This is a genomic window from Streptomyces sp. NPDC056361, assembly GCF_042262805.1.
Classification (GTDB): domain Bacteria; phylum Actinomycetota; class Actinomycetes; order Streptomycetales; family Streptomycetaceae; genus Streptomyces.
Genome location: NZ_JBHJQI010000029.1, coordinates 1 through 56,747, shown reverse-complemented (window position 1 = coordinate 56,747; position 56,747 = coordinate 1). Strand labels below are relative to the sequence as shown.

The following is a 56,747-nucleotide window of genomic DNA, read 5'->3' as shown; positions in this document are numbered from 1 at the left end:
GTCGAGCCGATGTACATGCCAGGGCGCTTGCGCACGGCATCCAAGCCTTCGAGGACCTGGATGTTGCTGGCGGTGTACTGGTTGTTCTCGTTGGGGTCGCCGGAATCGGCCACGAAGCGCCCTTTCTGGCACAGCACAGGCCGTTCTCCGGGCATACGGGAGCGGCTGCGTCGTTCGACTTGTTCCGCAGGGTGGCGGGATTGTCTCCCAGTCTACCGGTAGCGCCGACAGTCATGGGGGTTTGCCGGTACCTGAGTCCGCATGTGCCGCCCTGCGCGGGCGCGAGACGACTCCCCATATCCAGATAGGGGCTTCAGACGCCCCTGACGGCCACCCAGCGCTTCGGGCCGTAGCGCGCAGTGGGCAAGTCCTCCGCCGCGTCGTGAACGACTCCGCCGCCACGTCGTGGGCGACCCCGCCGCCGCGTCGTGGGCATACGTTCCGCAGGGGCGGAACGGGTGGGCACGACGCCCACGCGCAACGGCGTCCTTCCGCCCGGACCCGCGCCCTACGCGCCCGAAAAGCCCACCGGGCACCAAGCCGCAAGCGAGCCCCGAAAACGGCCGCCCGGCACCCTGGCCGCACGCGCCCGCCCCTGGCCGCCCGGCGCCTAGCCGTACGTGTCTCCGGGCCCGACGCTGCCAGGCGCCCTCAGCGGCCCGTACCCCCGCCGCGGCGCCCCCGGCCCGAGGACCTTGATCATTCGCACGGTCCCGTGCCCCAGGTCCTCGTTCAGCCGCGCGACGAGCGTCGGCGCGAGCAGCCGCAGCTGCGTCGCCCACGCCGTCGAGTCGCACTGCACGGTCAGCACCCGCGCGTCCGGCTCGTCGTCGAACTTCAGCGGTACGCAGTGCTTCGCCAGGTCCTCGCCGACGATCTGCGGCCAGCGGCCCATGACCCCGCCCACCGCCGCGGGCGTCTCCCAGCCGCGCTCGGTGATCAGCCGGTTGATCGCGGCGCCGAGCGCCATCGGGTCGCGGCCGTCGGCGCGGGCGCCGGAGCGCAGTCCGCCGCCCCGCCGGGCCTGCTTCTTCTGCTGGGCGGCCGCGCCCCGCGCCTTCGCCTGCTCCTTGGCGGCGCGCAGCGCGACCCGCGCGAGGTCGACGCCGGAGTGCTCGGGGACGGCGGGCGCCGCCGCCTTGTCCACAGGCTGTTCGCTCATACCCGCTCCACCGTTCCGCCGGCCACCCCGTACCGCGTGCCCGCGAGGACGCCCGGCACGTCGTCGTCCACCGCGGCCGTCACGAGGACCTGCTCGCCGTCCGCGACCAGCTCCGCGAGCCGCTCGCGCCGCCGCGCGTCGAGTTCGGCGAAGACGTCGTCGAGGACGAGGACCGGTTCGTTGCCCTCGGAGCGGAGCAGGTCGTACGAGGCCAGCCGCAGCGCCAGCGCGTACGACCAGGACTCGCCGTGGCTCGCGTACCCCTTCGCGGGCAGGTCGCCGAGCTTGAGCAGCAGCTCGTCCCGGTGCGGTCCGACGAGCGTGACGCCCCGCTCGATCTCCTGCTTGCGGACCTCGGCGAGGGCGGCGATCAGCTGCTCGTACAGCTCCTCGCGGGTGTGCCCGGTGCCCGGCGCGGAGGGCCGGTACTCCAGGAGGATCGGGCCGCCGCCGGGGGCGAGCTGCTCGTACGCCTTGTCGGCGAGCGGCTGCAGTACGCCGATGAGGTCGAGGCGCTGGGCGAGCAGCTCGGCGCCCGCCCTGGCCAGGTGCTGGTCCCAGACGTCGAGGGTCGACAGGTCCATGCCGCGGCCGCCGTGCCTGCGGGCCATGGCCGCCGACTTCAGGAGCGTGTTGCGCTGCTTGAGCACGCGCTCGTAGTCGGAGCGCACGCCCGCCATGCGCGGCGTGCGGGCCGTGATCAGTTCGTCGAGGAAGCGCCGGCGCTCGCCGGGGTCGCCCTTCACCAGGGCGAGGTCCTCGGGCGCGAACAGCACGGTCCGTACGATGCCCAGCACGTCACGCGGTCTGACCTGCGAGGACCTGTTGATGCGGGCGCGGTTGGCCCGGCCCGGGTTGAGTTCGAGCTCCACCAGCTGGGAGCGCTCGCCCTGGGTGACGGCGGCGCGGATGACCGCGCGCTCCGCCCCCATCCGGACGAGCGGGGCGTCGGACGCGACGCGGTGGCTGCCGAGCGTCGCCAGATAGCCGACGGCCTCGACCAGGTTGGTCTTGCCCTGGCCGTTGGCGCCCACGAAAGCGGTGACGCCCGGGTCGAGCGGAACCTCGACCCGGGCGTACGAGCGGAAGTCGGCCAGCGAGAGATGCGTGACGTGCATGGTGGGCGCCGACCTTCTTCCCCCGGCGGCTGTGCACCGCGGGGTGCACAGCCTGTGGATTACTTCTTCGTCTCGACCGCGTGGCCACCGAACTGGTTGCGCAGCGCGGCGATCATCTTCATCTGCGGGGAGTCGTCCTGCCGCGAAGCGAACCGCGCGAACAGCGACGCGGTGATCGCCGGCAGCGGTACGGCGTTGTCGATGGCGGCCTCGACCGTCCACCGGCCCTCGCCGGAGTCCGACGCGTAGCCGCGCAGCTTGTCCAGGTGCTCGTCCTCGTCCAGCGCGTTCACCGCGAGGTCCAGCAGCCAGGAACGGATGACCGTGCCCTCCTGCCAGGAGCGGAAGACCTCGCGCACGTCGGTGACGGAGTCGACCTTCTCCAGGAGCTCCCAGCCCTCGGCGTAGGCCTGCATCATCGCGTACTCGATGCCGTTGTGGACCATCTTCGCGAAGTGGCCGGCGCCGACCTTGCCCGCGTGGACCGAGCCGAACTCGCCCTCGGGCTTGAGGGCGTCGAAGATCGGCTGGACCCGCGCGACGTCCTCGGCGGAGCCGCCGTACATCAGCGCGTAGCCGTTCTCCAGGCCCCAGACGCCGCCGGAGACGCCGCAGTCGACGAACCCGATGCCCTTGGCGGCGAGCTCCTCGGCGTGCTTCTCGTCGTCGGTCCAGCGCGAGTTGCCGCCGTCCACGACGATGTCGCCGGGGGAGAGCAGATCGGCCAGCTCGTCGATGGTGGACTGGGTCGCGGCACCGGCCGGGACCATGACCCACACGACGCGCGGACCCTTGAGCTTGCCCACAAGTTCTTCGAGGCTGTGGACATCGGCGAGGTCCGGGTTGCGGTCGTATCCGATGACGGTGTGGCCTGCGCGGCGGATGCGCTCGCGCATGTTGCCGCCCATCTTGCCGAGACCGACGAGACCGAGCTCCATCAGAGATTCCTTAAGCGTCGTGTGCGGTTTACCCGGGTCCGAGCCTACGCCCGGACCCGGGTGCACACCTGTGGGGTCAGCCGCTCAGGCGATGCCCCGAAGAACCGGTATCAACCGGACAGACGAACCGGCATGATCAGGTACTTGTACGCCTCGTCCGCCTCGGCGTCCAGGGCGGGCTTGCCGCTCAGCAGGGCCGGCTTCGTGGAGGTCGTGAAGGAGAGCTGGGCGACCGGGGAGTCGATGGCGCTCAGGCCGTCGAGCAGGAAGGTCGGGTTGAAGGCGATCGAGATGTCGTCGCCCTCCAGCTGCGCGTCCACACGCTCCACAGCCTGTGCGTCGTCGCTGGAGCCGGCCTCCAGGATCAGCACGCCCTGCTCGAAGCTCAGCCGGACCGGGGTGTTGCGCTCGGCCACCAGGGCCACGCGCTTCACGGCCTCGACGAAGGGGGCGGTCTCGATCACCGCGACCGAGTTGAACTCGGTGGGGAAGAGCGTCCGGTACTTCGGCAGGTCGCCTTCGAGCAGCCGGGTCGTGGTGCGGCGGCCCGCGCCCTCGAAGCCGATGAGGCCCTCGCCCTTGCCGGAGCCGGAGAGCGCCAGGGTGACCGTGTCGCCGCTGGTGAGCGCCTTGGCGGTGTCCAGGAGGGTCTTCGCGGGCACCAGGGCGACCGCGGAGGCGTCCGGGGACTCCGGCTTCCACAGGAACTCGCGGACCGCGAAGCGGTAGCGGTCGGTGGAGGCCAGCGTGACCGTGTCGCCCTCGATCTCGATGCGCACACCGGTGAGGACGGGCAGCGTGTCGTCACGGCCGGCGGCGATGGCCACCTGGGCGGCGGCGGAGGCGAAGACCTCACCGGGGACGGTGCCGGTCGCGGTGGGCATCTCCGGCAGAGCCGGGTACTCCTCCACAGGCAGGGTGTGGAGGGTGAAGCGGGAGGAGCCGCAGACGACGGTCGCCCGTACACCGTCTGTGGAAATCTCCACCGGACGGTTGGGGAGGGCGCGGCAGATGTCGGCGAGCAGTCGGCCGGAGACGAGGACGGTGCCGTCCTCCTCGACCTCCGCCTCGACGGAGACCCGGGCCGAGACCTCGTAGTCGAAGCTCGAGAAGCTCAGCGCGCCGTCCTCGGCCTTCAGCAGAAGGCCCGCGAGGACGGGAGCCGGCGGACGGGCGGGGAGGCTGCGGGCCACCCAGGCCACCGCCTCGGCAAGTACGTCGCGCTCCACCCGGATCTTCACCGGAACCGCCTCCTGCTTGTTGCTGGCTCTTCGTCGACTGCGGGAACCAGTCTGACGTACGCCGCCGACACTCGGTGCTGCTCGGGGTCAAGTCGCGACGAGAGCGCGTCGGAGCTCCGGCGCCGAGTTGTGCACAGGCCCCACTTCGAAGCGGATTCCTAGCTAACTCTAAGTGGGAGTAGTAGTAGGGCCTGTGGAAACGGTGGATAACGTCGTTTTCGCAGGTCAGGCCCAGTTTTTTGTCCACCGACCCTGTGGGTGGAACCCGTGGAAAACCAGGGGTATCTGTGGACACGGGAAAGTTCTGCACACCCCATACACAGGCCACGGGGAGTTCTCCCCAGCGCTGTCCCCAGCTTTCCCCAGGTTCCCCACAGCCCAAACGTCTCCCTTGGTGTGACCGCTTTCACTCGACCCGGTGAGTGGGGTCGTTTTGTTGCCGAACAGTGGACAGCGGTGTGGAGAAGCTGTGGGCAACCAGCCGTCCCCTGTGGGCAGCCAGTGGACAACCTTCCGGACCCCCTGTGGACAAAAGATTTATCCACAGGCTGTGGGGATCGTTTGCCAACAATTCCACAGGGTCCTGACCTGGGGTGATGGTCTGTCAACAGCACCGCCTGTGGACACGTTCCGGATAACTCGACAGTCCCCACCCTGTGGACGGGAGATCATCCCCCAATCTGTGGAGAACCTGCCAGCGGAACGGAGCAATCGAACGGCGGGCACGCGTCCCCCGGCCCGCCGCCGGTCCCCGGGAACGCCGAAGGGCGCTCCGGGAGGTGTCCCGGAGCGCCCTTCGGAGGCCGTAGAGGCCCCGCGTCAGCCGTTCTTGATGCGGTTCGTGAGCTCGGTGACCTGGTTGTAGATGGAGCGCCGCTCCGCCATCAGGGCGCGGATCTTGCGGTCCGCGTGCATCACCGTCGTGTGGTCCCGGCCGCCGAACTGCGCGCCGATCTTCGGCAGCGACAGGTCCGTGAGCTCACGGCACAGGTACATGGCGATCTGCCGGGCCGTCACCAGCACGCGGCTGCGCGAGGATCCGCAGAGGTCCTCCACCGTCAGACCGAAGTAGTCCGCCGTGGCCGCCATGATCGCGGGCGCGGTGATCTCCGGCGAGCTGTCCTCGCCGCCGGGGATCAGGTCCTTGAGGACGATCTCGGTGAGCCCCAGGTCCACCGGCTGCCGGTTGAGGCTCGCGAAGGCCGTCACCCGGATCAGCGCGCCCTCCAGCTCGCGGATGTTCCGGGAGATCCGCGAGGCGATGAACTCCAGTACCTCCGGCGGGGCGTTGAGCTGCTCCTGCACCGCCTTCTTGCGGAGGATCGCGATGCGCGTCTCCAGCTCCGGCGGCTGCACGTCGGTGGTGAGGCCCCACTCGAAGCGGTTGCGCAGCCGGTCCTCCAGGGTCACCAGCTGCTTGGGCGGCCGGTCGGAGGAGAGCACGATCTGCTTGTTCGCGTTGTGCAGGGTGTTGAAGGTGTGGAAGAACTCCTCCTGCGTCGACTCCTTGCTCGCCAGGAACTGGATGTCGTCGACGAGCAGGATGTCCACATCGCGGTAGCGCTTGCGGAACGCGTCGCCCTTGCCGTCGCGGATCGAGTTGATGAACTCGTTGGTGAACTCCTCGGAGCTCACGTACCGCACGCGCGTGCCCGGGTAGAGGCTCCGCGCGTAGTGTCCGATCGCGTGCAGCAGGTGGGTCTTGCCGAGCCCCGACTCCCCGTAGATGAAGAGCGGGTTGTACGCCTTGGCCGGCGCTTCGGCCACCGCCACGGCGGCCGCGTGCGCGAACCGGTTCGAGGAACCGATGACGAAGGTGTCGAAGAGGTACTTGGGGTTGAGCCGCGCGTGCTGCTCGCCCGGAGCGCCGGCCCCGCCGCCCTGGCCGGACGACGACGGGCCGTGACCACCGGGGCCGCCCACGGGACCGGGAACCGGACCGCCGCCCGGCCGGGGGCCGGGACGGGCGCCGTGGTTCTGCGGGTCGGGCAGCTCGGCCCGCTCGGGCCGCTGCTGCTCGTAACCCCGCGACGGCTCGTCGTAGCGGGGCTGCCGCGACTGGTCCGGTCCGGTGTACGGGGCACGCTCCTGGTAGCCGCCGACCCGCGGCTGCTGCCAGGAGAGGTCCTCCTGGGTGCGCGGCCAGGCGCCGGGGTCGGGCCGCTGCTGTCCGTAGTCCGGATAGGCGGGGCGGGCCGTGGGCAGGCCGTCGCCGGGCATCGGCCGGTGGCCGTACCCGTCGTACTTCTCGTACGGCTCGGGCTGCGCGCGCTCGTCGTAGCGGGGCGGCTGCGGCTGCTGTGCCGCGGGCGCGGGCGGCGTCGGCTCGCCGACGGAGTCGTCGACGGTGATCGCGATCCGGATCGGCCGGCCGCACTCACGGCTGAGCGTCTCGCTGATCAGCGGGGCGAGCCGGCCTTCGAGGACGCGCTTGCCCCATTCGTTCGGCACCGCGAGGAGCGCCGTGTCCGCGACCAGGGCGAGCGGCTGGCAGCGCTCGATCCACTGCTTGTCCTTGGACTCGATGCCCGGCTGGCCGTCGGCGAGAAGCTGCTCGAGGACCCGTGGCCACACTGCGGCAAGATCGGCAGGTACGTCAGCCACAGGGCACGCTTTCTCGCAGGTCCCCACGATGGTGTGGTTCTCGGGGGACAGTGGGTCGAAGTCCGTGAGGACGTGTCCGTTGAGGACAGGTGGGACAGAACGGCAAAAGATTGTGGAGACCGTCCACGGTAGTCGGGCCGCCTGACGTGGTTCAAGTTGTTGTCCACAGCCTGTGCACAATGGGGGGTGGCGACAAGTCGGTTTGACCGGATGGCGTAGCCGCGCGTACCGTAACCAGGTCGAGTTGTCGATGGCTGCTGCCGCCTGCCTCCGATGGGCAAAGATCACGGTCAGTGATCGTGAAGCGGTGCACTCGGGCGTATTGCGAGCTACTCGTGGGCGCACGGTGACAGCCAGGCGATGTCCCGCCACCACCCGAATCATTTCTGGAGCCCCCGAGTGAGCAAGCGCACCTTCCAGCCGAACAACCGTCGTCGCGCGAAGACCCACGGTTTCCGCCTGCGCATGCGTACCCGTGCCGGCCGCGCCATCCTGGCGAACCGCCGCAGCAAGGGTCGCGCGAGCCTGTCCGCCTGATCCACTTAAACAGGTCATGACGTGCTGCCTACCGAGAATCGGCTGAGGCGGCGCGAGGACTTCGCAACCGCGGTACGCCGAGGTCGCCGGGCCGGTCGCCCGCTCCTCGTCGTCCACCTACGTAGCGGTGCAACGGACCCGCACGCGCCTGGGGAGAGCGCTCCCCCGTCGCGTGCGGGTTTCGTCGTGAGCAAAGCCGTAGGAGTTGCGGTCGTACGCAACAAGGTGAAGCGACGTCTGCGCCACCTCGTTCGCGACCGACTCGCCGAGCTGCCCCCCGGTAGCCTGGTGGTCGTACGGGCGTTGCCCGGAGCCGGCGACGCCGACCACGCACAGCTGGCCCGAGACCTGGACGCCGCTCTCCAGCGGCTGCTGGGAGGGGGCACGCGATGAAGTACCCGCTGCTGGCTCTCATCAAGCTGTACCAGTGGACGATCAGCCCGCTTCTCGGGCCCGTCTGCCGGTACTACCCGTCGTGTTCCCACTACGGATTCACGGCCATCGACCGGCATGGCGCGATCAAGGGCACGGCCCTGACCGCCTGGCGCATCCTGCGGTGCAACCCGTGGTCGCCCGGCGGTGTGGATCACGTTCCTCCGCGCAAGCGCCCCCGCTGGCACGAGATGCTGCGGAACGCGCTGCGCGGCGACAAGGGCGGGTCCCCCGCCGAGACGAGCCCGGCCGCCGAGACCTCGCCCAATGCTCAAGGAGCCTGATTAGTGGACACGATTGCCAGTCTGTTCAGCTTCATCACCTGGCCCGTTTCCTGGGTCATCGTCCAGTTCCACAAGGTGTACGGGGCGATCTTCGGCCCTGACACGGGCTGGGCCTGGGGCCTGTCCATCGTGTCTCTCGTGGTGCTGATCCGCATCTGCCTGATCCCGCTGTTCGTCAAGCAGATCAAGTCGACGCGGAACATGCAGGCGCTCCAGCCGAAGATGAAGGCGATCCAGGAGCGCTACAAGAGCGACAAGCAGCGTCAGTCCGAAGAGATGATGAAGCTGTACAAGGAGACGGGTACCAACCCGCTCTCCTCGTGCCTTCCCATCCTGGCGCAGTCGCCGTTCTTCTTCGCGCTGTACCACGTGCTCTCTGCGATCGCCTCGGGCAAGGAGATCGGCGTCATCGACGGCCCGCTGCTCGCCAGCGCCCGTCAGGCCCACATCTTCGGTGCCCCGCTCGCCTCGAAGTTCACGGACACCGCCGCCGAGGTCGCCGCTCTCGACGCCTCGATCACGTCGGTCCGGATCGTCACCGCGGTCATGATCGTCATGATGTCGGCCTCGCAGTTCTTCACCCAGCGCCAGCTGATGATGAAGAACGTCGACCTCACGGTGAAGACGCCGTACATGCAGCAGCAGAAGATGCTCATGTACATCTTCCCGCTGATCTTCGCCGGCATGGGCATCAACTTCCCCGTCGGTGTCCTCATCTACTGGCTGACCACCAACGTGTGGACCATGGGCCAGCAGATGTACGTGATCAACCAGAACCCGACCCCGGGCAGCAAGGCGCAGGACTCCTACCTCCAGCGCCTCCTGAAGAACATCACGCAGCACGGCGAGGTCCGCGGCCGTCGGCGCAAGGCCATCGTCAAGGTGATCGTCGCCAAGGGCAGCGACCGCAACGAGAACGAGCGCCGCTTCTTCGTGGGCCTCTCCAAGGCCGGCTTCGCGGCGCAGGCCGACGGCACCGTGATCAAGAGCGACACGATCGAGGCCGAGGTCGAGGGCGGTGCTGCGGCCAAGCGGCAGCAGCCCAAGCGCCAGACCAAGGCCCAGCGCCAGGCCGCCGCCCCGCAGGGCGCGGTCAAGGACACCGAGGAAGCCTCCGAGCCGGCCGCCGAGCAGGCGACCACCTCGCTCGAGAAGAAGCCTCAGGGCCAGGCCGAGGCCAAGGACGAGGCACAGGGCGACAAGCCCGCGCGTCCGAGCCGTGCCAACTCCGGAGGCTCCCGTCAGGGCAAGTCCGGCCAGCGCAAGGGCCAGCAGCGGCCCAAGCACCCGTCGTCCAAGAAGTAAGCCTCCACGAAGCAAGAAGGAGTCCATCCGTGACGGAAGGCACCACCTCCGCCGCCGCCGAGGGTGGCGACACCCTGACCCGCCTGGAGCAGGAGGGTGAGATCGCGGCCGACTACCTCGAAGGCCTGCTCGACATCGCCGACCTGGACGGCGACATCGACATGGACGTCGAGGCGGACCGGGCAGCGGTCTCGATCATCAGCGACTCCAGCAGCCGTGAGCTGCAGAAGCTCGTGGGTCGCGACGGTGAGGTCCTGGAGGCTCTCCAGGAGCTGACGCGCCTGGCCGTGCACCGGGAGACCGGTGACCGCAGCCGACTGATGCTCGACATCGCCGGCTTCCGGGCCAAGAAGCGCTCCGAGCTCGCCGAGCTGGGCGCCAAGGCGGCGGACGAGGTGAAGTCCACCGGCCAGCCGGTCAAGCTGGACCCGATGACGCCGTTCGAGCGCAAGGTCGTGCACGACGCGATCGCCGCGGCCGGTCTGCGCAGCGAGTCCGAGGGCGAGGAGCCGCAGCGCTTCGTCGTCGTGCTCCCCGCCTGACCCCTCACGTAGTGTCGGCCCCGTCTGTTCGCAGGCGGGGCCGATCTTTGTCAGCCTGATAGTCAGCCACCACAGTGCGCTCGCATGTGAAGCGTGCGGTACGGAAGGACGGTTCCCGTGACGGAGGCAGCGGAGCTCCCCGAGGCGCCTGAGCAGGCGCGGACAGTCTTCGGCGAGTACTTCCCGGAGGCCGTGCGCTACGCGGAGCTCCTCGCGGACGCGGGTGTGAAGCGCGGTCTGATCGGCCCGCGCGAGGTTCCGCGGCTCTGGGAACGCCACCTGCTGAACTGTGCCGTCCTCGCGGAGGCCGTCCCCGAGGGCGTCACCGTCTGCGACGTGGGTTCGGGCGCCGGTCTTCCCGGTATCCCCCTGGCCCTGGTCCGGCGCGACCTGAAGATCACGCTCCTGGAGCCGCTCCTTCGCCGGACGAACTTCCTCCAGGAGGTCGTCGAGCTGCTCGGCCTCGACCACGTGACCGTGGTCCGCGGACGAGCCGAGGAGATGCTCGGCAAGATCACGCCCGTACACGTGGTGACCGCCCGCGCGGTGGCTCCTCTGGACCGGCTGGCGGGCTGGGGCGTTCCTCTGCTGCGCCCGTACGGCGAGATGCTGGCGCTCAAGGGGGACACCGCCGAGGAGGAGATCAACGGTGCCCGTGCCGCTCTCTCCCGGCTCGGTGTGGTGGAGACCTCGGTGCTCCAGGTCGGCGAGGGGATCGTCGACCCACTGACCACCGTGGTGCGGGTGGAGGTCGGTGAGAGCCCGGGCGGTGTGCGTTTCGCGGCCAAGCGGGCCAAGGCGGCCCGTACGAGCAAGACCCGCCGGCGCCGCTGAGCGTCGCATACGCACCATTTCGGAGTGTCGAGCGGTCTCGGCCGGGCAGCACGGGCATGGTGTTTCACGTGAAACGTCGCTCACTGCTGCAGGGGATCATCAGCCGCGGTCGCGCGGCTGCCACGCCCCGGGACCGCGGCCCCCGCGTGAAGCCACTCGCGAGGGTTACGGAGTTGTCCACAGAGGTGGATTCACCCACAGAACCACCGGCCTCGCTGGTTCACGACCCCGAAAGCATGGCAGGCTCTCCTCATCGCGAGCCTGAAGCCGAGGAGAGTGAATCCTTGCGGTCCGACGCCAACATCGCGGGACCGATGACCGATCCGGTCCCCGGTCCCCGAACCGAATCGGTGGGGGAGGATGTTTCACGTGAAACACCGCCCCCGATGGACGACACCCCCATTGGTCGTGCTGCCCAGCTGGCAGTAGAAGCCCTGGGTCGTGCCGGTGAGGGGCTTCCCCGACCGGCCCAGACTCGCGTGATGGTGGTCGCCAATCAGAAGGGCGGCGTGGGCAAGACGACCACGACGGTCAACCTTGCCGCGTCCCTCGCCCTGCACGGGGCACGGGTCCTGGTCATCGACCTGGACCCGCAGGGCAATGCCTCCACGGCGCTCGGCATCGACCACCACGCCGAGGTCCCCTCGATCTACGACGTCCTGGTCGACAGCAGGCCGCTCTCCGAAGTGGTGCAGCCCGTCCTGGAAGTCGAGGGCCTCTTCTGCGCCCCGGCCACCATCGACCTCGCGGGTGCGGAGATCGAGCTCGTGTCGCTGGTGGCCCGTGAGAGCCGCCTACAGCGGGCGATCCAGGCGTACGAGCAGCCGCTCGACTACATCCTGATCGACTGCCCGCCCTCGCTCGGTCTCCTCACCGTCAACGCCATGGTGGCGGGCGCCGAGGTGCTGATCCCGATCCAGTGCGAGTACTACGCGCTGGAGGGGCTCGGACAGCTCCTGCGGAACGTCGACCTGGTGCGCGGGCACCTGAACCCCGGGCTCCACGTCTCGACGATCCTGCTCACCATGTACGACGGCAGGACGAGGCTCGCCTCCCAGGTCGCCGAAGAGGTACGCACCCACTTCAGCGAGGAGGTGCTCCGGACCAGCATTCCGAGGTCCGTCCGCATCTCCGAGGCGCCGAGCTACGGCCAGACGGTCCTCACTTATGACCCGGGCTCCAGTGGAGCCCTGTCGTATCTCGAGGCGGCCCGTGAGATCGCCCTGCGGGGGGCCACCATGTACTACGACCCCCAGCACGCCCAGGGAGGGCACGCCCAGGGAGGGCACGCCCACGGAGGGCACGCCCAGGTAGGGCACCAGAACAACCAGCGCAGCATGTCGGAGGGGATCCAGTGAGCGAGCGACGTAGGGGATTGGGGCGCGGGCTCGGTTCGCTGATTCCTACGGCTCCCCAGGAACGGCAGGTGCCGGCGGTCGGTGTCGGGGCGGGCACGACTTCCTCCGGCTCGGCCCCCGTCCTGACCACGGAGCGCGGAGTGGCCGCCGCGAAGCTGGCGACGCTTCCCCAGAGCGCCCAGTCCCCGGAATCGATGGTGTCGTGGAACGAGCCCGAGGCGGTGGCCGCCCCGGCGTCCCCGGCCGGCGCGCACTTCGCGGAGCTGCCGCTCGACTCCATCACGCCGAACCCGCGCCAGCCGCGTGAGGTCTTCGACGAGGACGCCCTGGCCGAGCTGATCGCCTCCATCAAGGAGGTCGGTCTTCTCCAGCCCGTGGTCGTGCGCCAGGCGGGCGCCGAGCGCTACGAGCTCATCATGGGCGAGCGGCGGTGGCGTGCGTGCCGCGAGGCCGGCCTGGAGAAGATCCCGGCCATCGTGCGGCACACGGACGACGAGAAGCTTCTCCTGGACGCCCTCCTGGAGAACCTGCACCGGGCTCAGCTGAACCCGCTGGAAGAGGCGGCGGCCTACGACCAGCTGCTCAAGGACTTCAACTGCACCCATGACCAGCTGGCCGACCGGATCGGACGCTCGCGTCCGCAGGTCTCCAACACGCTCCGGCTGTTGCGGCTCTCCCCGCCGGTCCAGAGCCGGGTCGCCGCCGGAGTGATCTCCGCCGGTCACGCGCGCGCCCTGCTGGGCGTCGAGGACCCGGAGGCCCAGGACAAGCTGGCGTACCGGATCGTGTCCGAGGGGCTCTCGGTGCGTTCCGTCGAGGAGATCGTCACGCTCATGGGCTCGGAGACCGGGTCCCCGGTCAAGCCGAAGGGCCCCCGCGCGGGAGCCCGGGTGTCGCCGGCGCTCACGGATCTCGCCTCCCGGCTGTCGGACCGCTTCGAGACCCGGGTGAAGGTCGACCTGGGGCAGAAGAAGGGCAAGATCGTCGTCGAGTTCGCCTCGATGGACGATCTGGACCGGATCCTCTCGACGCTGGCTCCCGGAGAGGGACGCGTCATGGACAACAAGAGCGGCGAGCAGGACTGACCCCTCCCGCTCCACCACGTCCGCTCAGGGCGGGCCTCGCTCCGGGATTGACCGGAACGCGGCCCGCCCTTTGCCTGTGTGCGGTATCGCCCTGATCACCCGATGGATACGATTCCGAGAGGCGTATTCGTACTCGATGGCGAGGGAATCGGGGAGAGGTCGTGGGGCGTCGGCTCGTACCGCTCACGCTGGACAACCTTCCGGATCTTCCCAAGCGGTGTCGCTCGTGTGTCTTCTGGGAGCTCGACCCGGTCAGTGGGGAAGCGGCGGTCAAGGCGGGTCGCCCGGAGCTCGAGAAGGAAGCCTGGATCTCGGCCGTTCTGCTGGAGTGGGGATCCTGCGGGCGGGTGGTCTACGTGGACGAGGTGCCCGTCGGCTACGTGCTCTACGCTCCCCCGGCCTACGTGCCGCGCTCCACCGCCTTCCCGACGAGCCCCGTGGCGGCGGACGCCGTCCAGCTGATGACGGCCTGGATCATGCCGGGCTACCAGGGGCAGGGGCTGGGGCGGGTGATGGTGCAGACCGTGGCCAAGGACGTGATGCGGCGGGGCTTCAAGGCGGTCGAGGCATTCGGGGACGCCCGCTGGAAGGAGCCCGCCTGCGTGCTGCCCGCCGACCATCTGCTCGCGGTGGGCTTCAAGACCGTCCGCCCGCATTACGCCTTCCCGCGGCTGCGACTGGAGCTGAGAACGACGCTCTCCTGGAAGGAGGACGTCGAGATGGCCCTGGACCGGCTCCTCGGCGCCGTACAGAAGGAGCCTGCCCTCCGGCCGCTCTGAGCCTGAGGGAGGCCTTGGGTGGGCCTAAGGGGGCCTCGGACGGGTCTCGGAAAACGGAAAGGCCCGCCCCCTCTCGGGGACGGGCCTTCGCTGTTTCACGTGAAACAGCGAGCGATCATCAGGCCTTGGCCTCGACGAAGGGCTCCAGGTCGCGCAGGATCGCGGCCTTCGGCTTGGCGCCGACGATGGTCTTCACGACCTCGCCACCCTGGTAGACGTTCAGCGTCGGGATGGACATGACGCCGTACTTGGCGGCCGTGGCCGGGTTCTCGTCGATGTTGAGCTTCACGACCTCGATCTCACCGTGCTCGGCGGCGATGGCCTCCAGCGACGGGGCGATCTGACGGCACGGTCCGCACCAGGCGGCCCAGAAGTCCACCAGGACGGGCTTGTCGCTGTTGAGGACGTCCTCTTCGAAGGAAGCGTCGGTCACAGTCTTGAGGGCCACAGCGGCCTCCTTGATCTCGCGGGGTGTAGGGGTGAGGCGGAAGTCGGTAGATCAGACCGCGGGGGTCTCGGCCAGCTTCTCGCTGTCGGCGAGCGCGGACAGGAAGCGCTCGGCGTCGAGAGCGGCGGAGCAGCCGGTACCGGCGGCCGTGATGGCCTGGCGGTAGGTGTGGTCGACGACGTCGCCGGCACCGAAGACACCCGTGAGGTTGGTGCGCGTCGACGGGGCGGCCACCTTGAGGTAGCCCTCCTCGTCGAGGTCCAGCTGACCCTTGAAGAGCTCGGTGCGCGGGTCGTGGCCCACGGCGATGAAGAGGCCGGTGACCGCGAGCTCGCGGGTCTCGCCGGTCTTCGTGTCGCGCAGGGTGACACCGCTCAGCTTCTGCTCGCCGTGGATCTCGGTGACCTCGCTGTCCCAGGCGAAGGAGATCTTCGGGTCGGCGAAGGCGCGCTCCTGCATGGCCTTCGAGGCGCGCAGGGTGTCACGGCGGTGGACGATCGTGACGGACTTGGCGAAGCGCGAGAGGAAGGTGGCCTCCTCGATCGCGGTGTCGCCGCCGCCGACGACGGCGATGTCCTGGTCCTTGAAGAAGAACCCGTCACAGGTGGCGCACCAGGAGACACCACGGCCGGAGAGCGTGTCCTCGTTGGGCAGGCCGAGCTTGCGGTGCTGGGAGCCGGTCGTGACGATGACGGCCTTGGCGCGGTGCACGGTGCCGGCGGTGTCGGTGACGGTCTTGATGTCACCGGTCAGGTCCACGGCGATGACGTCGTCCGGGACGAGCTCGGCGCCGAAGCGCTCCGCCTGGGCCCGCATGTTGTCCATCAGGTCCGGGCCCATGATGCCGTCACGGAAGCCGGGGAAGTTCTCGACCTCGGTCGTGTTCATCAGCGCGCCACCGGCGGTGACGGCACCCTCGAAGACCAGAGGCTTCAGCGACGCTCGGGCCGTGTAGAGCGCAGCGGTGTACCCCGCGGGCCCGGAGCCGATGATGATCACGTTACGGACGTCGCTCACGGGTTTCTTCCTCGTCTCTGCAGACTGCCACTGCCTACGGGGGCGGTTGCCTCGGTCGCTCTCACCCCACCCAACGGATCCTAAGGGGCGTGCATTCCCGAGACCGCCGCGCGGCACCGTGGACGCCGCGGAGAGACGTCAGGAGCGAGGGTACGTCTGGCTCAGCAGAACGTCGGCGGCCGGGCTCGAACCGTCCGCGGACCCGTCGGCGCAGGAGGCGTCGAGCACATAGGCCTGGACCCGCGTGCTGTCGGAGCGATCGGCCAGGAGCAGCAGATAGGCGGGCATGCCCTGGTATTCACCCCGCTCGTGGCCGAGAACCGGGTCGGTGCGGCCGGTGCCGGCCAGGACACAGGCGGGTACGACGTCGTCCCGGTTGCGCTGGGGTGCGGTGGGGGTGGTCTCGGAGGACATCGACTCGGGGCCGATGCCCTGGGGCGTCTTGGCGGCGGTGTTCCCGGCCAGGAGCTCATGGACCCGATCCTCGACCGGGGACCCTGAGAAGGGGCTCAGGGCGGCGCCGGCGACGGTGTCGGCCTTCTTCGTGTCGGATGAGCTGTCGCCCGCGGTCAGATTCCCCGTCTGGCTGAGGTACAGGCTCGTCCCCAGGACCACGGCGCCGAACGCCGCGCCGAGCGTGGACAGCAGGGCGATCCGGCGGCGGCGGGGCTTGCCGGGGCGCCCGGGTCCGGTGGCGGCGCGGGAGCTGCCCGCAGGACGGTCCGAGGTCGGTGAGGGGGCACGGGAGGGGGGTGCGGACTCGACCGGGAGGCGCGATGTTTCACGTGAAACCGCGGCTTCGCTCTCGGGCGCGGTGGAGTTGAGCAGGGCCTCGGCGGCGAGAGCGGCGTCGATCCGGCCGGCGATCTCGGCGGGCATACGAGGGGGCCCGGGGAGGGTGCCCAGGAGCCCGCGGATCTCCTCCAGCGAGGACCGGACGTCCGCGCAGAGGGGACAGTCGTCCAGGTGCCGGCGGACGGCCGCGGAGCGGGTCGGCGAGAGGAGCCCCTCGGTCAGATCGGAAATCTCCGAGACGTCCGGGTGCTGTGTGGTGTCGGCCTTGCCGGCCGTGGAAGTCACGTGCGCCCACCTCCGCCCTTCACAGCAGCTGGATCAGTCGGTCCGGTATCCGTCGGCCCCGGCACCGTTGGGACGGATCCCCCCGGCGTCCGGTTCCTTCCCCCTTCGGTGGCCTCGTTACCCACGGTGTCGACGCGCAGATGAGTGACCATCGGCAGGAGACGCGCCCGCCCGCGTGCACAGCGGCTCTTCACGGTGCCGGTGGGGACGCCGAGGATACGGGCGGCCTCCGCGACGGAGTAGCCCTGCATGTCGACCAGGACGAGCGCGGCCCGCTGGTCGGCAGGGATCGCGGCGAGTGCGGCCAGCACCTGGCGGTGGAGGTCCTGGCGCTCCACGGGCGCCTCGGCCGACTCGTGGGGGCCGAGGAGCTGCTCGAAGCGGTCGGCGTCGTCGACGGGTGAGGTCCGACGGGAGGCGGTCTTGCGCGCACGGTCGAGGCAGGCGTTCACCGTGATGCGGTGGAGCCAGGTCGTGACGGCCGATTGACCCCGGAAGGTGTGGGCGGCCCGGAAGGCGGAGAGCAGGGCGTCCTGGACGGCGTCAGCGGCCTCCTCGCGGTCGCCCAGGGTCCGCAGCGCCACCGCCCACAGCCGGTCGCGGTGGCGCCGCACGAGCTCACCGAAGGCATCGGGGTCCCCGGCGACATGACGTGCCAGGAGTTCCTGGTCGTCTGCGGCGTCTATCGGACGGTCCAACGGTGAGCCCCCTCCCCTGTGGTCGTCAGCCCATGACCTTGACTTCGGTCAGCTGGCCGCGGAACTCGCCTCCGGTGAGGGGCAGCTCCGTCAGCCAGACCAGAACGTAGCGGGTCGTGACCGGCTTGGTGAGCTTCAGCTTCAGATCGCTGTCGTTGCCGGACGCCTGGGTGGTGAACCCTTCGGCCGTGGAAGGCGCCGAGGAGGCGCCTTCGGGAGCCGTGCGGACCTCCACCGAGGTGCGCCCGACGAACGACAGGTCGACGGCGCGGACCTGCTGGGCCGAGCCAAGGTCCAGCACTATCCCGACGCCGCGCTTCAGGTTGCCGAAGTTCGCGGTGGTGTAGTTCTTGGTGTGCCAGAAGGTGCCCGGATCACCGTCGAAGGCGTTCGCCACCGACTCCGGGTACTCCTCGCCGTTGCCCCCGGGGGGCGGGTCGAAGTCCTGGGCGGACGAGATGGTGATCGGCTTCAGCGGCTGAGGCTTCTCGTCGACCGGGGGCTGCACGATCGGCGTCTCGTCCTTGGACTCCGGTGCGAGCAGCCGGTCCGCGATCTGCCAGCTGCCGAGGCCGAGCGCGGCGATCAGCAGTGCCGAGACGGCCCACTTCAGCGCCCTGCCGGTGCGGCTCTGCAGCGGGGGCGGCGGGACGACGACCTGCTGGGGGAGGACGGGACGCGGCTGGGGCCGGCCGTACGTGCCCTGCTGGTACGTCGTGCGCTGGTACTCGGGCGGGGCGGTGTACTCCGGCTCGGGCGGCCTGACGCGGGGCATCGCCGCCACGGCCTTGGCCAGCTCGTCCGGGGTCGTGCAGGGCGGCTCCTGCCGCGAGGCGGTGGCGCCGTCGTTGGCCAGGGCGCGCATGGCGATCTCGGAGAGGCCGCGGTGGACGCCGGCGCGGACCTGGTCGGGCGGGAGCAGCCCCACGCCCTTGGGAAGCCCGGAGAGCCCGTGGGCGTCGCTGTCGTACGGCCAGCGCTGGGTGAGCGCGGCGTACAGCAGGGCGCCGATGGCCTCGGTGTCGCTGCGCTGCGGACGGTCGGCGGTGATGCCGCGCAGGGCGGCGTTCACGGCCAGGCCGCGGATCCGGTACTGGCCCGTGGAGCTGCGCAGGACGGCGCTCGGGGTGAGGCGCAGGTGGGCGAGGCCTTCGCGGTGGGCGGCGGCCATCGCCTGGGAGACCTGGCTGACGAGCTGGTAGGCGTCGTGGGGCTCCAGCGGACCGGCCGCGAGCAGCGTGGTCAACTCGGTGGAGTCGGGCAGCCACTCGTGCACGACGTACACCAGGTCGTTCTCCTCGACGGCGTCGAGGACCTGGACGAACCGGGGGTCGCCGAGGAGGGCCGAGGAGCGGGCCGCGGCCAGGACCGAACGGGCCCTGGGGTGGTCGGCGGGCAGCAGGTGGACCCCGACGGCGCGCCGAAGCTTCTCGTCGACCGCACGCCAACTGCTGAAGCCGTCCAAACGGGTGACGCACTCCTCCAGCCGGTAGCGTCTGGCCAGTTTGTGCCCGCTGTGCAGTTCGGGTGCCGTGATGGAGGGCTGTTCGCCGCTCTGTCGTTCGACCGCCTTGTTCATCGTGGCCTCGGCGGTCTTCTCCGCCGTCTTCTGCTCTTCCGCCACCCCGTCGGTCGCGGCCGTGTCCGCCTTGGCGGTCAGCGGGTCGTCACCGCTGTTGTCGGCCACGTCGACGGCAGCCGTGCTACGTTCCGCCACCGTCGTTCCTGCCTCCCCATCCGTTGCGCCACATCCAACAGCCATGCCAATTGTGCCCACAGTCCGGCGCTATGCACGACACGCGGTTCCCGCCGATGGTTGTGCGGGACCGTCGAATCAGCGTCCCAGACGCCCGCGCACCATCCCGACCAGGGTGTTCAACTCCGCGATGCGCATGCGCTTTGCCGCGACGAAGAAGACGCCGAGGAGTACCGCTCCGCCGACGATCAGGGCGACGAGCGAACCGAGTGCGCCCTCACCCAGGAGCTTCAACAGGCCGAAACCGACGGCGCCGGCGACGATCGCGGCGGGTACGGAGGCCATGCAGAGGCGCGCGTAGGTCCGCACCACCTGGGTGCCGTCCAGGTCGCCGCCCAGCCGGTTGCGGAGACGGCGCCAGGCGATGCCGACGCCGACGGCGTAGGCGAGCCCGTACGAGGCGGCCATGCCGACGACGGCCCACTGGGCGGGCAGCACGACGTAGCAGACCGCCGAGGCCGCCGCGTTGACGGCGGCGACGATGACCGTGTTGTAGAAGGGCGTCCGGGTGTCCTCGTAGGCGTAGAAGCCGCGGAGCACGACGTACTGGACGGAGTAGGGGATCAGGCCGAGGCCGAAGGCCATCAGGATGAAGCCCATGCCCTGGGCCGCCTCGACGCCGCTGGAGGCGTAGAGCAGGGTGCACATCGGAACGCCGAGCGCCAGGAACGCGAACGAGACCGGGACGATCGCGACGGCCGAGTTCCGCAGGCCCTGCGAGATGTCGTCCCGGACGGCACCGGGGTCGTCGTCGTGGGCGGCGCGGGAGATCCGCGGCAGCAGCGCCGCCATGACGGAGACCGTGATGATGGCCTGCGGCATGCCCCAGATGAGCTGGGCGTTGGAGTAGGCGAGGAAGCCGGCGCCGTTCTTGCCCGACTCCTCACCGGCGGCCGTGGCGAGCTGGGTGACGACCAGGACGCCCGCCTGGTTGGCGAGGACGAAGAGCACGGTCCACTTGGCCAGCTTGACGGTCTTGCCGAGCCCGTGGCCCTTCCAGTCGAAGCGGGGCCGGAAGCGGAAGCCCGTCTCACGGAGGTACGGGATCATCGCCAGGGCCTGGACGACGAGGCCGAGGAGGGTGCCGACGCCGAGCAGGCGGATGCCCTCGTCCGGAATGGTCTGCACGCCCATGTGGGACTCGGCGGAGGTGCCGTAGACCCAGATGAACAGGCCGAAGGTGACGATCATGACGATGTTGTTGAGGACCGGCGTCCACATCATCGCGCCGAACTTGCCCCGGGCGTTCAGGATCTGACCCATCACCACGTGCACACCCATGAAGAAGATGGTGGGCAGGCAGTAGCGGGCGAAGGTCACGGCCACGCTGTTGGCCGCGGCGTCGTCGGCGATCGTGTTCGACATCAGCCGGATCAGCAGCGGCGCCGCGAAGACGGCGAGGGCCACGATCAGGCCGAGCGCCACCATCACGAGGGTCAGCAGGCGGTTGGCGTAGGCCTCGCCGCCGTCCTCGTCGTTCTTCATCGAGCGGACGAGCTGGGGGACGAAGACCGAGTTGAGGCCGCCGCCGACGGTGAGGATGTAGATCATCGTCGGCAGGGTGTAGGCGATGGTGAAGGTGTCACCGAGCAGGGCCGCGCCGAGCGCACCGGTGATCACCAGGCTGCGGACGAAGCCGGTGAGCCGGGAGACCAGCGTGCCGGCCGCCATGACGGCGCTCGACTTCAGCAGCCCGGAGGCGCGGCCTGACTTCTTGGCCGCGGGGGCGGGCAGCGGGTCGGGCTCGGGAGCGGGCGGCGGCACCTGCCCGGGCGTCTGCTGGTCCCGGTACAGGTGGGCGAAGGCGTCCGGCTCGGGCTCCTCCTCGCCCGCCCGGGTCACCAGGTCGTCGACACCGGTGAACTGGACCGTGCGCGCGTCGTCGCCGTACGGCAGATGACGTGAAGGGCCCTCGGGCTCCGGTGCCGGCGTCTGCGCCCACACCCGGGGGTCGGGGGCGTGCTGGGGCGCGACCGGCTGCTGGTAGAGCGGCTGGGGCTCCTGGTAGGTGCCGGGCGGGGGCGGCGGGTGCGCGGCCCGGTCGTAGAGGGCCTCGCCCACCGGGTCCTGCGCGGCCAGGTCCTGCGCCCGGTACGGGTCGTGCGAGAAGGCGTCCTGGACGTACGGGTCCTGGGCGTGCGGGTTCTGCGCGTAGGAGTCGTGCCCCTGTGCGTTCTGCGCGTAGGGGTCGTGCCCCTGCGGGTTCTGCGGGTAGGGCTCGTGCCCCTGCGGGCCGGGGGCACCCTGCGGCGCGGGGCCGCCCGCGCCCTGGCCGCGGTCACCGTCATACGGCGCGTTCATGCTTACCCCACCTCATCGTCCCCGGCCGACCGGCCACGACATCGCTCAACGGTCCACCTTCTCACCCGGGCCCGACGGGTCTCCGCTTTCGGACCCGGTGTCCGGTGTCGGGTCACTCGGCTGCTCGGGTTCGTCCCCGGAGGGTTCGTCCCCGTCGGTCTCCGCCTCGGCGGGACCGTCCGTCTCCGCGGCTTCGGCCTCGGCGTTCCGTGCCGCGATCCGCTTCCGCTGGGTGTACATCCGCACGCCGGCGAGGACGAGGAGCAGGACGCCTCCCGCGATCACGAGCATCACCGTGGGGGTCATCTCGGAGACCTTCACGGTGAAGGTCATCGGCTGCCCGTAGGGAGTGCCGTCCTCGGTGTAGAGCTGTGCGGTCATCGGCACCTGGCCGTTGACGTTGGCGGAGGCCGTGAACTTCACCGACTGGCTGTGCCCGCCGTTGATCTTCACGGGGAGTTCGGCGAAGCCCTCGCCGTTCACCTCCAGCCGGTTCTTGTTGCCGGAGGTGAGGCGCAGCACCAGGTGGTCCACACCCTGGAGCAGCTTGTTCTGGACGGTCACGGGGATCGTCGCGCTGCGGCCGGAGAGCGTGAGGTCCGACTTGTCGACCAGCTGGACGCTCTTGGTGAGCCCCTGGAGGTAATCCAGGACGTTGCTGCGGTAGACCAGCGCCGCTCGGACCTGGCCGCGCCAGGAGACCGACATCTCGCGGTTGATCGCGTTGCCGAACGGCGTCACGACGCGCTCGGGCTGCTCCAGGACGACCTTGAAGTCGTCCAGCTCGTCGCGGGTGGTCTTCATGTCGCGGAAGGCCTGGACCGGCAGCTCTCGTTCGCGCAGCTTCTTCGGGTACCGGGAGGAGCTGGGCACCGCGGTCGAGGCGTCCGGGTCGGGCTTGGCCGCGGCGGCGGCGACGAGGTCGAGCGGCTGGCTCCAGCGCTTGGCGGAGAGGCCTTGCAGGGCCTCGGCCATGGTCTGCGCCTGGGCGGAGGTCGGCATCCGCTGCGGGGCGACCACGACGCTGCGCTGGTCCTCCGGCTGCTCCAGGGTGATCGCGAGGGACTGGGCGAGGAACTCCTGGACGGCGAGCGTGGAGCTCTCCGCGCGGACCATGTCGCCGTCGAAGGTGGTGGACAGCACGGCGTCGCTCACCACGGCGGTGGTGCTGCCGTTGCCCAGCGGGCGGGCCGCCGTGGGCGTGTAGGAGAGGTCGTCGCGGACGCTGTCGCTGCGCGCGATCACCTTGTCCGCGCCGGCCGAGGTCGCGACCGCCACGATCGAGGGGTCGACGGCGCCGTCGACGGGCCAGGCGAAGTCGGTGGACGGCCGCAGGTGGAGGACGGTCTCGATCGTCGTCCCGGCGAGGTCGGTCGCCGACTGGAGGTGCCCCAGGGAGCCGGGGACGTCCTTGCCGTGATGGGCGAGCGAGGCGAGGTCGGGGTCGGCGAAGGGCAGGGCGACGACCTCGCGCCCCTGGACCGCCTTCTCCAGGGCGTTCAGCCACCGCTCGGCGACGTCCTTGTTCTTGCCGGGGACGTGCAGGGTGCCGTCCTTGACCCGGTAGCCGTTCGCCATCGCGTCGACGGTGGCCAGCAGGTCGGGGTCGAGCACCCAGGTGACGGGAAGGTCCTTGCCGAGCGAGACCATCTGGTCCAGGCGCCCGCCCGGACGCAGCTCGTCGGCCAGGGCGTCGTCCTCGAAGACCGGGGTCTGCTGGTCGTCCGTGGCCGTCTCCGCCGAGACGTGGGCGGAGGAGATCAGCGGCCAGAGGTAGGTCAGCTGGGTCTTCTTCTTGGCGGCCTCGGGCTGGTACGGCAGGAAGGTCCGCTCGATGCCGAGCACCCGGTCCGAGCCCTGGTCGGAGGTGTGTCCGGTGAGGGAGACGCCCAGCTGGTAGACGCCCGCCTCGTCGAGGCCGAGCTCGGAGACCGGGACGGAGAGCGAGAAGTCCGCGCTGAGACCGGCGCCGAGCCGGGGAATCCTGACGGTGGGAGCGTCCTCCAGGGGAGCGGGGTCGCTGTCGTACCGGAAGCCGGTGCGTCCCGTCACCTGCTCGATCTCGCTGCGGCTCGTCATCCGCGGCCCGACGCGCAGGTCGACGGTCGCGTCGGTGACGGTTTTCTTCCCCCGGTTGGTGACCGTCCCGGTGACCGTGACGGTGTCCCCTTCGACGGGGCTGCTCGGGGCCATGGTGTCGAGCGACACATCGACGGTCCTGGATCCGGTGCCGTCCTCGGCCGCGAGCGCGGGGGACGTGACGGCCGGCGCCTGGAGCAGCCCGGCGAGGAGCGGCGCCCCGAAGGCGACGGTGATCGTGCGCCGCAGCCATCGGCGGGCAGGTGAGGGACCGGTTCCCTGGATGTCTGCCGCCTCGGCCACGCGTTCGCCCGTCCTCGTCGTTGTCAGTGGTGTCGATGATTCCCGGTTGCTGTGTCCAGGCATGGTAACGAGGCACGCTGGGGGCAAGTGCCGGGGACTGCTCCAGGCGATCTTCCTCCTCGGAAAACGGGGACGTTGCGGCGAGCCGGGGCACGTACCCTTTTCTGTTGTGCCGAACGCCAACGAAGACACCCCGACTGCACTGAGCCAGGTGCAACGCCGCGCGGTCAGTGAACTGCTGCGTGTGTCCCCTGTCGCCGACGACCTCGCCCGCCGTTTCCAGGATGCCGGGTTCAGCCTCGCGCTGGTCGGTGGCTCGGTCCGGGACGCGCTGCTCGGCCGGCTCGGCAACGACCTGGACTTCACCACCGACGCCCGCCCCGAGGACGTACTGAAGATCGTCCGTCCGTGGGCCGACGCCGTGTGGGAGGTCGGAATCGCCTTCGGGACGGTCGGCTCGCAGAAGGACGGCTACCAGATCGAGGTCACCACGTACCGCTCGGAGGCGTACGACCGGACCTCGCGCAAGCCCGAGGTGTCCTACGGCGACTCGATCGACGAGGACCTCGTCCGGCGTGACTTCACCGTGAACGCCATGGCCGTGGCCCTGCCCGAGAAGACGTTCATCGACCCGTACGGCGGTCTGGAGGATCTTGCCGCCCGGGTGCTGCGCACGCCGAGTACGCCGGAGGAGTCCTTCTCCGACGACCCCCTGCGGATGATGCGGGCCGCGCGCTTCGCCGCGCAGCTGGACTTCGAGGTCGCCCCCGAGGTGGTCACGGCCATGACGGAGATGTCCGGCCGGATCGAGATCGTCTCCGCCGAGCGGATCCGCGAAGAGCTCAACAAGCTGCTGCTCTCGGCCCACCCGAGGAAGGGCCTCGGCCTCCTCGTGGACACGGGCCTCGCCGAGCACGTGCTGCCCGAGCTGCCCTCGCTGCGGCTGGAGAGTGACGAGCACCACCGGCACAAGGACGTCTACGAGCACTCGCTGACCGTGCTCGACCAGGCGATCGACCTGGAGGAGGACGGCCCCGACCTGGTGCTCAGGCTCGCCGCTCTGCTCCATGACATCGGGAAGCCGCGCACGCGCCGCTTCGAGAAGGACGGCCGCGTCTCCTTCCACCACCACGAAGTGGTGGGAGCGAAGATGACCAAGAAGCGCATGACCGCGCTCAAGTACTCCAACGAGATGATCAAGGACGTCTCCCGGCTGGTGGAGCTGCACCTGCGCTTCCACGGCTACGGGACCGGCGAGTGGACCGACTCCGCCGTGCGCCGCTACGTCCGTGACGCCGGTCCGATGCTCTCGCGGCTGCACAAGCTGACCCGCTCGGACTGCACGACCCGCAACAAGCGCAAGGCCACCGCCCTCTCCCGCGCCTACGACGGCCTGGAGGACCGCATCGCCCAGCTCCAGGAGCAGGAGGAGCTCGACGCGATCCGTCCCGACCTCGACGGCAACCAGATCCAGGAGATCCTCGGCATCGGTCCCGGCCCGGCCATCGGCCAGGCGTACAAGTTCCTGCTGGAGCTCCGTCTGGAGAACGGGCCGATGGAGCACGACGAGGCCGTCGCCGCACTCAAGGAGTGGTGGGCGGCGCAGAGCTGAGCCGTGCCGCGGGGGCGGTCCGTTGTTTCACGTGAAACAACGAGGCGTTCCGTGCGAGAAGGGGTGGTGTTTCACGTGAAACATCACCCCTTTGTGCGTTCCCCCCGCAGGGTCAGCGCGATGGCCGCGTAGATCACGGCCACCAGCACCACCAGGAGCGAGGACCGCCCGTCGGGCGGCAGCATCAGCGCGGCGACGCCTGCCGCGCCCACGAAGGCGACGTTGAACAGCACGTCGTAGAGGGAGAAGACCCGTCCCCGGTAGGCGTCGTCGACGGTGGTCTGCACCACCGTGTCCGTCGCGATCTTGGCGCCTTGGGTGATCAGCCCGAGGACGAAGGCGGCGATGAGGAAGGGGATCGGGGCGAAGGTCAGGCCGAGTGCCGGCTCCACGACGGCGGCCACCGCCGCGCACACGGCCATCCAACCGAAGGGGCCGAGCCGCCCCACGCCCCAGGGGGAGAGCAGGGCGGCCGCGAAGAATCCCGCGCCCGAGGCGGCGACGGCGATCCCGAGGAGGCCGAGGCCCTCCGCGTCCGTGGAGCTCCAGGCGTAGCGGCTGAGCATGAGCACGGTGACGAGCAGGGCGCCGTAACAGAAGCGCATGAGGCCCACGGCGATGAGGGCCCGGGCGGCGGGTCGGCGCTCGGCGAGGTGACGCAGTCCCCCGACCAGCCCGCGGGCCGTCGAGGCCAGTGCCGATCCGAGCCGTTGGGGGACGAGGCAGGGGTCCGGCCCCAGGAGTTCTCGGGGCATCCGCAGGGAGGCGAGGGCGGAGCAGAGGTAGAGCAGGGCGCCGAAGGCCACGACGACCGCGTCGGAGTTGTCGGCGAGCAGTCGGACGCCGAACGCGAGGCCGCCTCCCAGTGTCGCGGCGAGGGTTCCCGCGGTCGGGGAGAGCGAGTTCGCCACGACCAGCCGCTCGTCGTCGACGACCCTGGGGAGCGAGGCCGAAAGCCCCGCGAGGACGAAGCGGTTGACCGCCGTGACGGAGAGGGCGGAGGCGTAGAAGAGCCAGTCGGGCACGGAGGCGAGGACGAGCACCGCGGTACCGCAGGCGAGCAGGGCGCGCAGGAGGTTCCCGTACAGGAAGACCTGACGGCGCTGCCAGCGGTCGAGGAGGACGCCGGCGAACGGGCCGACGAGCGAGTACGGGAGCAGGAGTACCGCCATGGCCGAGGCGATGGCGGCGGGGGAGGTCTGTTTCTCGGGGGAGAAGACGACGTACGTGGCCAGGGCCACCTGGTAGACGCCGTCGGCGCACTGGGAGAGCAGCCGTACGGCGAGCAGGCGGCGGAAGTTCGTCAGGCGCAGGAGTACGCGCAGATCACGTACGACGGACATGGCAGCAAGACTCACATACGAAGAGGGCCCCCGGGCAGTGCCTCGGGGACCCTCGATCGACAAGCGTGCGGCGCTTTAGCGCTCGACCTCACCCTTGATGAACTTCTCGACGTTGGCCAGGGCCTCGTCGTCGAAGTACTGCACCGGCGGGGACTTCATGAAGTACGAGGACGCGGAGAGGATCGGGCCGCCGATGCCGCGGTCCTTGGCGATCTTCGCGGCGCGCAGGGCGTCGATGATGACACCCGCGGAGTTCGGGGAGTCCCACACCTCGAGCTTGTACTCCAGGTTCAGCGGAACGTCACCGAAGGCGCGGCCCTCGAGGCGCACGTACGCCCACTTGCGGTCGTCCAGCCAGGCCACGTAGTCCGACGGACCGATGTGGACGTTCTTCTCGCCCAGCTCGCGGTCGGGGATCTGCGAGGTGACGGCCTGCGTCTTGGAGATCTTCTTGGACTCCAGGCGCTCGCGCTCGAGCATGTTCTTGAAGTCCATGTTGCCGCCGACGTTCAGCTGCATGGTGCGCTCGAGGCGGACACCGCGGTCCTCGAAGAGCTTCGCCATGACGCGGTGCGTGATGGTGGCGCCGACCTGGGACTTGATGTCGTCGCCGACGATCGGGACACCGGCCTCGGTGAACTTGTCAGCCCACTCCTTGGTGCCGGCGATGAAGACCGGGAGGGCGTTGACGAAGGCGACCTTGGCGTCGATGGCGCACTGCGCGTAGAACTTCGCAGCGGCCTCGGAGCCGACGGGCAGGTAGCAGACGAGGACGTCGACCTGGCGGTCCTTGAGGATCTGGACGACGTCGACCGGGGCCTCGGCGGACTCCTCGATGGTCTGGCGGTAGTACTTGCCCAGGCCGTCGAGGGTGTGGCCGCGCTGAACCGTGACGCCCGCGTTCGGGACGTCGCAGATCTTGATGGTGTTGTTCTCGCTGGCGCCGATGGCGTCGGAGAGGTCGAGGCCGACCTTCTTCGCGTCGACGTCGAAGGCGGCGACGAACTCGACGTCACCGACGTGGTAGTCGCCGAACTGGACGTGCATCAGGCCGGGCACCTTGGTCGCCGGGTCGGCGTCCTTGTAGTACTCGACGCCCTGCACCAGCGAGGCGGCGCAGTTGCCCACGCCGACGATGGCTACGCGAACCGAACCCATTCCGGTTGCTCCCTGTGTGATCGTGGAAGCCCTGCTGTGCGCAGGGTTTCACTTGGCGGTGTCGTCGGACGGATCCGGCCGGGTACTGCCCCCGTGCCGGGGCAGGCCGCCCGTTTCTCCAGAATCGTTGTCGTGCAGAGCGGGGGCGTCGGGGCCGGATCGCTGATCCCGCCCTGCCCGCTCGCTCTCGATGAGCTCGTTCAGCCAGCGCACTTCGCGCTCCACGGACTCCATGCCGTGGCGCTGCAGCTCAAGCGTGTAGTCGTCGAGGCGCTCGCGGGTCCGGGCCAGGGAGGCGCGCATCTTCTCGAGGCGCTCCTCCAGCCGGCTGCGGCGGCCTTCGAGGACCCGCATCCGCACCTCGCGTTCGGTCTGACCGAAGAAGGCGAAGCGGGCCGCGAAGTGCTCGTCCTCCCAGGCGTCCGGGCCCGTGTGGGAGAGGAGTTCCTCGAAGTGCTCCTTACCGGCGGGCGTCAACCGGTAGACGATCTTGGCCCGGCGTCCTGCGAGTGAAGCGGCCAGGGCCTCCTCCGGAGCGCTGCCCGGTTCCTCGATCAACCAGCCGTTGGCGACCAGCGTCTTGAGGCAGGGGTACAGCGTTCCGTAGCTGAAGGCCCGGAAGACGCCCAGCGAGGTGTTGAGGCGCTTCCGCAGCTCGTACCCGTGCATGGGGGCCTCGCGGAGCAGGCCGAGAACGGCGAACTCGAGGATGCCCGAGCGCCTGCTCATCCGTCGCCTCCTCCGCTTCCCCGGCCTTTATGCCGTGCTGATGTATCGACTCGATACATCAGCACGATAGAACGGCCTCCCTGTCTCGACAAGTGGGACCGCCGTGACCGGCGTCACATCGTCAATTCACAGGGATCGACTTGCCTGATTTGGGTGGAAGTCCGGCTCTCCGTGGGTTTTGGCCGTGCGTAGTCTGTGCGGCATGCAGACCACCGGGAACCAAGCGACGCCGTGGGGCGTCAGTGCTGCGGGTGACCGGCTGCGGTACGGATGGGCCTCCGATGGGGTGCCGTGCGTGCACATTTCGGGGGGACCGGAACTCAACTGCCGCTTCCAGGCGTACGCGCCTGCCCGAGGAGTAGTCGTTCGATGAGCGAGCATCGTCGCAAAATGCCGCCGCAGCAGCCGCCGACGGGTGGGCGCGCGGCGGCACGGCGCGCTGCCCAGCAGCCGGTGGGCCGCGGGTCGGCACCGGCCCATGACGTCGGTACGAGGGCCCCGTCGGCCTCGTACGGGCCGCCTTCCTCTCACGGAGAGGAGCAGCGCACCTATGGCGGCCGCGCGGAGGCCCGCAGAGCCGCCCAGCGCGGCAGCCGCCGCAAGGGCGCGGAGAACGGCCCCGGGAGCCCGGGCGGCCCCGGTGGAGGCCGCCGCGGAGGCGGCGGTGGCGGGGGGCGCGGCGGCGGTCCGGGGCGGGGCCCCGGCGGTCGCCCGCCGGGCAAGAAGCGGATCATCGACTATCCGCGGTACGGCAAGTACGGCTGGCGTCGCTGGATGCCGTCGTGGAAGCTCGTGACGGGCACGTTCCTGTTCTTCACGGCCAGCCTGATGGGTGCCGCCGCGCTCGCGTACTCGCAGGTCGAGATTCCTGACCAGGCGAAGACCGCGACGTCGCAGAACAACATCTACTACTGGGCCGACAAGACCCGCATGGTCGCGACCGGCAGTGGCACCAACCGCCAGATCGTTCCGATCGAGCAGATCCCGACCGCCATGCAGAACGCGGTGATCTCGGCGGAGAACAAGACCTTCAGGGACGACTCGGGAATCGACCCGATGGGCATCGCCCGCGCCGTGTGGAACATGGCCAAGGGCGGCGAGACCCAGGGTGGTTCGACGATCACCCAGCAGTACGTCAAGAACAACCGCCTCGACGACCAGTCGCAGACCGTCACCCGGAAGGTGAAGGAACTCTTCATCTCCATGAAGGTCGGCAACGAGGTGGAGAAGCCGGACATCATGGCCGGCTATCTGAACACCTCGTACTACGGACGCGGTGCCTACGGCATCCAGGCCGCCGCCCGCGCGTACTTCAACAAGGACGCCAAGAACCTCAACCCCAGCGAGTGCGCGCTGCTCGCCGCGGTGCTGAAGGGCGCGACCTACTACGACCCGGCCGGCTACCCCGAGATCGACTCCGAGGCCACGGCCGAGAAGAACACCGTTCGAGCCACCAAGCGGTGGACGTGGATCCTCGACGAGATGGAGAAGGACGGGCATCTCCCGGCCGCCGAGCGGGCGAAGTACACCACCTTCCCCAAGGTGAAGAAGCCCGGCCAGAGCGCCAACCTGAGCGGCCAGATCGGATACCTGGTCAGGACCGCCAACGCCAACATCAAGAGCCAGTTCGGCATCAGCGTCCAGGACCTGGATCGCGGCGGCTACGAGATCTTCACGACCTTCGAGAAGCAGAAGGTCGACAAGCTCGAGAAGTCGGTCAAGAAGATCCTCGACAACCACATCGACCCGAAGAAGCGCCCGGAGGACGACACCCACGTCCAGTTCGGCGGTGCCTCCGTCGACACGGCCACCGGGAAGATCGTCGCCCTCTACGGCGGCGCCGACGCCACCAAGCACTTCAGCAACAACGCAGACGCCACCGGCGCCATGGTCGGCTCGACGTTCAAGCCCTTCGTGCTCGCCGCCGCGATGAAGTACGGCGTCCGCGACCCCGAGCTGGGCCCGGTCCAGGACGAGTCCAGCCGCAAGATCCTGGACCCGGACAAGAGCCGCTACTCCGGCAAGAACGGGCTGACGGTCCGGAAGTACAACGGCGACATCTGGGTCAACGAGAAGGGCAAGGAGTGGAAGCAGGTCAACGACGAAGACGCCAGCTACGGCGCGATCTCGCTTCGTGAGGCCATGGTCCACTCCGCCAACTCGCCTTACGTGCAGCTCGGCATGGACATCGGCATCGACAAGGTCCGCCAGTCCGCGCAGGACGCCGGACTCCTGGAGAGCTCGCTCGTCCAGGGCGAGGTGCCGTCGTTCTCCCTCGGCATCTCCAGCCCGAGCGCCATCCGCATGGCCGGTGCCTACTCGACCTTCGCCAACGGGGGCAAGCAGAACGACCCCTACTCGGTCGAGACCATCAAGAAGGAGGGCGTCGTGATCAAGCAGCACGAGGCGGCGCCCAAGCAGCCCTTCAGCCCGGCCATCGCCAGCCAGGTCACCGACGTGCTCCGCGACGTCGTGCAGAAGGGCACCGGCACGAAGGCCCGCATCCCGGGCCGTGACGTGGCGGGCAAGACCGGTACCACCGACGCCAACATGTCGGCCTGGTTCGTCGGGTACACCGCGCAGCTGGCGACGGCGATCGACATGTACCGCTACGACGACGACGACACCAAGAAGGACCGCGCCTTCGAGGACATGTACGGCACGGGTGCCCAGCCGAAGATCCACGGTTCGTCGTTCCCGTCGCGGATCTGGCACGACTACATGTCGGACGTGGTCAAGGACATGCCGCTGGTGAAGTTCCCCGAGCCGATGGACATCGAGAACGCCGAGCCCGTGTTCGGCGGCGGTGCCACCAGCCCGACGCCGACGCCGACGGCCACGGAGACGCCCACCGAGTCCGCGACGCCGACGACGACGCCGCCGGCCACCGCCACCACGACTCCCCCGGCGACCAAGACGCCGAAGCCGGGCAAGACGACGTGTGACGTCTGGGACATCGAGTGCAACTATCCGGGGAACCCGGGTGGCAACACCGGAGGACCCACGACGACGGCGCCCGGCTCGGAATCACCGACGCCCACCGATACGGCGACGGACCAGAACGGCGGGGGGAACGGCAGACCGGGCGGCGGGTCCTGGAATCCCTGACCCGGTCGCGCGGGCACTTCCCTGAGGGCCGCCGCGTCCGCTCCGTACCCTCCGTACGGACCGGCCGCGGCGGCCCTCGCCGTTTTCACCGGGACGTACGGCAGGATGTCCCCCATGCCGAGCCTCCAGAAGACGAGCGCGCCGCAGGACCGGCCCCAGGGCCGCTCGCGGACGGTCATCCCCACCCACCGGGACAAGGTGGCCGCCGCGGGCAGCGAACTGATCGGCGGCCCCTACGGGCGCAGGGCGCTGCCCGGTGCCGGGCAGCTCACTCCCGTGCGGGTGATCGCCCTCGTGGCCATCGGCATGTTCGCCCTCGGCATGGTGCAGAAGCTGCCCTGCTACAACTGGGCCTGGTTCCGGGGGACGACCTCCCAGTACACCCACGCCTGCTACTCCGACATCCCCCACCTCTTCGCTGGGCGGGGCTTCGCGGACGGCCTGGTGCCCTACTTCGACCGGCTGACCGGCGACATACCGTTCCTGGAGTACCCGGTCCTCACGGGCCTGTTCATGGAGGTCGCCGCCTGGCTGACGCCGGGCGGCGGCAGCGGGGCCGAGAACGAGCGGGCGTACTGGCTGGCCAACGCGGGTCTGCTGATGGCCTGTGCGGCCGTCCTCGCGGTCTGCGTGACGCGGACGCACCGCCTGCGGCCCTGGGACGGGCTGCTGGTGGCCCTGGCCCCGTCGATCGCGCTCACCGCCACGATCAACTGGGACATACTGGCCGTCGCGCTGACCGCCGCCGCCGTCATGATGTGGTCGCGCGGGCGGCCGCTGGCCTTCGGCATCATGCTGGGCCTGGCCACCGCCGCCAAGTTCTACCCGATACTGCTCCTCCTGCCCCTGCTGCTGCTCTGCGCCCGGGCCGGGAAGTGGCGGGAGTACGGGACGGCGGTGCTGGGTGCGTGCGGCGCGTGGCTGGTCGTGAACCTGCCCGTGATGCTGCTCGCTCCCGAGGGCTGGAAGCAGTTCTACCTGTTCAGCCGGGACCGGAACGTCGACTTCGGATCGGTCTGGCTGCTGGTCAGCCAGCGGACGGGGACGTCGATCACGCCGGAGCGGGCCAACCTGTACGCGCTGCTGCTGATGGTGCTGGCCGCGGCCGGGCTCGCCTACCTGGCGTTCACGGCGCCCCGCCGGCCCCGCTTCGCCCAGCTGGCCTTCCTGATCGTCGCCGCGTTCGTCCTGGTCAACAAGGTCTACTCGCCGCAGTACGTCCTGTGGCTGGTGCCGCTGGCGGTGCTCGCCCGGCCCCGCTGGCGCGACTTCCTGGTCTGGCAGACGTGCGAGGTCATGTACTTCCTCGGCATCTGGATGTACCTGGCGTTCACCAGCAGCGGCAACAAGCAGGGCCTGCCGGTGGACGGCTACCAGTTCGCGATCGTCCTGCACCTGCTCGGCACCCTGTACCTGTGCGTGATGGTCGTACGCGACATCCTGGCGCCCGAGAAGGACCCGGTGCGGCAGGACGGCTCGGACGACCCCTCGGGGGGCGTCCTGGACGGGGCCGAGGACGTCTTCGTGACGGGCAGGGCGGCGCATCCGGCCCGGCACGCCGCTCCCGGCGCGGAGGAGGGCCGGCGGGTGCGGTGGGGCACCTCCGAAGAGCCGCACGATCCATGGGGCGCCCCCGAGTAGCCACATGACTCACCCCCCGGGAGCAGGGCTCCCGGGGGGTGAGGTGGTTCCGGCCGGCTCAGCGCTCGACGAGCCGGTCGAACTGCGTCGTCGTGTGGCGCAGATGGGCCACGAGCTCGTCGCCGACCCGGGGCTCCTCGGCGTCGGAGGGCACGAACAGGATCGACACCTGCATGTGCGGCGGCTCGGCGAACCAGCGCTGCTTCCCGGCCCAGACGAAGGGCGACAGGTTGCGGTTGACGGTGGCGAGGCCGGCCCGGGCGACGCCCTTGGCACGCGGCATGACGCCGTGCATGGCCTTGGGGGCCTCAAGGCCCACGCCGTGGGAGGTGCCGCCGGCGACGACGACCAGCCAGCCGTCCGAGGCGGCCTTCTGCTGGCGGTAGCCGAACCGGTCGCCCTTGGCCACCCGGGTCACGTCGAGGACCGCGCCCCGGTACTCCGTGGCCTCGTGGTCGCCCAGCCAGAGCCGGGTGCCGATCCGGGCGCGGAAGCGGGTCTGCGGGAACTGCTGCTGGAGCCGGGCCTGCTCCTCGGCGCGCAGGTGGCTCACGAACATGGTGTGCAGGGGCAGCCGGGCGGCCCGCAGGCGGTCCATCCAGGCGATGACCTCCTCGACCGCGTCCGTGCCGTCCGGACGGTCCAGCGGGAGGTGGAGGGCGAACCCTTCGAGGCGTACGTCCTCGATGGCCGCGTGGAGCTGCTGGAGCTCCTCCTCGTGGACGCCGTGCCGCTTCATCGAGCTCATGCACTCGATCACGACCCGGGCGCCCACCAGGGCACGGACACCGTCCACGGACGACACGGAGCGGATCACGCGGTCGGGCAGCGGAACCGGTTCTTCACCCCGGCGGAACGGGGTGAGGACCAGCAGGTCGCCGCCGAACCAGTCCTTGATCTTCGCGGCCTCGTAGGTGGTGCCCACGGCCAGCATGTCGGAGCCGAACCGAGCCGCCTCGTCCGCGAGGCGCTCGTGTCCGAAGCCGTAGCCGTTGCCCTTGCAGACCGGGATGAGACCGGGGAACTGGTCGATGACGCTCTTCTGATGCGCGCGCCAGCGAGCGGTGTCGACGTAGAGGGAGAGCGCCATGGCCGGCCCGGAACCTTTCTGGTGGCAGCGGTGTGTCAAAGATGTGTACGAGACTACGAAAGCCTACGGAACGGTCAGCGGCGCGACATGTAGATGTCGAGCGCCTTGTGGAGCAGCTTGTTCAGCGGGAAGTCCCACTCGCCGACGTACTCGACGGCCTCGCCGCCCGTGCCGACCTTGAACTGGATGAGGCCGAAGAGGTGGTCGGTCTCGTCGAGCGAGTCCGAGATGCCCCGCAGGTCGTAGACGGTCGCGCCCATCGCGTAGGCGTCGCGCAGCATCCGCCACTGCATCGCGTTCGAGGGCCGGACCTCACGGCCGATGTTGTCGGAGGCGCCGTAGGAGTACCAGACGTGGCCACCGACGACGAGCATCGTCGCGGCGGAGAGGTTCACGCCGTTGTGGCGCGCGAAGTAGAGCCGCATGCGGTTGGGGTCCTCGCTGTTGAGGACGGTCCACATGCGCTGGAAGTACGAGAGCGGGCGCGGCCGGAAGTGGTCGCGGATCGCCGTGATCTCGTACAGGCGCTGCCACTCGGCCAGGTCCTCGTAGCCGCCCTGGACGACCTCGACGCCGGCCTTCTCGGCCTTCTTGATGTTGCGGCGCCACAGCTGGTTGAAGCCCTTGAGGACGTCGTCGAGCGAGCGGTTCGCGAGCGGGACCTGGAAGACGTAGCGGGGCTGCACGTCGCCGAAGCCGGCGCCGCCGTCCTCGGCCTGCTGCCAGCCCATCTTCCGCAGCCGGTCCGCGACTTCGAAGGCGCGCGGCTCGATGTGGGTGGCCTCGACGTCCTTGAGGCGCTTCACGTCCGGGTCCTGGATGCCGGCCTTGATCGCGGCCGAGTCCCAGCGCCGGATGACGACCGGGGGGCCCATCTTCACGGAGAAGGCGCCCTGGTGCTTGAGGTGCGCCAGCATCGGCTGCAGCCAGTCGTCGAGGTTGGGGGCGTGCCAGTTGATGACCGGGCCCTCGGGCAGGTAGGCGAGGTACCGCTTGATCTTCGGGAGCTGGCGGTACAGCACCAGGCCCGCGCCGACGAGCTCGCCGGACTTGTCGAACCAGCCGAGGTTCTCCGAGCGCCACTCGGTCTTCACATCAGCCCACGCCGGGACCTGGCAGTGGCTCGCCGCGGGCTGGCTCTGGATGAATGCCAGATGCTGCTCACGGCTGATGGTCCTCAGGGTCAGGCTCATGCGGGGCGCTCCTCGGCAGGTGTGTCCCCATCGGTCAGGGGCTCCGGCTCTCGCGCCGAAGCCTACTGTGACCGGGGAGCGCCCCGGATGGGCGTGTACGCCCTGACGTGGCCCTGGGCTCAGCTGATGACGCCGCCGAAGAGGCCGCCGTGCGCCATGCCCAGATAGAAGCCGAACGCCGAGGCGCCGAGTCCGAGGACCAGCAGGAAGCGTTCGCGGGTCGTCGCGGAGATGAACTGCCCGTAGGCACCGGTCAGGATGCCGATCAGGCCCGACCAGGAGCTCAGCAGGTGCAGGTTGTCGAACATCGCGCTGACGAAGGCGAGGACGCCCATGACGAGCGTCACGCCGACCAGGGTGTCCTGGAGGGGGTGGGGCTTGCCGTCGGTCGCGAAGAGGGAGTGGCCGGGGTCGGGTCGCATTGCCTGTGCCATGGGGCACCTCCTGGCGTTGCTGCGCGAGGGCGGCGCATTATGGCGCCGCCGACATCCGTTGTGTACAGATTGCGTCCCCTCACCGGGGAATTTCAACCGCAGGCCGATGTGCGGGTACTCTGTACAGCTGCGCCGGTGTCTGCCCAGGTCCCTCCGGGATCCCCGACGGCCCCCTCGTTCGCCGAGGGGATTGTCAGTGGTGGCGGATACCGTTGCTTACGCATCACGACCCTCCTGCCACGGAACGACCGTGGCCGCTGAGTCCAAAGGAGGTGGGTTCCACATGCGTCACTACGAGGTGATGGTCATCCTCGACCCCGATCTGGAGGAGCGCGCTGTCGCCCCCCTGATCGAGAACTTCCTCTCCGTCGTCCGTGAGGCGAACGGAAAGGTCGAGAAGGTCGACACCTGGGGCCGTCGTCGTCTCTCGTACGAGATCAAGAAGAAGCCCGAGGGCATCTACTCGGTCATCGACCTGCAGGCCGAGCCTGCGGTCGTCAAGGAGCTCGACCGCCAGATGAACCTGAACGAGTCGGTCCTCCGGACCAAGGTCCTCCGTCCCGAGACCCACTGAGCTTCTAGCTCAGAGGTCATCGGGTTCGAGTAGCAACAAAGCAGCCAGAAGCAAACCCGCCGAGAGGTTCCCCCATGGCAGGCGAGACCGTCATCACGGTCGTCGGCAATCTTGTCGACGACCCCGAGCTGCGCTTCACCCCGTCCGGTGCGGCGGTCGCGAAGTTCCGTATCGCGTCCACCCCCCGCACCTTCGACCGTCAGACCAATGAGTGGAAGGACGGCGAGAGCCTGTTCCTGACCTGCTCGGTCTGGCGTCAGGCGGCGGAGAACGTCGCCGAATCGCTCCAGCGAGGCATGCGCGTCGTCGTGCAGGGCCGGCTGAAGCAGCGGTCCTACGAGGACCGTGAGGGCGTCAAGCGCACGGTCTACGAGCTGGACGTCGAGGAAGTCGGCCCCAGCCTCAAGAACGCCACGGCCAAGGTCACCAAGACCACCGGTCGCGGCGGCCAGGGTGGATACGGCGGCGGCGGCCAGCAGGCCGGCGGCGGTGGCGGCTGGGGTGGAAACTCCGGCGGTTCCCAGCAGGGTGGTGGCGGTGCTCCCGCCGACGACCCGTGGGCGACCGGCGGTGGTGCTCCCTCCGGCGGCGGCGGCCAGCAGGGCGGCGGAGGCGGCTGGGGTGGAAACTCCGGCGGCGGCTACTCGGACGAGCCCCCCTTCTAGGCCTCGCCTGGAAGCAGCTCGTACTCCCACTTCTTGATCACACAGGAGAAACACCATGGCGAAGCCGCCTGTGCGCAAGCCTAAGAAGAAGGTCTGCGCGTTCTGCAAGGACAAGACCGCGTACGTGGACTACAAGGACACGAACATGCTGCGGAAGTTCATTTCCGACCGCGGCAAGATCCGTGCCCGCCGCGTTACCGGCAACTGCACGCAGCACCAGCGTGACGTCGCCACGGCCGTGAAGAACAGCCGTGAGATGGCGCTGCTGCCCTACACGTCCACCGCGCGATAAGGGAAGGGTGACCGAAAAATGAAGATCATCCTCACCCACGAGGTCTCCGGCCTCGGTGCCGCTGGCGACGTTGTCGACGTCAAGGACGGCTACGCTCGCAACTACCTGGTCCCGCGTGGTTTCGCGATCCGCTGGACCAAGGGTGGCGAGAAGGACGTGGCGCAGATCCGCCGCGCCCGCAAGATCCACGAGATCGCGACCATCGAGCAGGCCAACGAGATCAAGGCCCAGCTCGAGGGCACGAAGGTGCGCCTGGCCGTTCGCTCCGGCGACGCCGGCCGTCTCTTCGGCTCCGTGACCCCGGCCGACATCGCCTCGGCGATCAAGACCGCGGGTGGCCCCGACGTCGACAAGCGTCGCGTCGAGCTCGGTTCGCCGATCAAGACCCTGGGCTCGCACCAGGTGTCCGTGCGTCTGCACCCCGAGGTTGCCGCGAAGCTCGGCGTCGAGGTCGTCGCCGCGTAACGCTGCCCTTGGCAGTCTGCGCTCAGTAGTGAGGAAGGGCCGCACCCCTGGGGGTGCGGCCCTTCCGCTGTTTCACGTGAAACAGGGCGTTTCACGTGAAACGTTCAGCGCGTGGCGCCCGTGACGATCCAGCGGCCGGAGCGGGTGCGCAGCCACAGCGTCAGCATCCGCACCGTCATCATCAGCATCATCGCCCACCAGAGGGCGGTCAGGCCTCCGCCGAGCGCCGGGATCAGCAGGGCCACGGGGGCGAAGACGGCGAGGGTCAGCAGCATGGCCCAGGCGAGGTAGGGGCCGTCTCCCGCCCCCATCAGCACGCCGTCGAGAACGAAGACGACCCCTGAGATCGGCTGCGAGACCGCGACGACCAGCAAGGCCGGCAGCAGGGTGTCCTGGACCGTCGTGTCGCTGGTGAACAGCGGGATGAAGAGGGGTCGGGCCACGATGAGGAGCGCGCCCAGCACGACGCCCGAGACCAGGCCCCACTGGACCATGCGGCGGCAGACCTGCCGGGCGCCCTGGGCGTCGTCCGCCCCGAGGTAGCGGCCGATGATGGCCTGGCCGGCGATGGCGATCGCGTCGAGGGCGAAGGCCATGAGGCTCCACAGGGACAGGATGATCTGGTGGGCCGCGACCTCGGCGTCCCCCAGTCGGGCCGCGACGGCCGTGGCGATCATCAGGACCGCGCGCAGCGACAGCGTACGGACGAGCAGAGGGGCACCGGCCTGCGCGGAGGCGCGGATGCCGGCCGCGTCGGGGCGGAGGGAGGCCCCATGGCGCCGTGCGCCCCGAACGACCACGGAGAGGTAGACGGCGGCCATGCCGTACTGGGCGATGACCGTGCCCCAGGCGGAGCCGGCGATGCCCAGATCGGCCCCGTAGACCAGCCCGACGTTGAGCACGGCGTTGGTCGCGAAGCCTCCGATGGCCACATAGAGCGGTGTACGGGTGTCCTGGAGGCCGCGCAGGACGCCGGTGGCCGCCAGGACCACCAGCATCGCGGGGATCCCGAGACTGGAGATCCGGAGATAGGTGACCGCGTACGGCGCGGCGGTGTCGGAGGCCCCGAAGACATCGACGAGCCCGGGTGCGGTGGGGAGGGTCAGGGCGACGACGGCGGCGCCGAGCAGGAGCGCGAGCCAGATGCCGTCCATGCCCTGCCGGATGGCGGCCTGGAGGTCGCCCGCGCCGACGCGCCGCGAGACGGCGGCCGTGGTGGCGTAGGCGAGGAAGACGAAGACGCTGACGGCGGTGGAGAGCAGGGCGGCGGCGATGGCCAGGCCCGCGAGCTGGGGGGTGCCGAGATGGCCGACGATGGCGCTGTCGACGATGAGGAACAGCGGTTCGGCGACGAGGGCACCGAAGGCCGGCAGGGCCAAGGAGACGATCTCGCGGTCGTGCTGTCGACGGACGGCCTTGGAGGTCACGGGGGCCTGGGTCATGGGGTCAATCTAATCTTCCACAGGTAAGAGATGCAATGCATCAGTGCTCCTTACTTTTGGAGGGTGTGGGGCTTCGGGTGTGGGCCGTTTGTTCTGATCTTGATCCAGGGGGAGAACTTTTTCTCCCCCACAGCCCGTGGATGGAGAAACTGCAGGTCAGGCGGGTGAATTCAAAGGGGCTATGAGTTTGTCCACATGCCTGTCCCCCGATCCGTGCACAGGTTCCGGGGAGTTCTCCACAGCATCTGGGCCTTCACCCACAGGGCCTGTGGATAACCAGATTGGCTGACGCCTCCCGCGGGCCTACCGTGGTTCGGCGCCCGACGCGCGAGAAGCGGTCGCAAAGCCACTCGTTGATCAAGCCCGTGGCGTAAGAAAGAGTGGCAGGGCGAGGTCCGCGGAGCGGACGGGAGGAGGTGCTTGGTGAGCGTCACCGAGCCCATGGACGACCCTTGGGCCGACAGCGGACCGAGTGACCGGCTGCCCACCCGTACCCGCGGTGAGGGGCGCGGCCGCGGCCGCGGCCGTGACGACCAGCACGAGCGGGGCAACGACGGCCCGTGGGACGGCGGACTCTCCGGCTTCGAGCGGGTGCCCCCGCAGGACCTCGACGCCGAACAGTCCGTCCTCGGCGGCATGCTGCTCTCCAAGGACGCCATCGCGGACGTCGTGGAGATCATCAAGGGCAACGACTTCTACAAGCCCGCCCACGAGACCGTCTACTCGGCGATCCTCGACCTCTACGCCAAGGGCGAGCCGGCCGACCCGATCACGGTCGGCGCCGAGCTCACCAAGCGCGGTGAGATCACCCGGGTCGGCGGCGCCTCCTACCTCCACACCCTGGTCCAGTCGGTACCGACCGCGGCCAACGCCTCGTACTACGCGGAGATCGTCCACGAGCGCGCCGTCCTGCGCCGCCTCGTGGAGGCCGGCACCAAGATCACGCAGATGGGCTACGCGGCCGACGGCGACGTCGACGAGATCGTGAACTCGGCGCAGGCCGAGATCTACGCGGTCACCGAGCAGCGCACCACCGAGGACTACCTGCCGCTCGGCGACATCATGGAGGGGGCCCTCGACGAGATCGAGGCCATCGGCTCCCGCAGCGGCGAGATGACCGGTGTGCCCACCGGCTTCACCGACCTCGACTCCCTCACCAACGGTCTGCACCCCGGCCAGATGATCATCATCGCGGCCCGTCCCGCCATGGGTAAGTCGACCCTCGCCCTGGACTTCGCCCGGGCGGCGTCCATCAAGCACAACCTGCCCAGCGTCATCTTCTCCCTCGAAATGGGCCGCAACGAGATCGCGATGCGTCTCCTCTCGGCCGAGGCCCGGGTCGCGCTCCACCACATGCGCTCCGGCACGATGACCGATGAGGACTGGACGCGTCTCGCCCGCCGCATGCCGGACGTCTCCCAGGCCCCGCTGTACATCGACGACTCCCCGAACCTGTCGATGATGGAGATCCGGGCCAAGTGCCGCCGGCTCAAGCAGCGCAACGGCCTCAAGCTCGTCATCATCGACTACCTGCAGCTCATGCAGTCGGGTGGCTCGAAGCGGCAGGAGAGCCGTCAGCAGGAAGTCTCCGACATGTCGCGAAACCTCAAGCTCCTCGCCAAGGAGCTGGAGCTCCCGGTCATCGCGCTCTCCCAGCTGAACCGTGGCCCCGAGCAGCGCACCGACAAGAAGCCGATGGTCTCCGACCTGCGTGAGTCCGGCTCGATCGAGCAGGACGCCGACATGGTGATCCTGCTGCACCGCGAGGACGCCTACGAGAAGGAGTCCCCGCGCGCCGGCGAGGCGGACATCATCGTGGGCAAGCACCGTAACGGTCCGACGGCCACGATCACCGTGGCCTTCCAGGGCCACTACTCGCGCTTCGTCGACATGGCACAGACCTGATCGGAGCACCCTCCCCGGGAAGCTTCGTATGTGACAGGGCGTTGGATCGTTCCGTGACGACATCTTTCGAAGCTTTGTTGCCCGGTACCGAGCGTGCTCTGCTGCACCGCGTCGCGGTGGCCCAGGCCGAGGGGCGGGCTCCGTCCCTCGTGGGGGCGGTGGTCCGCGAGGGGGCGCTGGTCTGGAGCGGTGCGCGCAGTTGCGTGGACGGACACGCGCCGGACGCCGACACGCAGTTCAGGATCGGCTCGATCACCAAGGTGTTCACCGCCGTCCTGGTGCTGCGGCTTCGGGACGAAGGGCTCCTCGGCCTCGACGATCCGCTGGAGCGGCACCTGAAGGGAACCGGTGTCGGCGAGGTGACGATCGCTCAACTCCTCGGCCACAGCAGCGGCCTCGCGGCCGAGACGCCCGGCGCGTGGTGGGAGCGGTCGTCCGCCGAGCTGCGCCCGGAGCTCTCCGACGTGCTGGGGGAGGAGCCCTTCGTCCGGGCCCCGGGGCGCCGCCACCACTACTCCAACCCCGGCTACACCTTGCTCGGTTCGCTGGTCGAGGCCGTGCGGGGCGTGCCCTGGGAGGAGGCGTTGCGGCGCGAGATCCTGGAGCCGCTGGGGATGGACCGGACGACGGTCGACCCCGTCGCCCCGCACGCGGGCGGCTGGGCAGTGCACCCCTGGGCCGACGTGATGCTGCCCGAGCCGTCCGAGCACCTGGGGATCATGGCACCGGCCGGTCAGCTCTGGTCGACCGCCGCCGACCTCGCCCGGTTCGCCGCGTTCCTCGCGGCGGGCGACGAGCGGGTGCTGGGTGCGGCCTCCGTCGCGGAGATGCGGGCTCCCGCGGCCGCGGCCGGGGAGGGCGACTGGGAGGGGAGCTATGGCCTCGGACTGCAGCTGATCAGCAGGGACGGCCGGACCCTGATCGGCCACACCGGGTCGCTCCCGGGCTTCGTCGCCTGTCTCTGGGTGAGCGTGGAGGACGGGCTGGCGGGGGTCGCCCTCTCCAACGCGACCTCGGGGGTGGCGATCGGCGCCGTGGCCGCCGATCTCGTCCGGATCGTGGCGGACGCCGAGCCGAGGCTCCCGCAGCCGTGGCGCCCCCTGCCGGAGGCCGAGGTCGACGAGGAGCTCCTGTCGCTCACGGGGCCCTGGTACTGGGGGACGTACTCCTACGGGCTCCGGCTCGGTCCCGAGCGGAGCGTGGTGCTCGAACCGCTGCGAGGCCCCGGTCGGCGAGCCCGCTTCCGGGCGCTGCCCGAGGGCGGCTGGGTCGGACTGAACGGCTACTACGAGGGGGAGACGCTCCGGGCGGTGCGGCGCGACGACGGCACGGTGAGCCACCTCGACCTCGGGTCGTTCGTTTTCACGCGGGAGCCGTACGCGCCGGAGGACGCGGTGCCGGGTGGCGTCGACGAGGCGGGTTGGCGCGGCCTCTGAGCCCCTACCTGGGGTGTTTCACGTGAAACAGCGTGCCGGCCGCCTCTCCCGGCACGCTGTTTCAGGCGTGTCAGAGGCTCTTCTTGAAGCCCACGTGGGAGGCCTCGAAGCCGAGCCGCTCGTAGAAGCGGTGGGCGTCGGTGCGGGTGACATCGGAGGTCAGCTGTACCAGGCGGCATTCCTGGCGGCCGGACTCCTCGACGGCCCACTCGATGAGCTGCGTGCCGAGGCCGCTGCCGCGCTCGTCGGCATGGATGCGGACGCCCTCGATGATCGAGCGGGTGGTGCCCCGGCGGGAGAGCCCCGGGATCACCGTGAGCTGGAGCGTTCCGACGACCTTCTCGCCACGGACGGCCACGACGACGTGCTGGTGAGGGTCGTTCGCTAGGCGCTCGAAGGCCGTGAGGTACGGGGTGAGGTCGTCGGGGGACTCCCGCTGCGCGCCCAGGGGATCGTCGGCGAGCATGGCGACGATGGCCGGGAGGTCGTCCGCGGTGGCGGGTCGTATCTCAAGATCGCTCATGCCCGGCAGCGTACGCCCGGCCGTCGGGCTCCCCCGGATCAGGCGGGAACGGTCACGCCCTCCACGACCTGGACCAGCGGGGCGAGCTCGGGGTTCTTCGCCGCCTCGTCGAGGGCCTCGCGCAAGGCGCTGTCGTTGGTGGGGCGGGCCTCTTCGAGGAGCTTCTGGCCGGCTTCGGTGACATCGGTGTAGATGCCGCGGCGGTCGGTGGCGCAGAGGTACCGGGTGAGCAGGCCGCGGTCCTCGAGCCGGGTGACGAGCCGGGTGGTGGCGCTCTGGCTGAGCACGACGGCGTCGGCCACCTGCTTCATCTGGAGATGGCCGCCCGGGCCGCTGTGCTGACGGCTGAGGACGTCGAGGAGCGAGTACTCGCGCACGCTCAGACCGTGCCCGGACTCCAATGCGCGCTCGATGTGGCTCTCGATCCGACCGTGCAGCAGGGAGAGGGCACACCAGCGCTGGGAGAGCGCGGTGAGTGCGGGGTCCGTGGCGGTCATGGTCTCTCCTCGGTCTCACCTGGGCGGCGGAGCGGCTCTCGACCAGGGTAGACGATGCGACGCAATAATGCGCGTGTGCAAGTAAATCTGTCCGGGTCCGACCGTCGGCGCCCGGGCCCGGCGGGCTATCCGGCCGCGACCGTCAGGGGTGCGAAGCGGCGTCGCCAGTCGCCGGGGAGGTCGGGCAGGGACCTGATCATCACCGCGTTGGAGGCGACGGAGTCGATGCCGTTCTCCTTCATCCAGCGCAGCAGGGTCGTATGGCGCACGTCGATGTCCGTCCGCAGGGGCCGGTCCGTGGCCGCGGCCAGCGAGGCGACGAGGGCCTGCGCCGTGCTCGTGTCCCGGGCGACCAGGGGGCCGACGACATGGGTGTCCATGTTGGGCCAGGCCGCCGCGAAGCCCGTGATCTCGCCGTCCTCCTCGGCGACCCGGAGGTGGTCCGCGAACGCGGGGAGCCTGGTGAGGACGTGCGTGCGGTCCAGCCCGAAGACCTCGCGGTCCAGACGCAGGATCGCCTGAAGGTCCTCCGCCGTCGCCGGACGGACCGGAACGGCGGGGGCGGGAGTGGTGAACGTGAAGCGCCCGCGCACCATCTCCGCCCGGCTCGTCTCCGTGAAGCCGAGCTCCTCGTACAGCGGCTGCCCGTTCGGTGTGGCGTGCAGGGTGAGCGCGGTGTCACCGGCCTCCGCGACGACGTGCCGCATGAGCCGGCGTCCCACGCCCTGGCGTGCGTACTGCTCGGCGACGAGCACCATCCCGATCGCCGCCAGCCCGGGTCCGTATGACGTGACCACGCAGCAGGCGAGCAGCCCCGTGCCGGAGGGGTCGTCGATGCCGTACCCGGTGCCCGCGGTGAGCAGGAATCCCCACTTGTGTTCCTCGCGCGGCCATCCCCGGTTCTCGGAGAGGTCGGAGCAGGCGAGGAGATCGTCCGAAGTGAGACGTCGGACAGGGAGCTGGGCGAGGAGGGTGGGGGAGGTCGGCATGCTTTCAGGCTGTCCGAAGCGGCGATCTTCCGTCCACTGCTTTAACGGATCCGGCCGATCATCCGAGGGGCGTTGCTTCCGCCCCGTGGCACGTCGGACGATGTTTCACGTGAAACCCTCCACACGGCGACTGCACCTCTTCGACCTCGACGGCACTCTGATCCGCGGATCGGCCGCCGCGGTCGAGATCTCCCGGCAGTTGGGTCTCGTCGAGGAGATCGACGCACTGGAGCAGGGTTTCCTGGAGGGCCTCACACCGGACGAGTTCGCCGTGCGGGCACGGGACCTGTGGGCCGAGCTCACCCCGGAGCAGGTCGCGGCGGCGTTCGAGGGGGCTCCGTGGCTGGCGGGGATCCGCGAGGTCTGGGCGGACATCCGGGCCCGGGGCGACCGCTGTGCCGTCATCTCGCTCTCGCCCGACTTCTTCGTCCGGCGCCTGCTGGAGTGGGGGGTCGACACGGTGCACGGTTCGGCCTGGCCGTCCGTCCCGTTCCACGCGCCCATCCACCGGCCGGGCATCCTCAACGCCGCGGCGAAGGTGCGGATCGCACGGGAGCTCTGCGCGGGGTACGGCATGGACCCGGCGGACTGCGTCGCGTACGGAGACTCGATGTCCGACGCCGAGCTGTTCGCGCTCGTGCCGGACACCGTGGCCGTGAACGCGGACCACCACCTCACCGGGCTGTCCCGCCACAGCTACACCGGTGGGGACCTGCGCGAGGCCTACGCCCTGGTCCGAAACAGCGCAGCTTAGCCAGAAACCCGGCTCTATGGCCCGAGAACTCCGCTTTCCGTCCGAGGCGGCGAAGCGGGGGGTCATGCTGCGAGCACGAAGCCGGTCAGCGCGAGGGCGAGGCACATGATGGATGCTCCGACCACCACGACGGCCGCAGAGCAGGCGGACCGAATCGAGCCCGGGGTGGCGTACGAGACCGCGGCGGAACCCGATACGGAGGGCAACGAACCCCGGATACCGGGGGGAGCCTCCGCCGACGCCCTGCTCGTCCGCCGCACGCTGGCGGAGATCGCACCCATCGCCGACAAGGTGACCTCGTACTTCTACGCCCTGCTGTTCGTCCGGAACCCTGAGCTGCGCGAGATGTTCCCCGCGGCCATGGACACCCAGCGGGACCGGCTCCTGAAAGCGCTCCTGACCGCGGCCGAGCACATGGACGACGCGCCGGTGCTCACCGCGTACCTCCAGAACCTGGGTCGGGGACACCGCAAGTACGGGACCCGGGCGGACCACTACCCGGCCGTCGGCGAGGCGCTCATCGGCGCGCTCGTCCGGTACGCGGCGGAGAGCTGGGACGAGGAGACCGAGGCGGCCTGGGTCCGTACGTACACGACGATCTCCCAGATCATGATCGACGCGGCGGCCGACAACGAGCAGACCGCGCCGGCCTGGTGGTACGCCGAGGTGGTCTCCCACGATCTGCGCACCCCGGACGTCGCCGTCGTGACGCTCCGGCCCGACCAGCCGTACCCGTTCCTCGCGGGGCAGTACACGACGCTCGAGACGCCCTGGTGGCCCCGGATCTGGCGTCACTACTCCTTTGCCTCGGCACCGCGGCCCGACGGACTGCTGTCCCTCCACGTGAAGGCGGTCCCGGCCGGCTGGGTGTCCAACGCGCTGGTCCACCGGGCCCGCCCCGGGGACGTGCTGCGCCTCGGCCCGCCGGCCGGCTCGATGACGGTCGACCACACCACGGACACGGGTCTGCTCTGCCTCGGCGGTGGCACCGGGATAGCGCCGATCAAGGCCTTGGTCGAGGACGTGGCCGAGCACGGGGACCGGCGTCCGGTCGACGTCTTCTACGGGGCGCGCCACGACCACGACCTCTACGACATCGACACGATGCTGCGGCTGCAGAAGACCTTCCCCTGGCTCTCCGTCCACCCGGTCACCGAGGAACAGGGGCGGCTTCCGGAGGCCGTTTGCCGCTACGGCCCCTGGAACGAACGCGACGCCTATCTCTCGGGTCCGCTGGGCATGGTCCGGCAGGGCGTGGACGCGCTGCGCGGGGCGGGGGTCCCGTCGGAGCGCATCCGCCATGACTTCCTGGCCGAGCTGGCCCCGGCGTCCTCGGGCTGAGGCGCGGCGGGGCGCCTCAGCCCAGGTCGGGGGCGTGCATGGCGCGGACGCCCTCGATGTTGCCGTCGAGGTAGTGGCGCAGGGAGAGGGGGACGAGGTGGACGGCGGCGATGCCGACGCGGCTGAAGGGCACCCGGACGATCTCGTACTCGCCGACCGGTTCGTCCATCTCGGGGCCGTGCCGCAGCGAGGTGTCCATGGAACCGAGCCGGCACACGAAGAAGTGCTGGACCTTCACCCCGGAGACCCCGCCGTCGACGATGTGCTCGACGGTGTCGACGAAGCAGGGCACCACATCGGTGATCTTGGCGCCGAGCTCCTCGTGCACCTCGCGGTGCAGGGCCTCGACGACGGTGGCGTCGGTGGGCTCCACCCCGCCGCCGGGCGTGAGCCAGTAGGGATCCATCCCCGGCTTGGTGCGCTTGATGAGGATGAGGTCGTCCCCGTCGAGCAGGATGGCGCGTGCGGTGCGCTTGATCACGGGCCGTTCGGTCATGGGCCGTTCGTTCATGGGAAGAAAATGGCCCGTCCCGGGTGTCCTGAAACTCACCAGCCCGCCGCGGCGCGCAGCAGTTCCTCGTGAGCACGCGCGAGGGGAGACAGCGCGAGTGTGCCCGCGCGCGCGACCAGGAAGTAGGTCCGCAGCGGAGGGACCGGGGGATCGAGCAGTGCCACGAGCCGCCCGTCCGCCAGATACTCCTCGCACAGATAGCGCGGCAGGACGGCCAGGCCGGCACCGGAGGCGGCGGAATCCCGAACGGCCCGCAGGTCGGGGGCGATCACGGTCGCGGTGGCGGCCGGTTTGGTGTCGAAGACCGTGGCCCAGTAGCGGGAGACGAACGGCAGCGACTCGTGCACCTCGACCACCGGAAGCTGCTCCAGGACCACCGAGCCCTTGCCGAGCAGCACCTCGGGGGAGAGCCGGGCCGCCCAGCGCTCCGCCGCGACCAGGACGTGTTCCTCGTCGCAGAGCGGGGTGGAGACGAACAGGCCGCCACGAGGGCGGGCGGTGGTGACGGCCAGATCGTGGTGGCCCGCGGCGAGCCCGTCGAGGATCTCCTCGGTGTTGCCGAGGAACGAGGCCCGCACGGCGAGCCCCTGCCCGACCAGCGGCGTGAGGGCGGGCAGCACGCGCAGCGCGGTGAACTCCGGAGGCCCGGCGACATGGAGGGTGCGGGCACCGCCTTGCTCGTCGAGGCCGGACTCGGTTATCTCGACCAGGGCGTCCAGGTGGGGTGCGGCGCGATGGGCCAGCTCGTCGCCGACGGTGGTCGGGGTGACGCCGCGCGCCTGCCGCAGGAAGAGGGGTCGGCCCAGCTGCCGTTCCAGGGTCCGGATCTGGCTGGTGACGGCCGGTTGCGAGAGGCCGAGGAGCGCCGCGGCGCGGGTGAACGATCCGGCCCGGTGCACGGCGACGAACGTGCGCAGCAGGGACAGATCCATGCCCGCCCCCTCCCGGCCGTGCGGCCGTGCGACTCAGGCGGTCGGCTGACTGCGCCTCAGGACTGTCCAACTATAAATAAGTCGATAGGTCGCTGTCGCTACCGTGATTGGACACTGACGCACAGTCAACTAGCCTTGTTCAGGCGGTCTCCGCGCGTGGAACCGAGGCGTTCCGAGCCACGAGGGGGGAGGCTCGGAGCGTCTCGTTCCATCGGCCGGCGACCTGCTCTCAGCCGGCGGCGCCGGCCTCGTCGAGGGCCCGCAGGACATCGGCGATGAGGTCTTCGGGATCCTCGGCACCCACCGAGAACCGGATGAAGCCCTCAGCGACCGCGTCTCCGCCCCAGCGTCCGCGCCGCTCCGCCGTGGAGCGCACCCCGCCGAAGCTGGTGGCGTCGTCCACGAGCCGCAGCTCCTCCAGGAACCGCTCGGCCCGCTTCCGGTCGGCCAGTTCGAACGAGATCACCGGGCCGAAGCGCCGCATCTGCCGGGCGGCCACCGCGTGCGACGGATCGTCGGGCAGCCCCGGGTAGCGCAGCCCGGTGACGTCCGCACGCCCGGCGAGCTCCTGCGCGAGCGCCAGCGCGGTGGAGCACTGCCGGTCGATCCGCAGCTGGAGCGTGGCGAGCGAACGGTGGGCGAGCCAGGCCTCCATGGGGCCGGGAATGGCACCGACGATCTTGCGCCAGCGCCGTACCTCCGCGGCCCGCTGGGGATCGCGGCAGCTCACGTGGCCGAGCAGGATGTCGCCGTGGCCGGTCATGCCCTTGGTGTCGCTGGCGACGGAGAAGTCCGCACCCAGTGCGAGGGGTCGCTGGCCGAGCGGCGTGGCGAGGGTGTTGTCGACCGCCACCAGTGCCCCGACGGCGTGCGCCTCGCGCACCAGGCGCCGGATGTCGCAGACGTCGAGCCCGGGGTTGGACGGGGTCTCGATCCACAGCAGCCGGGCCCCTTCGAGCACGGCCAGCTGGCCGTCGCCCCCGGTCGGGGCGGTCCGGACCTCGACGCCGTACGCCCTCAGCTGCTCGTGCAGCAGCGGCAGGGCCTGGTAGCCGTCGGTCGGCACGACCACGGTGTCGCCGGCCTTCAGCTGGGAGAAGAGCACGGCCGAGATCGCCGCCATGCCGGAGGCGAAGACGAGCGTCTCGACGCCCTCCTCCCCCGGTGCCTCCAGCTCGCCGATCGCCCGCTCCAGATGGGTCCAGGTGGGGTTCTCGTCGCGGCCGTACGCGTAACCGCCGGTCGGCTCGCCCGGCAGGTGGAAGTGGGCGGCGAAGACCGGGCCCGGCAGGGTCGGTTCGTACTTCACGGGCTCGGGGAGCCCGGCCCGCACCGCGCGCGTGCCGTCGCCGTATGTCGTGTCGGTCATGCTGTCCGGTCCTCCAGTTCCGCGCGGACGGCGACGAGCAGGCCTTCGCTCGCCGCCTCCACCATCTCCAGGCACTCCTCGAAGCCCTCGCGGCCCCCGTAGTAGGGGTCGGGGACGTCGAGTCCGTCCCCGGCGGCCGGGTCGTAGGAGCGCAGCAGCCGTATCCGGGCCGCTTCTTCGGGGGTGCGGGCCAGCGAGCGGAGCTCCCGCAGGTGGCCCGCGTCGAGCGCGATCACCAGGTCGAGGGCGGGGAACCAGGAGGCCCGGAACTGCCGGGCGGTGTGCGCGGAGGTGTAGCCGCTCTCCTCGAGCACGGCGACCGTGCGCGGGTCGGCGCCGTCGCCCTCGTGCCAGCCTCCGGTTCCCGCGCTGTCGACCACGACCGTCCCGCCGAGGCCGGCTTCCTCCACCTGGCGGCGGAAGACGTGCTCGGCCATCGGCGACCGGCAGATGTTGCCGGTGCAGACGAAGCAGACGCGGTAGGTCACGGTCCCCACTCAGTCACCGTCGGGGAGCACGATGTTCAGCGCCCACGAGACGACGGAGATGATCAGGCCGCCCAGGACGGCGGTCCAGAAGCCCTCCACGTGGAAGCTGAGGTCGAACTGCTCGGCCAGCCACGACGTGAGGAGCAGCATCAGGGCGTTGACCACGAGGGTGATCAGGCCGAGGGTCAGGATGAAAAGGGGAAGCGTCAGCAGCTTGACGATCGGCTTGACCAGGAAGTTCACGAGCCCGAAGACCAGGGCGACGAGAATGAGGGTCAGGGCCTTCTTGCCAGTGCTGTCGCCGGTCAGAGTGATGTCCTGGAGCAGCCAGATGGCGACTCCCAGGGCGCCCGCGTTCGCGAGCGTCTTGACTACGAAATTCTTCATGTGTCTGATCGTGGCAGAGATGATCGGGCCGAGGCAGGGGCGGACAGGCGATGAAGGCATTCCGGCTGGATGAACTGGAGGCGGAGCGTGCCGCGAACGACGGCGCGTACCTCCAGTTCCTGCGCGAGCGGAACATGTCGGTGGGTCTGTACGCGCTGGATGCCGGGGCGCTCGACCCGCAGCAGCCGCACCGCCAGGACGAGGTCTACTTCGTGGTGAGCGGCCGTGCGTCGATCACCGTCGGGTCGGAGACGACCCAGGTGGCGCGCGGCAGCGTGGTCTACGTGCCGGCGGGGGTGGAGCACAAGTTCCACCACATCAGCGAGGACCTGCGGGTGATGGTGGTCTTCGCCCCGGCGGAGAGCTGACGCCGAAGACCCGACGCCGGAGAGCTGACGCCGGAGGCCTGACACCGGAGACCCGACGCCGAAGAGCCGGTGCGGGTGACCCGGTGCCGCCGCGCCGGTGCGCGCGGGGCCGGGGAGGGCGGCTGAGGGTCGTGGGGCCGAAGCCCCTAGGGGGCGGATCAGGGGAGAGCGGGGGCCGCGGGGCCCCCGTGGGACTTTCCCGGCGCCTAGCCTTGAGGATGTTCGGCGCGGAGCGCGCGGAACGGATCTTCGAGAGCGAGGTAGGGACGATGGCCGTACAGGAGATTCTCGCGGGGATGCCCTGGTGGGTGAAGTGGGTCGCGATACCCGCGCTGGCCCTGCTCGTCTTCGGCGGGCTGATCACGAGCGTCCTGGCCTTCGTGGTCGGACTGCTCTTCAAGGTGCTGCTCTTCGTCGCCCTGGTCGCCGGACTGATCTACGTCGTACGGAAGTTCAGCTCCTCCGGCACGTCACGTGAGGACTGGTAGCACAAGCTACTGATCAGTATGAGGCCGACGGCGGGGATTAGCCCGGGCGGGGGAACGCGCTGGTCGAATCAGGGCATGGGCCCAGAGGCTGCCACTAGAGTGGAATCTCTCCGCCGTGTTTGGGGACTACGGGCGTAGATCCCCGTGCTGACCAGCGGTTTCCCTGGCCCGGCGGGCGCGCGGGGGCGGCCCCCGCGGGCGGGTGCACTGCACCCGTCGTCACGCCTGGGGGTGACCTTTGGCCACGGCTACGCAAACGGCTGCGCCTACCCTGATCGGCTCGGTACAGCGAGCGCTGAGACTCCTGGAAGCCGTCGCCTCCCACGCGGACGGCGCTCCGGCCAAACAGCTCGCCCGTGAGACGGGCCTCCCGCTGCCCACCACGTACCACCTGCTCCGCACCCTGACGCACGAAGGCTATCTACGCCGCGAGAAGGGTGTGTTCGTCCTTGGCGACGCCGCCGTCCGACTGGCCGGTGGCGGAGACGTGCAGAATCGTCGCATCAAGATCGAAGACTCTCTTGCCCGCTGGCGGGACGAGATCGGTGTGCCCGTCTACTTCGCCCTCTACCGCGAGGGCGAGATCGAGCTCGTCGCCGTCGCCGACACTCCTTCCGCCCCCGCCGTGGAGGAATGGGCCGACTTCCGCGAGACCGCGCACGCCCATGCGATCGGGCAGTGTCTGCTGAGTCAACTCGATCTGAAATCTCGTCAAGACCACCTTGATCGCCACCCGGTGGAAGCCATCACTCCGTACACGGTGCGTAACCGGAGTCTGCTTTTGGAACGTTTGGGTGGTTTGGGGCGAATGGAGCCCCTGGTGGAGCGTCAGGAATATGCACTCGGCACGGTCTGTGCCGCCATCCCCATTACGGCGGGCTCCGCGGCGGGTGCGATGGCCATTTCGCTCCCCCTCCACCAGGCAGAACGGTTGCTCCCAGCAGTCGAGCGGCTACGTACGGAGATCGGAAGGCTCTTCAGCTCCCTCGCTTTCTCTATCAGTATCTGAAAAATCACTCCTTGTGATCTGCTATCGCTTACAGCACGATTGCGTCAAGAGGGCCATGGGGGATCATTCCTGGCCGTTTCGGTCACAGCTTTCAGCAGCTGTGTTTACACAACTGCTTCATCTACTGCGGGGTACATGATGCGAGAGTCGGTTCAGGCCGAGGTCCTGATGAGCTTCCTCGTCTCCGAGGAGCTCTCCTTCAAGATCCCGGTCGAGCTGCGATACGAGGCCAGGGATCCCTACGCGGTGCGAATGACCTTCCACCTCCCCGGAGACGCGCCCGTGACGTGGGCGTTCGGCAGGGAACTGCTGCTCGACGGGATCAACCGGCCGAGCGGCGACGGCGACGTGCACATCGCGCCCACCGAGCCCGAGGGGCTGTCGGACGTCTCCATCCGGCTCCAGGTCGGCGGCGACCGCGCCCTGTTCCGGGCCAGCGCACCGCCGCTGGTGGCGTTCCTCGACCGCACGGACAAGCTCGTGCCGCTCGGCCAGGAATGCACCCTGGGCGACTTCGAGGACAACCTGGAGGCCGCGCTCGGCCGCATCCTGGCCGAGGAGAACGCCGGACCCGCCTAGAGGAGCCTGCCGATCAGGGTCGGACGGGCCCCGGCGGGTCCTGCCCTCACTTGGCGCGACGGCGTCGTCCGCCCCGTACCGCCGTGGTCTTTCGGCCACCGGTGACCGGAAGGCCGTCGGCGTCCGTGCGGTCGGCCGAGACCACGAGAGCCGCCAGGACCGTGGTGACCGGAACGGCGGCGACCAGACCGATCGACCCGACCAGCGTCCGGACGATCTCCTCGGCGACCAGCTCGCTGTTGGCCACCGTCCCCATGCTGCTCTGCGCGATGGAGAAGAGCAGCAGCAGCGGGAGGGCGGCACCCGCGTAGGCCAGCACCAGGGTGTTCACGACCGAGGCGATGTGGTCGCGGCCGATCCGGATGCCGGCCCGGTACAGCGCGCGCGGCCCCATGCCCGGATCGGCCTGGTGCAGTTCCCAGACCGCCGAGGTCTGGGTCACCGTCACGTCGTCGAGCACACCGAGCGAACCGATGATGACCCCGGCCAGCAGCAGGCCGGACATGTCGATCTCCGGGTACAGGCCGTGGATCAGGCCCGTGCTGTCGTCGGTGTTGCCGCTCAGTGAAGCCCAGCCGATGAAGAGCGATCCGAGCAGGCCGATCAGCAGCAGTGAGATCAGCGTGCCGAGCACCGCGACCGAGGTGCGGGCCGACAGGCCGTGGCACATGTAGAGCGCGATCAGCATGATCGCGCTCGACCCGACCACCGCCACGATCAGCGGATTCGACCCCTGCAGGATCGCCGGCAGGATGAAGAACGTCAGGACCAGGAAGCTCATGGCGAGCGCCACGAGCGCCATCACGCCCTTCATCCGGCCGACGACCACGACCGCGATCGCGAAGATCCCGGCGAGCACCGCCAGCGGCACCTTCCGGTTCACGTCCGTCACCGAGTACTGCAGGTCGTGCGGGGCGTCGGGGGCGTACGCCACCACCACGCCCTGTCCCTCGTGCAGTTGGCGCGGGGCGTCGGGCTGCACGATCTCGGTGAACGTACGCCCCTTCTCCGGGCCGCTGGTGACCTCGATCGTCGCCTTCTCGCACTCCCCCTGCTGCGCGGCGACGGCCTCGCGTCCCTCGGGCGTGGAGGTGTCCCCGGTCGGCGGGACCTGGGCGGCGTTCACGCTCTTGCAGTCGACCTGCTCGACGGAGACGACCTCGCCCTGCTCGGTCTGCCGGTCGAAACCGACGCCGGTGCGCTCGTGCGCCGGAGTGCCGCCGGGCCACAGCACCACGAGCCCGACGACGACTGCGGTGGCGAAGGGGATCAGGACGGCGGCGATGACCTTGCGCAGATGCCGCGAGACGGGGGCGGCGGGGCCGTGGCCGTGGCTGTGGCCGTGGGCGTGCCCGGGGCCGTGACCTGCGTCGTGGCCGTGCGAGGAGCCCCGTCCGTGGGAGCGTCCGTGTCCGTGGGCCGGACCGTGGCCGTGCTCGTGGGGAGGTCCGGGATCGTGCCCCGGACCGTGGGAGTGGTCGTGCGACTCGGGGGTCTGCTGGGGGGAAGTCACCGGCCGATCATCGCAAGAACGACGGGGGCCTACTGTTCAGCACGCCAGGGTGACGCTAGCGTGGTGGCACCTTTGCACACGCGGGAGCTCGGAGCACCGGGCTGAGAGGGCGCTGATCACCGTACTCACGTACGGGAGGAGGCTGCGCCGACCGCCGAACCTGTTACCGGGTAATGCCGGCGTAGGGAGATCAGGTCTCATGACCATTCAGGATGCACGCACGCCTGCCTCCGAGCAGAACCTGCCCGAAGGGCAGGAGCGCACGCCGGGCTGGCACAAGGGGTACCTCCAGGGTTCGCGCCCCGACCTCAGGGTGCCGGTCCGTCAGGTGCACCTCACCAACGGCAAGGACGTGACGCTGTACGACACGTCCGGCCCGTACACCGACCCCACCATCGACACCGACGTCCGTCGCGGCCTCGCGCCGCTGCGCGAGAACTGGATCATCTCGCGCGGCGACACCGAGGAGTACGCGGGCCGTCCGGCCCGTCCCGAGGACGACGGCATCAAGCACACGTCGCCGCGCGGCGGCGGGCTGAAGAACCTCGACGCCGTCTTCCCCGGCCGGCCGCGCCTGCCGCGCCGGGGCCGCGACGGCCAGGCGGTGACGCAGCTGGCGTACGCCCGCCGGGGGGAGATCACCCCGGAGATGGAGTACGTCGCGATCCGCGAGAACGTCTCCCCCGAGGTCGTGCGGGAGGAGATCGCCGCGGGCCGGGCCGTGCTCCCGGCGAACGTGAACCACCCGGAGATCGAGCCGATGATCATCGGCAAGCGGTTCCTGGTGAAGGTCAACGCCAACATCGGCAACTCCGCCGTCACCTCCTCGATCGAGGAGGAGGTGGAGAAGATGACCTGGGCGACCAAGTGGGGCGCCGACACGGTCATGGACCTGTCGACCGGCCGCAACATCCACACCACCCGCGAGTGGGTGCTGCGCAACTCCCCCGTCCCGATCGGCACCGTGCCGCTCTACCAGGCCCTGGAGAAGGTCGACGGCAGGGCCGAGGACCTGACCTGGGAGATCTACAAGGACACGGTCATCGAGCAGGCCGAGCAGGGCGTCGACTACATGACGGTGCACGCCGGTGTGCTCCTGCCGTACGTGCCCCTCACCGCGCGCCGCAAGACCGGCATCGTCTCGCGCGGCGGCTCGATCATGGCCGCCTGGTGTCTCGCGCACCACAAGGAGAACTTCCTCTACACGAACTTCGAGGAGCTCTGCGAGATCCTGGCGGCGTACGACGTCACCTACTCGCTCGGCGACGGCCTGCGCCCCGGTTCGATCGCGGACGCCAACGACGAGGCGCAGTTCGCCGAGCTGCGCACGCTCGGCGAGCTGAACACCATCGCCAAGCGGCACAACGTGCAGACGATGATCGAGGGCCCCGGGCACGTTCCGATGCACAAGATCAAGGAGAACATCGACCTCCAGCAGGAGATCTGCGAGGAGGCGCCGTTCTACACGCTCGGCCCGCTCACCACGGACGTCGCGCCCGCGTACGACCACATCACCTCGGGCATCGGCGCGGCCATGATCGCCTGGTGGGGCACGGCGATGCTCTGCTACGTCACGCCCAAGGAGCACCTGGGCCTGCCCAACAAGGACGACGTGAAGACGGGCGTCATCACGTACAAGATCTCGGCCCACGCGGCGGACCTCGCCAAGGGGCACCCGGGCGCGCAGGAGTGGGACGACGCGCTCTCGGACGCGCGGTTCGAGTTCCGCTGGGAGGACCAGTTCAACCTGGCTCTCGACCCGGACACCGCGCGGGAGTTCCACGACGAGACGCTGCCGGCGGAGCCCGCGAAGACCGCGCACTTCTGCTCGATGTGCGGTCCGAAGTTCTGCTCGATGAAGATCTCCCAGGACATCCGTCGCGAGCACGGCGGCACGCAGCAGGAGATCGAGGCGGGCATGGCGGAGAAGTCCGCGGAGTTCGCGGCGAGCGGCAACCGCGTCTACCTGCCGCTGGCCGACTGACGCACGGCACGGAGACCGGCCCGCGAC

54 protein-coding genes and 1 riboswitch (1 of these 55 running past the window's edge) are annotated in these 56,747 nt (G+C 69.8%); of the genes, 25 read left to right on the top strand and 29 right to left on the bottom strand.

From position 1 onward, the window contains the following. The 6 genes from gyrB to dnaA all read right to left on the bottom strand — a co-directional run. A protein-coding gene (gyrB, locus tag ACFCY7_RS12430) for a DNA topoisomerase (ATP-hydrolyzing) subunit B (protein WP_376483802.1) crosses the window boundary here: on the bottom strand, positions 1–137 show its beginning. Its footprint begins 1,894 nt before the window's first position; 137 of the gene's 2,031 nt are visible here — the first part of the coding sequence; its start codon is at positions 135–137; the stop codon falls past the left edge of the window. A gap of 473 nt (positions 138–610) precedes the next feature. Further along, positions 611–1,162 (bottom strand): DUF721 domain-containing protein, encoded by a 552-nt coding sequence (locus tag ACFCY7_RS12425; RefSeq protein WP_376483800.1) that lies wholly within the window; start codon positions 1,160–1,162, stop codon positions 611–613. After that, positions 1,159–2,280 carry a DNA replication/repair protein RecF gene (gene recF / locus ACFCY7_RS12420; RefSeq protein ID WP_376483799.1) on the bottom strand — a complete coding sequence of 374 codons (1,122 nt, stop codon included), beginning with the start codon at positions 2,278–2,280 and terminating at the stop codon, positions 1,159–1,161. The genes ACFCY7_RS12425 and recF overlap by 4 nt, the downstream gene beginning before the upstream one ends. Before the next feature lie 59 nt (positions 2,281–2,339). Further along, positions 2,340–3,218: a phosphogluconate dehydrogenase (NAD(+)-dependent, decarboxylating) gene (gnd, locus tag ACFCY7_RS12415; protein WP_026058396.1), complete on the bottom strand. Its 879-nt coding sequence runs from the start codon at positions 3,216–3,218 to the stop codon at positions 2,340–2,342. Positions 3,219–3,328: 110 nt separating this feature from the next. Beyond that, the gene (dnaN, locus tag ACFCY7_RS12410; protein WP_015034855.1) at positions 3,329–4,459 is read right to left on the bottom strand and encodes a DNA polymerase III subunit beta; all 1,131 of its coding nucleotides are present in this window, start codon (positions 4,457–4,459) and stop codon (positions 3,329–3,331) included. A gap of 819 nt (positions 4,460–5,278) precedes the next feature. Continuing rightward, on the bottom strand, positions 5,279–7,063 hold the full coding sequence (gene dnaA / locus ACFCY7_RS12405) for a chromosomal replication initiator protein DnaA (protein ID WP_376483796.1): 1,785 nt from the start codon (positions 7,061–7,063) through the stop codon (positions 5,279–5,281). Between the two features lie 399 nt (positions 7,064–7,462). On the opposite strand from dnaA, the gene rpmH reads away from it, so the two are divergent. From rpmH to ACFCY7_RS12360, 9 genes are all read left to right on the top strand, one after another. Further along, positions 7,463–7,600, top strand: coding sequence for a 50S ribosomal protein L34 (gene rpmH / locus ACFCY7_RS12400; protein WP_005482975.1), 138 nt, complete (start codon positions 7,463–7,465; stop codon positions 7,598–7,600). Between the two features lie 21 nt (positions 7,601–7,621). Beyond that, positions 7,622–7,993 carry a ribonuclease P protein component gene (rnpA, locus tag ACFCY7_RS12395; RefSeq protein WP_366303017.1) on the top strand — a complete coding sequence of 124 codons (372 nt, stop codon included), beginning with the start codon at positions 7,622–7,624 and terminating at the stop codon, positions 7,991–7,993. Further along, a complete protein-coding gene (gene yidD / locus ACFCY7_RS12390) occupies positions 7,990–8,316 on the top strand; it encodes a membrane protein insertion efficiency factor YidD (protein ID WP_352018112.1) in 327 nt (108 codons plus the stop codon). Before rnpA ends, yidD begins: the two co-directional genes overlap by 4 nt. Positions 8,317–8,319: 3 nt before the next feature. Next, on the top strand, positions 8,320–9,621 hold the full coding sequence (gene yidC / locus ACFCY7_RS12385; RefSeq protein ID WP_376483793.1) for a membrane protein insertase YidC: 1,302 nt from the start codon (positions 8,320–8,322) through the stop codon (positions 9,619–9,621). A 29-nt stretch (positions 9,622–9,650) separates the two neighbouring features. Then, entirely contained in the window at positions 9,651–10,163 is a 513-nt protein-coding gene (locus tag ACFCY7_RS12380; protein ID WP_376483791.1) for a protein jag, read from the top strand. 117 nt (positions 10,164–10,280) lie between these two features. Beyond that, a complete protein-coding gene (gene rsmG / locus ACFCY7_RS12375) occupies positions 10,281–10,997 on the top strand; it encodes a 16S rRNA (guanine(527)-N(7))-methyltransferase RsmG (RefSeq protein ID WP_376483790.1) in 717 nt (238 codons plus the stop codon). A 236-nt stretch (positions 10,998–11,233) separates the two neighbouring features. Next, a complete protein-coding gene (locus tag ACFCY7_RS12370; RefSeq protein WP_376483788.1) occupies positions 11,234–12,355 on the top strand; it encodes a ParA family protein in 1,122 nt (373 codons plus the stop codon). After that, entirely contained in the window at positions 12,352–13,440 is a 1,089-nt protein-coding gene (locus ACFCY7_RS12365; protein ID WP_376483786.1) for a ParB/RepB/Spo0J family partition protein, read from the top strand. Before ACFCY7_RS12370 ends, ACFCY7_RS12365 begins: the two co-directional genes overlap by 4 nt. 161 nt (positions 13,441–13,601) lie before the next feature. After that, a complete protein-coding gene (locus tag ACFCY7_RS12360; RefSeq protein ID WP_376483785.1) occupies positions 13,602–14,219 on the top strand; it encodes a GNAT family N-acetyltransferase in 618 nt (205 codons plus the stop codon). A gap of 118 nt (positions 14,220–14,337) precedes the next feature. Here ACFCY7_RS12360 and trxA read toward each other — a convergent pair whose 3' ends face one another. From trxA to ACFCY7_RS12325, 7 genes are all read right to left on the bottom strand, one after another. Continuing rightward, entirely contained in the window at positions 14,338–14,667 is a 330-nt protein-coding gene (trxA, locus tag ACFCY7_RS12355; RefSeq protein ID WP_367822222.1) for a thioredoxin, read from the bottom strand. A 51-nt stretch (positions 14,668–14,718) separates the two neighbouring features. Further along, the gene (trxB, locus tag ACFCY7_RS12350) at positions 14,719–15,684 is read right to left on the bottom strand and encodes a thioredoxin-disulfide reductase (RefSeq protein ID WP_376483783.1); all 966 of its coding nucleotides are present in this window, start codon (positions 15,682–15,684) and stop codon (positions 14,719–14,721) included. Positions 15,685–15,822: 138 nt separating this feature from the next. Continuing rightward, the gene (locus ACFCY7_RS12345) at positions 15,823–16,764 is read right to left on the bottom strand and encodes a hypothetical protein (RefSeq protein ID WP_376483781.1); all 942 of its coding nucleotides are present in this window, start codon (positions 16,762–16,764) and stop codon (positions 15,823–15,825) included. Next, positions 16,761–17,462: an RNA polymerase sigma factor SigM gene (gene sigM, locus ACFCY7_RS12340; protein WP_376483779.1), complete on the bottom strand. Its 702-nt coding sequence runs from the start codon at positions 17,460–17,462 to the stop codon at positions 16,761–16,763. Before sigM ends, ACFCY7_RS12345 begins: the two co-directional genes overlap by 4 nt. 25 nt (positions 17,463–17,487) lie before the next feature. Next, a complete protein-coding gene (locus tag ACFCY7_RS12335; protein ID WP_376483778.1) occupies positions 17,488–19,179 on the bottom strand; it encodes a protein kinase family protein in 1,692 nt (563 codons plus the stop codon). Between the two features lie 117 nt (positions 19,180–19,296). Continuing rightward, a complete protein-coding gene (murJ, locus tag ACFCY7_RS12330; protein ID WP_376483776.1) occupies positions 19,297–21,519 on the bottom strand; it encodes a murein biosynthesis integral membrane protein MurJ in 2,223 nt (740 codons plus the stop codon). Positions 21,520–21,564: 45 nt separating this feature from the next. Continuing rightward, positions 21,565–23,901 (bottom strand): DUF6049 family protein, encoded by a 2,337-nt coding sequence (locus tag ACFCY7_RS12325; protein ID WP_376483774.1) that lies wholly within the window; start codon positions 23,899–23,901, stop codon positions 21,565–21,567. 169 nt (positions 23,902–24,070) lie between these two features. On the opposite strand from ACFCY7_RS12325, the gene ACFCY7_RS12320 reads away from it, so the two are divergent. Then, complete coding sequence (locus tag ACFCY7_RS12320; protein WP_376483772.1) at positions 24,071–25,513, top strand: CCA tRNA nucleotidyltransferase; 1,443 nt, start codon at positions 24,071–24,073, stop codon at positions 25,511–25,513. 83 nt (positions 25,514–25,596) lie between these two features. On the opposite strand, the gene ACFCY7_RS12315 is transcribed toward ACFCY7_RS12320, so the two are convergent. The 3 genes from ACFCY7_RS12315 to ACFCY7_RS12305 form a co-directional block, all read right to left on the bottom strand. Beyond that, positions 25,597–26,856, bottom strand: coding sequence for an MFS transporter (locus tag ACFCY7_RS12315; protein ID WP_376483770.1), 1,260 nt, complete (start codon positions 26,854–26,856; stop codon positions 25,597–25,599). Between the two features lie 75 nt (positions 26,857–26,931). Beyond that, the gene (locus ACFCY7_RS12310) at positions 26,932–28,014 is read right to left on the bottom strand and encodes an inositol-3-phosphate synthase (RefSeq protein ID WP_376483768.1); all 1,083 of its coding nucleotides are present in this window, start codon (positions 28,012–28,014) and stop codon (positions 26,932–26,934) included. A gap of 48 nt (positions 28,015–28,062) precedes the next feature. Then, on the bottom strand, positions 28,063–28,743 hold the full coding sequence (locus ACFCY7_RS12305) for a PadR family transcriptional regulator (RefSeq protein ID WP_189804943.1): 681 nt from the start codon (positions 28,741–28,743) through the stop codon (positions 28,063–28,065). Between the two features lie 369 nt (positions 28,744–29,112). Here ACFCY7_RS12305 and ACFCY7_RS12300 point away from each other — a divergent pair, with 369 nt between their 5' ends. After that, complete coding sequence (locus tag ACFCY7_RS12300) at positions 29,113–31,851, top strand: transglycosylase domain-containing protein (RefSeq protein ID WP_376483766.1); 2,739 nt, start codon at positions 29,113–29,115, stop codon at positions 31,849–31,851. Between the two features lie 114 nt (positions 31,852–31,965). Continuing rightward, positions 31,966–33,492: a glycosyltransferase family 87 protein gene (locus tag ACFCY7_RS12295; RefSeq protein WP_376483764.1), complete on the top strand. Its 1,527-nt coding sequence runs from the start codon at positions 31,966–31,968 to the stop codon at positions 33,490–33,492. Between the two features lie 58 nt (positions 33,493–33,550). Here ACFCY7_RS12295 and ACFCY7_RS12290 read toward each other — a convergent pair whose 3' ends face one another. The 3 genes from ACFCY7_RS12290 to ACFCY7_RS12280 all read right to left on the bottom strand — a co-directional run bounded on the left by ACFCY7_RS12290 (position 33,551) and on the right by ACFCY7_RS12280 (position 36,209). Beyond that, on the bottom strand, positions 33,551–34,582 hold the full coding sequence (locus ACFCY7_RS12290) for an alanine racemase (protein WP_376483762.1): 1,032 nt from the start codon (positions 34,580–34,582) through the stop codon (positions 33,551–33,553). Positions 34,583–34,656: 74 nt separating this feature from the next. Continuing rightward, the gene (locus ACFCY7_RS12285; RefSeq protein ID WP_376483761.1) at positions 34,657–35,775 is read right to left on the bottom strand and encodes a lipid II:glycine glycyltransferase FemX; all 1,119 of its coding nucleotides are present in this window, start codon (positions 35,773–35,775) and stop codon (positions 34,657–34,659) included. 119 nt (positions 35,776–35,894) lie between these two features. Further along, entirely contained in the window at positions 35,895–36,209 is a 315-nt protein-coding gene (locus ACFCY7_RS12280) for a hypothetical protein (RefSeq protein ID WP_366303051.1), read from the bottom strand. 283 nt (positions 36,210–36,492) lie between these two features. Here ACFCY7_RS12280 and rpsF point away from each other — a divergent pair, with 283 nt between their 5' ends. From rpsF to rplI, 4 genes are all read left to right on the top strand, one after another. Beyond that, positions 36,493–36,783, top strand: a complete 291-nt coding sequence (rpsF, locus tag ACFCY7_RS12275) for a 30S ribosomal protein S6 (RefSeq protein WP_017240415.1) — start codon at positions 36,493–36,495, stop codon at positions 36,781–36,783. 74 nt (positions 36,784–36,857) lie between these two features. Then, entirely contained in the window at positions 36,858–37,448 is a 591-nt protein-coding gene (locus ACFCY7_RS12270; RefSeq protein WP_376483759.1) for a single-stranded DNA-binding protein, read from the top strand. 55 nt (positions 37,449–37,503) lie between these two features. After that, positions 37,504–37,740 (top strand): 30S ribosomal protein S18, encoded by a 237-nt coding sequence (gene rpsR, locus ACFCY7_RS12265; RefSeq protein WP_005315025.1) that lies wholly within the window; start codon positions 37,504–37,506, stop codon positions 37,738–37,740. An 18-nt stretch (positions 37,741–37,758) separates the two neighbouring features. Further along, complete coding sequence (gene rplI, locus ACFCY7_RS12260; protein WP_053640001.1) at positions 37,759–38,205, top strand: 50S ribosomal protein L9; 447 nt, start codon at positions 37,759–37,761, stop codon at positions 38,203–38,205. 104 nt (positions 38,206–38,309) lie between these two features. On the opposite strand, the gene ACFCY7_RS12255 is transcribed toward rplI, so the two are convergent. Next, positions 38,310–39,647: an MATE family efflux transporter gene (locus tag ACFCY7_RS12255; RefSeq protein WP_376483757.1), complete on the bottom strand. Its 1,338-nt coding sequence runs from the start codon at positions 39,645–39,647 to the stop codon at positions 38,310–38,312. 423 nt (positions 39,648–40,070) lie between these two features. On the opposite strand from ACFCY7_RS12255, the gene dnaB reads away from it, so the two are divergent. Further along, complete coding sequence (dnaB, locus tag ACFCY7_RS12250; protein WP_376483755.1) at positions 40,071–41,552, top strand: replicative DNA helicase; 1,482 nt, start codon at positions 40,071–40,073, stop codon at positions 41,550–41,552. Positions 41,553–41,605: 53 nt separating this feature from the next. Then, positions 41,606–42,988: a serine hydrolase domain-containing protein gene (locus ACFCY7_RS12245; protein ID WP_376483753.1), complete on the top strand. Its 1,383-nt coding sequence runs from the start codon at positions 41,606–41,608 to the stop codon at positions 42,986–42,988. A gap of 70 nt (positions 42,989–43,058) precedes the next feature. On the opposite strand, the gene ACFCY7_RS12240 is transcribed toward ACFCY7_RS12245, so the two are convergent. The 3 genes from ACFCY7_RS12240 to ACFCY7_RS12230 form a co-directional block, all read right to left on the bottom strand. Next, entirely contained in the window at positions 43,059–43,511 is a 453-nt protein-coding gene (locus ACFCY7_RS12240) for a GNAT family N-acetyltransferase (protein WP_376483752.1), read from the bottom strand. A gap of 38 nt (positions 43,512–43,549) precedes the next feature. After that, positions 43,550–44,008 carry a MarR family winged helix-turn-helix transcriptional regulator gene (locus ACFCY7_RS12235; protein ID WP_376483750.1) on the bottom strand — a complete coding sequence of 153 codons (459 nt, stop codon included), beginning with the start codon at positions 44,006–44,008 and terminating at the stop codon, positions 43,550–43,552. 125 nt (positions 44,009–44,133) lie between these two features. Continuing rightward, positions 44,134–44,997, bottom strand: coding sequence for a GNAT family N-acetyltransferase (locus ACFCY7_RS12230; protein ID WP_376483749.1), 864 nt, complete (start codon positions 44,995–44,997; stop codon positions 44,134–44,136). 100 nt (positions 44,998–45,097) lie between these two features. Here ACFCY7_RS12230 and ACFCY7_RS12225 point away from each other — a divergent pair, with 100 nt between their 5' ends. Together ACFCY7_RS12225 and ACFCY7_RS12220 are read left to right on the top strand one after the other, a co-directional pair. Continuing rightward, entirely contained in the window at positions 45,098–45,751 is a 654-nt protein-coding gene (locus ACFCY7_RS12225; protein WP_376483747.1) for an HAD family hydrolase, read from the top strand. Between the two features lie 105 nt (positions 45,752–45,856). After that, entirely contained in the window at positions 45,857–47,092 is a 1,236-nt protein-coding gene (locus ACFCY7_RS12220; protein WP_376483746.1) for a globin domain-containing protein, read from the top strand. Positions 47,093–47,108: 16 nt separating this feature from the next. On the opposite strand, the gene ACFCY7_RS12215 is transcribed toward ACFCY7_RS12220, so the two are convergent. The 5 genes from ACFCY7_RS12215 to ACFCY7_RS12195 form a co-directional block, all read right to left on the bottom strand. Further along, entirely contained in the window at positions 47,109–47,588 is a 480-nt protein-coding gene (locus ACFCY7_RS12215; RefSeq protein ID WP_376483832.1) for an NUDIX domain-containing protein, read from the bottom strand. Between the two features lie 50 nt (positions 47,589–47,638). Next, the gene (locus ACFCY7_RS12210; protein WP_376483744.1) at positions 47,639–48,535 is read right to left on the bottom strand and encodes a LysR family transcriptional regulator; all 897 of its coding nucleotides are present in this window, start codon (positions 48,533–48,535) and stop codon (positions 47,639–47,641) included. Between the two features lie 229 nt (positions 48,536–48,764). Next, positions 48,765–49,904, bottom strand: a complete 1,140-nt coding sequence (locus ACFCY7_RS12205) for a cystathionine gamma-lyase (RefSeq protein WP_376483742.1) — start codon at positions 49,902–49,904, stop codon at positions 48,765–48,767. Then, entirely contained in the window at positions 49,901–50,392 is a 492-nt protein-coding gene (locus tag ACFCY7_RS12200; RefSeq protein ID WP_376483831.1) for a low molecular weight protein-tyrosine-phosphatase, read from the bottom strand. Before ACFCY7_RS12200 ends, ACFCY7_RS12205 begins: the two co-directional genes overlap by 4 nt. 9 nt (positions 50,393–50,401) lie before the next feature. Further along, positions 50,402–50,779, bottom strand: a complete 378-nt coding sequence (locus tag ACFCY7_RS12195) for a phage holin family protein (RefSeq protein ID WP_376483741.1) — start codon at positions 50,777–50,779, stop codon at positions 50,402–50,404. Positions 50,780–50,829: 50 nt separating this feature from the next. Here ACFCY7_RS12195 and ACFCY7_RS12190 point away from each other — a divergent pair, with 50 nt between their 5' ends. The 4 genes from ACFCY7_RS12190 (at position 50,830) to ACFCY7_RS12175 (ending at position 53,223) form a co-directional block, all read left to right on the top strand. Then, a complete protein-coding gene (locus ACFCY7_RS12190) occupies positions 50,830–51,147 on the top strand; it encodes a cupin domain-containing protein (RefSeq protein WP_376483739.1) in 318 nt (105 codons plus the stop codon). A 269-nt stretch (positions 51,148–51,416) separates the two neighbouring features. After that, the gene (locus ACFCY7_RS12185; protein ID WP_376483737.1) at positions 51,417–51,635 is read left to right on the top strand and encodes a DUF5326 family protein; all 219 of its coding nucleotides are present in this window, start codon (positions 51,417–51,419) and stop codon (positions 51,633–51,635) included. 238 nt (positions 51,636–51,873) lie between these two features. Next, a complete protein-coding gene (locus tag ACFCY7_RS12180) occupies positions 51,874–52,644 on the top strand; it encodes an IclR family transcriptional regulator (protein ID WP_376483735.1) in 771 nt (256 codons plus the stop codon). A 138-nt stretch (positions 52,645–52,782) separates the two neighbouring features. Next, positions 52,783–53,223, top strand: coding sequence for an SsgA family sporulation/cell division regulator (locus ACFCY7_RS12175; RefSeq protein ID WP_376483829.1), 441 nt, complete (start codon positions 52,783–52,785; stop codon positions 53,221–53,223). Positions 53,224–53,269: 46 nt separating this feature from the next. Here ACFCY7_RS12175 and ACFCY7_RS12170 read toward each other — a convergent pair whose 3' ends face one another. Beyond that, positions 53,270–54,736, bottom strand: coding sequence for a YibE/F family protein (locus ACFCY7_RS12170; RefSeq protein ID WP_376483733.1), 1,467 nt, complete (start codon positions 54,734–54,736; stop codon positions 53,270–53,272). A 70-nt stretch (positions 54,737–54,806) separates the two neighbouring features. Next, positions 54,807–54,942: riboswitch (TPP riboswitch) on the top strand. Between ACFCY7_RS12170 and thiC the strand changes: the two genes are divergently transcribed. Continuing rightward, a complete protein-coding gene (thiC, locus tag ACFCY7_RS12165) occupies positions 54,936–56,720 on the top strand; it encodes a phosphomethylpyrimidine synthase ThiC (protein ID WP_376483732.1) in 1,785 nt (594 codons plus the stop codon). It overlaps the preceding riboswitch by 7 nt. The last annotated feature ends 27 nt before the right edge of the window (positions 56,721–56,747 follow it).

Coding starts and splice junctions, on each gene's coding strand:
- ACFCY7_RS12315 (WP_376483770.1), bottom strand. CDS start 26,856: ATGTCCGTCGTACGTGATCTGCGCGTACTCCTGCGCCTGACGAACTTC.
- ACFCY7_RS12370 (WP_376483788.1), top strand. CDS start 11,234: ATGGCAGGCTCTCCTCATCGCGAGCCTGAAGCCGAGGAGAGTGAATCC.
- rpsF (WP_017240415.1), top strand. CDS start 36,493: ATGCGTCACTACGAGGTGATGGTCATCCTCGACCCCGATCTGGAGGAG.
- ACFCY7_RS12175 (WP_376483829.1), top strand. CDS start 52,783: ATGCGAGAGTCGGTTCAGGCCGAGGTCCTGATGAGCTTCCTCGTCTCC.
- ACFCY7_RS12240 (WP_376483752.1), bottom strand. CDS start 43,511: ATGAGCGATCTTGAGATACGACCCGCCACCGCGGACGACCTCCCGGCC.
- ACFCY7_RS12215 (WP_376483832.1), bottom strand. CDS start 47,588: ATGACCGAACGGCCCGTGATCAAGCGCACCGCACGCGCCATCCTGCTC.
- gnd (WP_026058396.1), bottom strand. CDS start 3,218: ATGGAGCTCGGTCTCGTCGGTCTCGGCAAGATGGGCGGCAACATGCGC.
- rplI (WP_053640001.1), top strand. CDS start 37,759: ATGAAGATCATCCTCACCCACGAGGTCTCCGGCCTCGGTGCCGCTGGC.
- ACFCY7_RS12295 (WP_376483764.1), top strand. CDS start 31,966: ATGCCGAGCCTCCAGAAGACGAGCGCGCCGCAGGACCGGCCCCAGGGC.
- ACFCY7_RS12190 (WP_376483739.1), top strand. CDS start 50,830: ATGAAGGCATTCCGGCTGGATGAACTGGAGGCGGAGCGTGCCGCGAAC.
- recF (WP_376483799.1), bottom strand. CDS start 2,280: ATGCACGTCACGCATCTCTCGCTGGCCGACTTCCGCTCGTACGCCCGG.
- yidD (WP_352018112.1), top strand. CDS start 7,990: ATGAAGTACCCGCTGCTGGCTCTCATCAAGCTGTACCAGTGGACGATC.
- ACFCY7_RS12195 (WP_376483741.1), bottom strand. CDS start 50,779: ATGAAGAATTTCGTAGTCAAGACGCTCGCGAACGCGGGCGCCCTGGGA.
- ACFCY7_RS12255 (WP_376483757.1), bottom strand. CDS start 39,647: ATGACCCAGGCCCCCGTGACCTCCAAGGCCGTCCGTCGACAGCACGAC.
- rpsR (WP_005315025.1), top strand. CDS start 37,504: ATGGCGAAGCCGCCTGTGCGCAAGCCTAAGAAGAAGGTCTGCGCGTTC.
- ACFCY7_RS12300 (WP_376483766.1), top strand. CDS start 29,113: ATGAGCGAGCATCGTCGCAAAATGCCGCCGCAGCAGCCGCCGACGGGT.
- ACFCY7_RS12220 (WP_376483746.1), top strand. CDS start 45,857: ATGATGGATGCTCCGACCACCACGACGGCCGCAGAGCAGGCGGACCGA.
- ACFCY7_RS12280 (WP_366303051.1), bottom strand. CDS start 36,209: ATGGCACAGGCAATGCGACCCGACCCCGGCCACTCCCTCTTCGCGACC.
- ACFCY7_RS12230 (WP_376483749.1), bottom strand. CDS start 44,997: ATGCCGACCTCCCCCACCCTCCTCGCCCAGCTCCCTGTCCGACGTCTC.
- ACFCY7_RS12425 (WP_376483800.1), bottom strand. CDS start 1,162: ATGAGCGAACAGCCTGTGGACAAGGCGGCGGCGCCCGCCGTCCCCGAG.
- ACFCY7_RS12235 (WP_376483750.1), bottom strand. CDS start 44,008: ATGACCGCCACGGACCCCGCACTCACCGCGCTCTCCCAGCGCTGGTGT.
- ACFCY7_RS12205 (WP_376483742.1), bottom strand. CDS start 49,904: ATGACCGACACGACATACGGCGACGGCACGCGCGCGGTGCGGGCCGGG.
- ACFCY7_RS12290 (WP_376483762.1), bottom strand. CDS start 34,582: ATGGCGCTCTCCCTCTACGTCGACACCGCTCGCTGGCGCGCGCATCAG.
- murJ (WP_376483776.1), bottom strand. CDS start 21,519: ATGAACGCGCCGTATGACGGTGACCGCGGCCAGGGCGCGGGCGGCCCC.
- ACFCY7_RS12270 (WP_376483759.1), top strand. CDS start 36,858: ATGGCAGGCGAGACCGTCATCACGGTCGTCGGCAATCTTGTCGACGAC.
- ACFCY7_RS12185 (WP_376483737.1), top strand. CDS start 51,417: ATGGCCGTACAGGAGATTCTCGCGGGGATGCCCTGGTGGGTGAAGTGG.
- thiC (WP_376483732.1), top strand. CDS start 54,936: ATGACCATTCAGGATGCACGCACGCCTGCCTCCGAGCAGAACCTGCCC.
- ACFCY7_RS12210 (WP_376483744.1), bottom strand. CDS start 48,535: ATGGATCTGTCCCTGCTGCGCACGTTCGTCGCCGTGCACCGGGCCGGA.
- ACFCY7_RS12310 (WP_376483768.1), bottom strand. CDS start 28,014: ATGGGTTCGGTTCGCGTAGCCATCGTCGGCGTGGGCAACTGCGCCGCC.
- ACFCY7_RS12305 (WP_189804943.1), bottom strand. CDS start 28,743: ATGAGCAGGCGCTCGGGCATCCTCGAGTTCGCCGTTCTCGGCCTGCTC.
- ACFCY7_RS12225 (WP_376483747.1), top strand. CDS start 45,098: ATGTTTCACGTGAAACCCTCCACACGGCGACTGCACCTCTTCGACCTC.
- ACFCY7_RS12285 (WP_376483761.1), bottom strand. CDS start 35,775: ATGAGCCTGACCCTGAGGACCATCAGCCGTGAGCAGCATCTGGCATTC.